56 protein-coding genes and 1 other RNA gene (2 of these 57 only partly in view) are annotated in these 57671 nt (G+C 38.9%); 35 read left to right on the top strand and 22 right to left on the bottom strand.

Translation table 11 applies throughout. From position 1 onward, the window contains the following. Window positions 1-395: the 3' portion of a hypothetical protein gene (locus HMPREF1528_RS01400; protein WP_016478327.1), read on the top strand. 88 nt of this gene lie to the left of the window's left edge; 395 of the gene's 483 nt are visible here — the last part of the coding sequence; the start codon falls outside the window, past its left edge; its stop codon occupies window positions 393-395. A gap of 12 nt (window positions 396-407) precedes the next feature. Here the strand turns inward: HMPREF1528_RS01400 and HMPREF1528_RS01395 are convergent, their stop codons facing one another. Then, complete coding sequence (locus tag HMPREF1528_RS01395; RefSeq protein ID WP_002675838.1) at window positions 408-1115, bottom strand: response regulator transcription factor; 708 nt, start codon at window positions 1113-1115, stop codon at window positions 408-410. Between the two features lie 88 nt (window positions 1116-1203). On the opposite strand from HMPREF1528_RS01395, the gene HMPREF1528_RS01390 reads away from it, so the two are divergent. The 4 genes from HMPREF1528_RS01390 (at window position 1204) to HMPREF1528_RS01375 (ending at window position 7486) form a co-directional block, all read left to right on the top strand. Continuing rightward, window positions 1204-3426 (top strand): FAD-dependent oxidoreductase, encoded by a 2223-nt coding sequence (locus HMPREF1528_RS01390; protein WP_016478326.1) that lies wholly within the window; start codon window positions 1204-1206, stop codon window positions 3424-3426. 546 nt (window positions 3427-3972) lie between these two features. Continuing rightward, window positions 3973-6093: a GH92 family glycosyl hydrolase gene (locus tag HMPREF1528_RS01385; protein ID WP_016478325.1), complete on the top strand. Its 2121-nt coding sequence runs from the start codon at window positions 3973-3975 to the stop codon at window positions 6091-6093. Window positions 6094-6459: 366 nt separating this feature from the next. Continuing rightward, complete coding sequence (locus HMPREF1528_RS01380; RefSeq protein WP_016478324.1) at window positions 6460-7104, top strand: porin family protein; 645 nt, start codon at window positions 6460-6462, stop codon at window positions 7102-7104. A gap of 22 nt (window positions 7105-7126) precedes the next feature. After that, the gene (locus HMPREF1528_RS01375) at window positions 7127-7486 is read left to right on the top strand and encodes a DUF6567 family protein (protein ID WP_009420643.1); all 360 of its coding nucleotides are present in this window, start codon (window positions 7127-7129) and stop codon (window positions 7484-7486) included. A gap of 79 nt (window positions 7487-7565) precedes the next feature. Here HMPREF1528_RS01375 and HMPREF1528_RS01370 read toward each other — a convergent pair whose 3' ends face one another. After that, the gene (locus tag HMPREF1528_RS01370) at window positions 7566-8777 is read right to left on the bottom strand and encodes a beta-ketoacyl-[acyl-carrier-protein] synthase family protein (RefSeq protein WP_016478323.1); all 1212 of its coding nucleotides are present in this window, start codon (window positions 8775-8777) and stop codon (window positions 7566-7568) included. Between the two features lie 576 nt (window positions 8778-9353). Between HMPREF1528_RS01370 and HMPREF1528_RS13120 the strand changes: the two genes are divergently transcribed. The 3 genes from HMPREF1528_RS13120 (at window position 9354) to HMPREF1528_RS01360 (ending at window position 11992) form a co-directional block, all read left to right on the top strand. Further along, window positions 9354-9533, top strand: a complete 180-nt coding sequence (locus HMPREF1528_RS13120) for a hypothetical protein (protein ID WP_034567751.1) — start codon at window positions 9354-9356, stop codon at window positions 9531-9533. Between the two features lie 60 nt (window positions 9534-9593). Continuing rightward, a complete protein-coding gene (locus tag HMPREF1528_RS12830; protein WP_084667233.1) occupies window positions 9594-9770 on the top strand; it encodes a phosphinothricin acetyltransferase in 177 nt (58 codons plus the stop codon). Window positions 9771-9859: 89 nt separating this feature from the next. Next, window positions 9860-11992, top strand: coding sequence for a family 65 glycosyl hydrolase domain-containing protein (locus HMPREF1528_RS01360; protein WP_016478321.1), 2133 nt, complete (start codon window positions 9860-9862; stop codon window positions 11990-11992). Here HMPREF1528_RS01360 and HMPREF1528_RS01355 read toward each other — a convergent pair. Then, on the bottom strand, window positions 11985-12692 hold the full coding sequence (locus HMPREF1528_RS01355) for a WG repeat-containing protein (RefSeq protein WP_016478320.1): 708 nt from the start codon (window positions 12690-12692) through the stop codon (window positions 11985-11987). The genes HMPREF1528_RS01360 and HMPREF1528_RS01355 overlap by 8 nt on opposite strands. 20 nt (window positions 12693-12712) lie before the next feature. Further along, window positions 12713-13504, bottom strand: a complete 792-nt coding sequence (locus HMPREF1528_RS01350) for a hypothetical protein (RefSeq protein ID WP_016478319.1) — start codon at window positions 13502-13504, stop codon at window positions 12713-12715. A gap of 181 nt (window positions 13505-13685) precedes the next feature. On the opposite strand from HMPREF1528_RS01350, the gene HMPREF1528_RS01345 reads away from it, so the two are divergent. The 3 genes from HMPREF1528_RS01345 (at window position 13686) to HMPREF1528_RS01335 (ending at window position 15837) form a co-directional block, all read left to right on the top strand. After that, window positions 13686-14018, top strand: coding sequence for a hypothetical protein (locus HMPREF1528_RS01345; RefSeq protein WP_016478318.1), 333 nt, complete (start codon window positions 13686-13688; stop codon window positions 14016-14018). A gap of 115 nt (window positions 14019-14133) precedes the next feature. Further along, entirely contained in the window at window positions 14134-14952 is an 819-nt protein-coding gene (locus HMPREF1528_RS01340) for a class I SAM-dependent methyltransferase (protein WP_016478317.1), read from the top strand. A gap of 372 nt (window positions 14953-15324) precedes the next feature. Next, window positions 15325-15837: an OmpH family outer membrane protein gene (locus HMPREF1528_RS01335; RefSeq protein WP_002674408.1), complete on the top strand. Its 513-nt coding sequence runs from the start codon at window positions 15325-15327 to the stop codon at window positions 15835-15837. 104 nt (window positions 15838-15941) lie between these two features. On the opposite strand, the gene HMPREF1528_RS01330 is transcribed toward HMPREF1528_RS01335, so the two are convergent. From HMPREF1528_RS01330 to HMPREF1528_RS01310, 5 genes are all read right to left on the bottom strand, one after another. Beyond that, window positions 15942-16607, bottom strand: coding sequence for a LysE family translocator (locus HMPREF1528_RS01330; RefSeq protein ID WP_016478315.1), 666 nt, complete (start codon window positions 16605-16607; stop codon window positions 15942-15944). Between the two features lie 159 nt (window positions 16608-16766). Next, window positions 16767-18998 (bottom strand): ribonuclease R, encoded by a 2232-nt coding sequence (gene rnr, locus HMPREF1528_RS01325; protein ID WP_016478314.1) that lies wholly within the window; start codon window positions 18996-18998, stop codon window positions 16767-16769. A gap of 530 nt (window positions 18999-19528) precedes the next feature. Next, window positions 19529-19723: a 30S ribosomal protein S21 gene (gene rpsU, locus HMPREF1528_RS01320; protein ID WP_002674401.1), complete on the bottom strand. Its 195-nt coding sequence runs from the start codon at window positions 19721-19723 to the stop codon at window positions 19529-19531. Window positions 19724-19823: 100 nt separating this feature from the next. Then, window positions 19824-20396, bottom strand: a complete 573-nt coding sequence (locus HMPREF1528_RS01315; protein WP_016478313.1) for a TatD family hydrolase — start codon at window positions 20394-20396, stop codon at window positions 19824-19826. Between the two features lie 29 nt (window positions 20397-20425). Then, window positions 20426-20905, bottom strand: a complete 480-nt coding sequence (locus HMPREF1528_RS01310) for a CAP domain-containing protein (RefSeq protein ID WP_002674397.1) — start codon at window positions 20903-20905, stop codon at window positions 20426-20428. Window positions 20906-21065: 160 nt separating this feature from the next. Here HMPREF1528_RS01310 and ffs point away from each other — a divergent pair. After that, window positions 21066-21164, top strand: an RNA gene (gene ffs / locus HMPREF1528_RS12035) — signal recognition particle sRNA small type. A gap of 27 nt (window positions 21165-21191) precedes the next feature. On the opposite strand, the gene HMPREF1528_RS01305 is transcribed toward ffs, so the two are convergent. Together HMPREF1528_RS01305 and HMPREF1528_RS01300 are read right to left on the bottom strand one after the other, a co-directional pair. Next, a complete protein-coding gene (locus HMPREF1528_RS01305; RefSeq protein WP_016478312.1) occupies window positions 21192-21917 on the bottom strand; it encodes a molecular chaperone DjiA in 726 nt (241 codons plus the stop codon). A 77-nt stretch (window positions 21918-21994) separates the two neighbouring features. Beyond that, a complete protein-coding gene (locus HMPREF1528_RS01300; protein ID WP_016478311.1) occupies window positions 21995-22855 on the bottom strand; it encodes a hypothetical protein in 861 nt (286 codons plus the stop codon). Between the two features lie 642 nt (window positions 22856-23497). Between HMPREF1528_RS01300 and HMPREF1528_RS01295 the strand changes: the two genes are divergently transcribed. The 5 genes from HMPREF1528_RS01295 (at window position 23498) to aspS (ending at window position 29869) form a co-directional block, all read left to right on the top strand. Beyond that, entirely contained in the window at window positions 23498-24787 is a 1290-nt protein-coding gene (locus tag HMPREF1528_RS01295; RefSeq protein ID WP_016478310.1) for a M23 family metallopeptidase, read from the top strand. 47 nt (window positions 24788-24834) lie between these two features. Then, the gene (locus HMPREF1528_RS01290; protein WP_016478309.1) at window positions 24835-25284 is read left to right on the top strand and encodes a hypothetical protein; all 450 of its coding nucleotides are present in this window, start codon (window positions 24835-24837) and stop codon (window positions 25282-25284) included. 258 nt (window positions 25285-25542) lie between these two features. Continuing rightward, entirely contained in the window at window positions 25543-27162 is a 1620-nt protein-coding gene (pgi, locus tag HMPREF1528_RS01285; RefSeq protein WP_016478308.1) for a glucose-6-phosphate isomerase, read from the top strand. 73 nt (window positions 27163-27235) lie between these two features. After that, window positions 27236-28042 (top strand): type I methionyl aminopeptidase, encoded by an 807-nt coding sequence (gene map / locus HMPREF1528_RS01280; RefSeq protein ID WP_016478307.1) that lies wholly within the window; start codon window positions 27236-27238, stop codon window positions 28040-28042. A gap of 78 nt (window positions 28043-28120) precedes the next feature. Beyond that, complete coding sequence (gene aspS / locus HMPREF1528_RS01275; protein ID WP_016478306.1) at window positions 28121-29869, top strand: aspartate--tRNA ligase; 1749 nt, start codon at window positions 28121-28123, stop codon at window positions 29867-29869. 324 nt (window positions 29870-30193) lie between these two features. On the opposite strand, the gene HMPREF1528_RS01270 is transcribed toward aspS, so the two are convergent. Then, on the bottom strand, window positions 30194-30745 hold the full coding sequence (locus HMPREF1528_RS01270) for a hypothetical protein (RefSeq protein WP_016478305.1): 552 nt from the start codon (window positions 30743-30745) through the stop codon (window positions 30194-30196). Window positions 30746-30868: 123 nt separating this feature from the next. Between HMPREF1528_RS01270 and HMPREF1528_RS13040 the strand changes: the two genes are divergently transcribed. The 11 genes from HMPREF1528_RS13040 (at window position 30869) to recA (ending at window position 42107) form a co-directional block, all read left to right on the top strand. After that, entirely contained in the window at window positions 30869-30991 is a 123-nt protein-coding gene (locus HMPREF1528_RS13040) for a hypothetical protein (protein WP_002674378.1), read from the top strand. Window positions 30992-31135: 144 nt separating this feature from the next. Beyond that, entirely contained in the window at window positions 31136-31732 is a 597-nt protein-coding gene (locus tag HMPREF1528_RS01265) for an outer membrane beta-barrel protein (protein ID WP_016478304.1), read from the top strand. A gap of 616 nt (window positions 31733-32348) precedes the next feature. After that, a complete protein-coding gene (locus tag HMPREF1528_RS01260; protein WP_016478303.1) occupies window positions 32349-32930 on the top strand; it encodes an outer membrane beta-barrel protein in 582 nt (193 codons plus the stop codon). Between the two features lie 199 nt (window positions 32931-33129). Beyond that, window positions 33130-33324 carry a hypothetical protein gene (locus HMPREF1528_RS01255; RefSeq protein ID WP_016478302.1) on the top strand — a complete coding sequence of 65 codons (195 nt, stop codon included), beginning with the start codon at window positions 33130-33132 and terminating at the stop codon, window positions 33322-33324. A gap of 79 nt (window positions 33325-33403) precedes the next feature. Beyond that, window positions 33404-35530, top strand: a complete 2127-nt coding sequence (locus HMPREF1528_RS01250) for a prolyl oligopeptidase family serine peptidase (protein ID WP_016478301.1) — start codon at window positions 33404-33406, stop codon at window positions 35528-35530. A gap of 276 nt (window positions 35531-35806) precedes the next feature. After that, entirely contained in the window at window positions 35807-37183 is a 1377-nt protein-coding gene (gene gldK, locus HMPREF1528_RS01245; RefSeq protein WP_002674370.1) for a gliding motility lipoprotein GldK, read from the top strand. 58 nt (window positions 37184-37241) lie between these two features. Then, window positions 37242-37907, top strand: coding sequence for a gliding motility protein GldL (gene gldL / locus HMPREF1528_RS01240; RefSeq protein ID WP_002674368.1), 666 nt, complete (start codon window positions 37242-37244; stop codon window positions 37905-37907). Between the two features lie 36 nt (window positions 37908-37943). After that, a complete protein-coding gene (gene gldM, locus HMPREF1528_RS01235) occupies window positions 37944-39524 on the top strand; it encodes a gliding motility protein GldM (RefSeq protein ID WP_016478300.1) in 1581 nt (526 codons plus the stop codon). 14 nt (window positions 39525-39538) lie between these two features. Further along, window positions 39539-40438 carry a gliding motility protein GldN gene (gene gldN / locus HMPREF1528_RS01230; RefSeq protein ID WP_009410502.1) on the top strand — a complete coding sequence of 300 codons (900 nt, stop codon included), beginning with the start codon at window positions 39539-39541 and terminating at the stop codon, window positions 40436-40438. Between the two features lie 105 nt (window positions 40439-40543). Next, window positions 40544-40870 (top strand): nucleotide pyrophosphohydrolase, encoded by a 327-nt coding sequence (locus tag HMPREF1528_RS01225; protein WP_002674362.1) that lies wholly within the window; start codon window positions 40544-40546, stop codon window positions 40868-40870. Window positions 40871-40937: 67 nt separating this feature from the next. Continuing rightward, window positions 40938-42107: a recombinase RecA gene (gene recA / locus HMPREF1528_RS01220; RefSeq protein ID WP_016478299.1), complete on the top strand. Its 1170-nt coding sequence runs from the start codon at window positions 40938-40940 to the stop codon at window positions 42105-42107. Between the two features lie 74 nt (window positions 42108-42181). Here the strand turns inward: recA and HMPREF1528_RS01215 are convergent, their stop codons facing one another. From HMPREF1528_RS01215 to HMPREF1528_RS01165, 10 genes are all read right to left on the bottom strand, one after another. After that, a complete protein-coding gene (locus HMPREF1528_RS01215) occupies window positions 42182-42847 on the bottom strand; it encodes a DUF4377 domain-containing protein (protein ID WP_016478298.1) in 666 nt (221 codons plus the stop codon). A gap of 66 nt (window positions 42848-42913) precedes the next feature. Beyond that, entirely contained in the window at window positions 42914-43408 is a 495-nt protein-coding gene (locus HMPREF1528_RS01210) for a TlpA family protein disulfide reductase (RefSeq protein WP_016478297.1), read from the bottom strand. Between the two features lie 108 nt (window positions 43409-43516). After that, window positions 43517-44416: a sulfate adenylyltransferase subunit CysD gene (cysD, locus tag HMPREF1528_RS01205; RefSeq protein ID WP_002674358.1), complete on the bottom strand. Its 900-nt coding sequence runs from the start codon at window positions 44414-44416 to the stop codon at window positions 43517-43519. A gap of 5 nt (window positions 44417-44421) precedes the next feature. Further along, the gene (locus HMPREF1528_RS01200) at window positions 44422-44730 is read right to left on the bottom strand and encodes a type II toxin-antitoxin system RelE/ParE family toxin (RefSeq protein WP_016478296.1); all 309 of its coding nucleotides are present in this window, start codon (window positions 44728-44730) and stop codon (window positions 44422-44424) included. After that, entirely contained in the window at window positions 44720-44956 is a 237-nt protein-coding gene (locus tag HMPREF1528_RS01195) for a hypothetical protein (protein ID WP_016478295.1), read from the bottom strand. The genes HMPREF1528_RS01200 and HMPREF1528_RS01195 overlap by 11 nt, the downstream gene beginning before the upstream one ends. 5 nt (window positions 44957-44961) lie before the next feature. Beyond that, the gene (locus tag HMPREF1528_RS01190; protein WP_016478294.1) at window positions 44962-45390 is read right to left on the bottom strand and encodes an energy transducer TonB; all 429 of its coding nucleotides are present in this window, start codon (window positions 45388-45390) and stop codon (window positions 44962-44964) included. 1082 nt (window positions 45391-46472) lie between these two features. Beyond that, window positions 46473-48791, bottom strand: coding sequence for an outer membrane beta-barrel protein (locus tag HMPREF1528_RS01180; RefSeq protein WP_016478293.1), 2319 nt, complete (start codon window positions 48789-48791; stop codon window positions 46473-46475). A 349-nt stretch (window positions 48792-49140) separates the two neighbouring features. Further along, window positions 49141-49884 (bottom strand): hypothetical protein, encoded by a 744-nt coding sequence (locus HMPREF1528_RS01175; protein WP_016478291.1) that lies wholly within the window; start codon window positions 49882-49884, stop codon window positions 49141-49143. Next, on the bottom strand, window positions 49874-51130 hold the full coding sequence (locus HMPREF1528_RS01170) for a DUF262 domain-containing protein (protein ID WP_016478290.1): 1257 nt from the start codon (window positions 51128-51130) through the stop codon (window positions 49874-49876). The genes HMPREF1528_RS01175 and HMPREF1528_RS01170 overlap by 11 nt, the downstream gene beginning before the upstream one ends. A gap of 236 nt (window positions 51131-51366) precedes the next feature. Beyond that, window positions 51367-52317, bottom strand: coding sequence for a PhoH family protein (locus HMPREF1528_RS01165; RefSeq protein WP_016478289.1), 951 nt, complete (start codon window positions 52315-52317; stop codon window positions 51367-51369). A gap of 709 nt (window positions 52318-53026) precedes the next feature. Between HMPREF1528_RS01165 and HMPREF1528_RS01155 the strand changes: the two genes are divergently transcribed. The 7 genes from HMPREF1528_RS01155 to HMPREF1528_RS01125 all read left to right on the top strand — a co-directional run. After that, window positions 53027-54058, top strand: a complete 1032-nt coding sequence (locus HMPREF1528_RS01155) for a DUF4434 domain-containing protein (RefSeq protein WP_016478287.1) — start codon at window positions 53027-53029, stop codon at window positions 54056-54058. Window positions 54059-54389: 331 nt separating this feature from the next. Further along, window positions 54390-55256: a GAG-binding domain-containing protein gene (locus HMPREF1528_RS01150; RefSeq protein ID WP_016478286.1), complete on the top strand. Its 867-nt coding sequence runs from the start codon at window positions 54390-54392 to the stop codon at window positions 55254-55256. A 1-nt stretch (window position 55257) separates the two neighbouring features. Beyond that, window positions 55258-55680 carry a ribose 5-phosphate isomerase B gene (gene rpiB, locus HMPREF1528_RS01145; RefSeq protein ID WP_016478285.1) on the top strand — a complete coding sequence of 141 codons (423 nt, stop codon included), beginning with the start codon at window positions 55258-55260 and terminating at the stop codon, window positions 55678-55680. A 210-nt stretch (window positions 55681-55890) separates the two neighbouring features. Then, complete coding sequence (locus tag HMPREF1528_RS01140; protein ID WP_016478284.1) at window positions 55891-56145, top strand: hypothetical protein; 255 nt, start codon at window positions 55891-55893, stop codon at window positions 56143-56145. After that, the gene (locus HMPREF1528_RS01135; protein ID WP_016478283.1) at window positions 56132-56437 is read left to right on the top strand and encodes a type II toxin-antitoxin system YafQ family toxin; all 306 of its coding nucleotides are present in this window, start codon (window positions 56132-56134) and stop codon (window positions 56435-56437) included. The genes HMPREF1528_RS01140 and HMPREF1528_RS01135 overlap by 14 nt, the downstream gene beginning before the upstream one ends. Window positions 56438-56522: 85 nt before the next feature. Further along, window positions 56523-57269 (top strand): ThiF family adenylyltransferase, encoded by a 747-nt coding sequence (locus HMPREF1528_RS01130; RefSeq protein ID WP_016478282.1) that lies wholly within the window; start codon window positions 56523-56525, stop codon window positions 57267-57269. 393 nt (window positions 57270-57662) lie between these two features. Next, window positions 57663-57671, top strand: the beginning of a protein-coding gene (locus tag HMPREF1528_RS01125) for a hypothetical protein (protein WP_002674144.1). The gene runs 285 nt beyond the window's last position; only the first 9 of its 294 coding nucleotides appear in the window; the start codon lies at window positions 57663-57665; its stop codon lies off the right edge, out of view.

Raw genomic sequence — 57671 nt, 5'->3', positions numbered from 1 at the left:
ACACCAGCGACCCCCACGACAATGCCTTTACCAAAGGAGATCCAGCTGCCGATTATAAATATAAGTTTTATGATCAACAAGGAGTAAAGGTAAAATCGAATTACAAAGCACTGAAATTTGGTGTGTTTGATACAGCTACAGGCTCTGGAGCTATCATTTCAGGTAGCGGTAACAAGTTTACCGTTTTCCTAAACCACGCTGCTAATACAGAAGGTGTAAAGAATAACGATGTAACTCTAATTTCAGGTGAACTCACATCTCAAGGTATCAAGAATTTGGTTTATGTGCTAACAGTTACTCAAAAAGAAGATAGTAACAATAAAATAATGAAAGTAGGTACCTATCGTATTTTCACTCACTACGAAAGTATCGCTCAAAAACAAACAGCGTATTAAACCTGTTACTTATCACAATATTCCTTTCCTTCTCGCTATATCAATCGCTTCTATAAGGCTTTCTACATTGAACTTTTCCCGTATATTTTGCCGGTGTCTATTCACTGTGTAAGTGCTGATGAACAATTGTTCAGCTATTTCTTTGCTCGAAAAACCTTGAGAGGCAAGTGTGAGTATTTCCTTCTCCCGCGGCGTAAGTGCAAAAGCTTTCTCTTCTTCTATTTTTATGGGAATAATCTCCCCTGTTATACAGTGTTTCATTTGCACCCTTACCGGCAAACTCTCCGATTGGTCAGGGGCAATTTCTATAATGCCTAAGGCGAGGTAATTATCGTCAGTAACTTCTAATAGTTGCACCTCGTTAGTCACGCGCCCATAAGTGCCATCGGTTGCCATTCCGCGATAGTCGTAAATGTATTTGTAGTGCACTTGTTCTTCTTTGGGTAAGGACGATAGAAACTCGTAAATCTTCTCATCTATGAGCTCTTTCATCTCCAAATCATCGGGGTGAATGCGTCGTTTTAGCGGATAATCTTGTATTTCGTTACTGTTGTTCTTAGGAATATCGTCGTAACCAAAGAGTTTAAACTTATCGGAAATAAAATAGAAATGCTCGTTTTTATCTACTATAAAAACAGCATTATTCCCTATTTTTGCAAGCATTTCGGCATAAGGGATATACTTCTGTGCCAAGATTTCCATAGAAGCTGAGGTGCTCATCGTCAATTAAAAATGGTTATTTTTGCGTATTGCCACACTTGCGCAACCGCCGTAATTTTGCCCCAAAATTAATAATTATTTCTCAAAGATGAAAAATTACAATAGTATTATTATAGGTAGTGGCTTGGGCGGACTCATCGCTGGAGCTACTTTGGCACTCTGGGGCAAGAAGGTAATTGTGCTCGAACAACACTATATCGCGGGTGGTTGTGCTACTGCTTTTAAGCGCAAAGATTACTTAATGGAAGTAGGTTTGCACGAAATCGACGGACTCCACGAAACCGACCCTAAACGTCCTATCTTAGAACTTTTAGGGGTGTTTGATGAAGTAGAATTTCTAAAAGTACCCGAATTCTACCATTTGAAGAAGCAAAACTTCCAGTGTACTTTGCATCACGGGGCAGAAACCAAAGAAAAACTCATCGCCGATTTTCCCGATAGCAAAGCCGAAATCGAACGCTTTTTTGGACTCATCAATAGGCTTTACGCCGAAATGCGCCGGCTCCCCCGCAACAAATGGCTCAATATATTGCTCTACCCGCTGATGCCTTTCTTGATTCCCACGATCATCAAAACTTCTACAATGAACACAGGTGATTGGCTGGATGCAAATATCAAAAATGAAGCGCTCAAAAACGTGCTCACGGCTAATTTGGGTTATTATACTGATGACCCTTATAACCTCTCGCTGATGTACTTCCTGATGGCACAAGGTAGCTATCTAAACGGAGGGGGCAACTTCGTGAAAGGGGGTTCGCAATCGCTGTCTAACTACTTGGTGCGCTTTATTGAAAAACGTGGCGGACAAGTGCTTACAGGTAAATTCGTAGAAGAGATTTTGGTGGAAAACAACCAAGCGGTGGGGGTGAGCTATCGCGATACGTTCAACAGTTCGACAGCTAAACAATCGCTCTATGCCGATAGTGTGGTCGCCAATGCTGCCCAACCTATGGTCGCCCAGATGCTCCCCGAGCCTTATCGCTCTAAATTAGCACAAAAGGTAGCGCCTTTAGAACTCGCCTGTTCCTTGCTCACCATTTATTTGGGTTTCAATACCGATTTGAAAAAACTCGGCGTAAATCATTATTCTACCATCATTCAAGGTCAAAAAGACTATAAACTGAAAGATGTAAAAGCCGATTCGCAAGGTGATTGGGCTCAAAAATCATTTACTTTTGTGAATTACGGAATGGTAGATGCCCAGTTAGCTCCTGAGGGAAAGACGGTAGGAGTAATTTGTGCCATTGATTACCTCAAAGAATGGGAAGGACTCAGCGAAGCAGAATATCAGCAGAAGAAGGAAAGAGTCGCACAGTTGTTTTTAGCGCGTTTAGAAGCTGAATTCCCCACTATTCTTGATTACTTGGAGTATTATGAGGTAGCGACTGCCAAAACGATAAAAAGATACACTTTAAACCCACAAGGTACCCCCTATGGTTATGTGCAATCGGTGAAACAAATTTACCCTAAACGCGATAAGCTCACCACTTCACCGCTGAAAAACTTGTACTTTGCCTCAGCTTGGGCGCCTTCAGGTGGGGGGTATTCAGGGGCGATTTACAGCGGTTTTATGACGGCAAACAAGATGAAAACCCAAGTGAAATGGCGTGACTACGCACCCTCAACTCTCACCGATGAACGCTGCGTAAAACTCTTAGCCAAAGACTTCATCGCTGATAATACTATCTTGCTCACTTTTGAAAAACCTAAAGATTTGGAATATAAAGCAGGGCAGTATGCCGTTTTGCGCCTCGATAACCCTCGTTATACCGCATTGGATATACCTTTGCGTCCGCTTTCAATGGTCTCTCATCCTAAAGATGACACTTTGCAGTTCGCAATGCACCTCAGCGATAGCAGTTTTAAGAAAAGTGTTGCCGCAATGGCGATAGGCGAAACAGCTACGATATTCGCCCCTATGGGTAATTTCACTCTTAAAGCGAAAAATAAGCGCATCGTGTTCCTCGCCTCAGGCATTGGCATTACCCCCGTACTCCCGATGCTCAAAACTTTAGCACAACAGCAATTTGCAGGTGAAGTAGTAGTGTTTTACTCCAATAAAACCAAAGCCTCAGCCGCTTTTCACAGCGATTTACAACACAGCACTTTAGCTAATTATACCTATCTGCCTGTGTTCACCGCCACCCAAAAGCGCCTCAACGCTGATTTCTTAAAGGAGCATCTCCACATCCTCACCGATTGTGAGTATTACATCGTGGGAACCAATAGCTTTACCAAAGCAATGCAGGAACTCCTTCTCAACGAAAAAGTCCCTGCAGAGTTTATTTTTAAAGATGATTTCGGAGGGTAAATTTATAGTTACATAAAAAACTTTGGCAAAGTCTCTACTCGCCTGTCGTGCCACGACCTCGCACCTGCCTGTATAACTCGCATTACTTTTCCGTCACCACATTCCCCTCTCCTTTGGAGAGGGACGGGGTGAGGATTCCTTTTCTTTCGCCTCGAAACCCCGTTTTTAACATTTTTTGTATTGTTGTATCACATTACAAATCAACCACTTATACACCCTTTCTATACCAATCTTCCAAGATTCGTATAAGCTTCCTATAAGCTCTCTATAAGCTAACCCCACCCTCCTTACACCCTTTTTTCACCAAAAACCCTCCCTCCTCTCTTCCGAACTTTTCCGTTTCCTTCCGAACTCCTCAAACCTCCACCATTTTCTAATTCTCTAATCTGCTAATTTTCTCTGCCTGCCGTGCTACGGCTACCTGTGCGGCTCGCACCTTTGGCAAAGTTAATTATCAGTATTTCTAGTATTTTCTGGCATTATTGGCATTTTTTGGCATTATCAGTATTATTTCCTATCTTTGCAACTCATAACTCTCAATCCTATATGAAACCATACTTTTACCTTTTGGCATTTACCCTTACGGCTTGCCACAACGCATCAGAACAAAAAGAGTTGCCTAAAAAGCAACTCACCAATTACGTAAATCCGTTTATCGGTACCGATGGTACGGGTAACACCTACCCAGGAGCGATGACTCCCTTCGGAATGGTGCAACTAAGCCCTGATATAGGTATCCCTGGATGGGACAGAATTTCGGGTTACTTCTATCCCGATAGCATCATTACCGGCTTTTCACACACCCACCTCTCAGGTACGGGTGCGGGCGACCTCTACGATGTGCTGATAATGCCTACCAATAGCAGGTTTAACGAGCGCATAGAAGCAAACAATCGTTTGCCTTTCTCGGTCTTCTCTCACAAACACGAAACTGCTACGGCAGGCTATTACAGTGTCGATTTGCTGAGTTATGGTATCAAAGCCGAACTTACCGCCACTCCTCGTGTAGGCGTGCAACGCTATACTTTTCCTAAAGACGAACAGTCTAAAATTACAATAGATTTAGGTTATAGCATCAACTGGGATAAACCTACCGAAACCTATCTAAAAGTGTTGGATAATACAACTTTGGAAGGCTATCGCTTTTCTACTGGTTGGGCACGTAACCAAAAGGTCTATTTCGTCATCAAACTCTCCAAGCCCTTTGCTGATAAGGAGTTTACAGAAGAAAAAGAAAACGGCAAGAGCAACCGTTCTAAAATTGTACTCCGCTATGCTACCGCCGATAATGAAGCCATTGTAGTGAAAACAGCTCTCTCTATGCACAGCATTGCAGAAGCGTATAAAAATATGGAAGTTGAAGCGCCTCATTTTGCTTTCGACGACTATCGCGAGACAGCTCGCAATCTATGGGAGAAGCAGTTGCAGAAGATTACGGTAGAAGGCGGTACTGAGGAGCAAAAAACGATTTTCTATACAATGCTCTACCAATCGATGTTGGCGCCTAATCTTTTCAGCGATGTCGATGCACCCAAAAAGCGTTATGATACTTTTTCTCTTTGGGATACTTTTCGTGCGGCTCATCCGCTTTATACCTTGTTACACCGCGAAGCCTCCTCCGATTTTATCAGTAGTTTTTTGGCACACTACCGCGAAAATGGTGCGCTACCGGTGTGGAGTATGCAAGGAGGAGAAACCAATATGATGATAGGCTATCACGCTGTGCCTATCATCGTAGATGCGTATTTTAAGAAAATCCCGATGGATATTCCTTTGGCTTATGAGGCTTGCAAGCAAAGTGCAATGGTAAACGAACGCGAAATCGACTTATATAAGCGATATGGCTATGTGCCTTACGATTTAGATAAATCTGATGAAAACTGGTCGGTGTCCAAAACCTTAGAATACGCTTACGACGATTGGTGTATTGCCCAATTTGCCAAAGCTTTGAATAAAAAAGAAGATGAGGCTTACTTTGCCAAACGCGCTGAAAACTGGCGTAATCTCTTCGACGAAAAAACTACTTTCTTCCGCCCTAAGGATAGCAAAGGGCAATTTATCAAGCCTTTTAACCCCAAAGATTATAGTAAATACTTCTGCGAAAGCAACGCTTGGCATTATCGTTGGTTTGTGCCACAAAATATCGAAGGATTACGTGATGCAATGGGAGGCATTAAGGTTTTTGAACAAAAACTCGACTCGATGTTCACTTTGGCAGTTACCGCCGATGAGAAACTGCCTATTTTCAGTACTGGTATGATAGGACAGTATGTGCACGGCAACGAACCGAGTCATCACGTGGCTTACCTCTATCACTTTACAGCTCACCCCGAAAAAGCTACCCAGCGCGTTACCGAAATATTGAACACTCAATACAAAAATACCTCCGACGGACATTGTGGTAATGAGGACTGCGGGCAAATGAGCAGTTGGTATGTGCTTTCCACCTTAGGTTTGTATCCTATTAACCCTGCCGACAGTAGGTATTATCTAAGTGAACCGCTATTCGATAAAGCTACGTTGCATTTAGAGAACGGCAAGACTTTTACAATTGAAAAAAGAAAAGACAGCAAAGCAAAAACACTACTCAACGACAAACCGCTGAGCAGAGGATATATTACTTATGAAGAAATTATTGCAGGAGGACGTTTAGAGTTTAAGAAGTAAAGAACCTTGATTTAGTCGCTTACATAAAAATAAACACAATTTCATTTTGCTAATATAAAAGTAATAACTAATTTTGCATCGTCTAATGATATAGACAACCAACAAGACAATTTACATAAAACATAAAAAGCGTTAGTTTTTTATTCTATTTTTAAGAGAATCTGGTAAATTCACGAAGTACTTAGGATAAATGACGAGAACGCTCACGCTTAGGCGTGGGCTTTTCTTTTATTTATATAGTATTTCAGCCATACCAGAGGCTTCTTAAAAGTATAAATGAAAGCTAAAAGTCCTCGCTTTTTCTTTTCTAATAATATCTTCACTTTTAGGGCTTGGTGAACTAACCTATTAATTTCAAATTATCTTATGAATAAAAAACTTCTATTATTCACATTGGTAGCCCTTACTTCTATTACTTTACTGAAAGCCCAAGCAGTAAAATGGGGTATTAGAGGAGGTGTAAATGTCTCTACTTACTCCTTGGAGAATAAACATTTTGAATACACCACGTATTATCCTGCTGAAAGGCACTCAGTAGATGTAAAATCAGCAGTTGGAACTGGTTTTCACTTAGGAGGATTTGAGGAATATCAGTTTTATGAAAACTTCTTCTTAGATGCGGGTTTAATGTTTTCTACTCAAACAAGTAAGATTAAAGAGAGTGGGAAACACAACGACTCTTTTAAAATTAGAATGTCTGAAATAAGCCTACCTTTATGGTTAAAGTATGACATCAACAACTTTCGTCCTAAATTAGGCATAAGTTTAGATTATAGCTATTATCACATTAGAGATGTACCTTTTTATTTAAGTAGGTCAGCTGAAAGTATTTTTGGTGCTTCATTGGGAATAGGTTGTGAATATCATTTTCTTATGGGTCTTTTTGTTGATGCAAACTTTAAATATGGTTTAACAAGTTTGGAAAGTACAAAATCTTATTATGAAGGAGGAGCTCGTTTTTTGGGCTTAAACAAACGCATTATTCAATTAGGTATAGGTTACAAGTTTTAATAATCAATAATCAAATCATTATATGAAGAAAGTAATTTTATTTGGTACTTTAGCACTATTATTAGTGAGTTGTGGTGTAAGTAATGGACTGACATACAACCAAAATAGTCACACTACACAAGTAGTATTATCTAAAAACAATTTTAAAGTAGTGGAACACGTGAAAGGAGAAGCTACTAATGATTATTTTTTGTTTTTTGGAGGAGGTAGAAAAGCTCTTATAGAGAAAGCCCGTGCCGAAATGCTCAAAAATGCTAATTTGGTAGGAACTTCAAGAGCTGTTATTAATGAAACGGTAGAAGCGCATTCTTTCCTATTTTTTATAGGGACAAAATATACTGTTACTGTTTCGGCTGATGTAATAGAATTTACAGAAGAATAATAGTGATTTTCGTAATATTAGAAGCCCCCTTTGTACAAAGGGGGCTTCTGATATTTTTTAATTGTTTGTGAGGCTTATTCTAAATGCTCTTCACAACTAAAGCAGAATTAGTACCTCCGAAACCAAAAGAATTGCTCAAAAAGGCTTTAATAGGGCGTTCTACAGTTTCGGGAATAATATTTAGCTTAGCAGAAGCCTCATCGGGGGTTTCAAAATTGATATTAGGAGCTATAAAACTGTTTTGCATCATCAGTACTGAATATATCACTTCGCTAGCTCCTGCCATCCAACATTCGTGTCCGGTCATTGATTTGGTGGAACTCACAGGAATATTACTGCCAAAAATCTCATAAATTGCCTTTGCTTCGTTGGCATCGCCTATGGGGGTAGAAGTGGCGTGCGCATTGATATAGTCGATTTCACTGGCTTGCATACCTGCATTTTTGAGGGCGCGTGCCATAGCACGGGCAGGACCTTCTACATTGGGTGTAGAGATATGTCCGCCATTAGACGAAAAGCCGTAGCCTACCACCTCAGCAATTGGGGTTGCCCCACGCCTCATCGCCGACTCGTAACTCTCCAACACCAAAGTAGCTGCCCCTCCACTGGGTACTAAGCCGTCTCTACCGGCATCGAATGGACGAGAAGCCAAAGTGGGTTCGTCCTCACGCATTGAGAAGACCCCAAGACCATCGAAACTGCCCATACTATACTTATTGATTTCTTGAGCTCCGCCACATATTACACAGTCTTGCATACCACTTTGGATAAGCAAGTAGCCTAAGCCTACCGAATGCGACCCACTGGCACAAGCTGCGCTGATACTCATATTTACCCCTCGCAATTGGAAGAGAGTAGAGAGGTTCATCGTTACGGTAGAGTTCATCGTACGGAATACCGCCCCAGAGCCTACGAGGGTAGTATCTTTCTTCTCTCTTATCTTATCGTTTGTAAGAATTACCGACTCGGCTACACTGTCGTTGCCGTAGAGGATTCCCACTTCGTTTTGTTGTAAGAAATCGCTATCGATACCGGCATTTTTAAGCGCTTCGAGGGTTGCCATATAGGCAAATTCGCTTTCTTGTCCCATAGAAATACGCTCGCGACGACCTAAGAGTCCTTTTAGGTCGGGGTTTTCTACAAATCCCGTCAGCGCTGACCGATAGCCGTATTCTTTACGTTCGGGCAAGAAAACAATACCCGATTTTCCTTGGTATAACGAATCACGCACCTCGCTGAGTGAAGTGCCTATACAGGAATAAATACCCATTCCGGTGATAACTACTCTCATAATAATTGACAGTTGACAATTGATAATTAACAAAGTGGGGCAAAGGTAAGAAATAATACTGATAATGCCAAATAATGCCAGAAATACTGATAATTAACTTTGCCAAAGGTGCGAGCCAAAGCCAGCGAGAGCTCACAGCTGGGTATGTGGGGGCTGTTAAATTAGCAGATTAGCAAATGTAGAGGGTTGAGGAGTTCGGAAGATATCGAAGAAGTTCGGAAGAGGTGAGGGAGGTTTTTTGGTGAAAAAAGGGTGTAAGGAGGGTGGGGGTAGCTTATAGAGAGCTTATAGGAAGCTTATACGAATCTTGGACGATTGGTATAGAAAGGGTATATAAATGATTGATTAATAATATAATACAACAAGGCTAAAAATGGTAAAAAGAGGGTTTCGAGGCGAAAGAAAGAGGAAGAGGTACTAGGCCTAAGGCCATAGGCAATAGGGGGAGTATGACGGAAAAGAGAAGGGATAATTAGGAAATTAGCAAATTAAAAAATTAGTAAATGGGGAAGTATGAGGTCTTAGGCAATAGGCAGTAGGGGAGAAACCTCCCCCTAGCCCTCTCAATGAGGGGGAATGTGGCGAGTCATTTATTCGGTAAGCCCCCGAACCCCCGAAGGGGGACTAGCTGGAAAAGGAGACAAACCTCCTCCTTCTTACATACTCCGCTATCGTGGTGCACATACCCAGCTGTCGTTGGGTACCTCAATGAGGGGGAATGTGATGACGGAGAAGGAAAAAAATGACGAGGGGTGAATGACGAATCACGAAGGTAATGTGATGAAAATCTCTTGCTGGCTATCTTCAAAAGGGGGAATGTGGCGAGTCATTTATTCGGTAAGCCCCCGAACCCCCGAAGGGGGACTAGCTGGAAAAGGAGACAAACCTCCTCCTTTACACATACTGTGCTCCCGTGGGGTACATACCCAGCTGTCACTGGCTACCTCCAAAGGGGAATTAATGATGGAAAAGTATAATGGTAATCATTATTAGGTAGGGTATTTATGAGCTAATTTTACAAATTTGCTCGTTTGCTAATTATCTTCTACCTTTGCACTTTAAACTTGTGAAGACTAATAGCTATGAACACGTGGAACATCATCGTAGAGGGCTTTAATAAAGCTGAGGTTACCAAACACGAAAGTATTTTCAGCCTTGGAAATGGGGCTATGGGAATGCGCGCTAACTTTGAAGAGGACTATACGGGCAATACACTTCAAGGGAGCTACATCGGTGGGGTGTATTACCCCGATAAAACCCGAGTGGGCTGGTGGAAAAACGGCTACCCTGAGTACTTTGCCAAAGTGCTCAATGCCCCTAGCTGGATAGGACTGCACATCAAAATAGACGGGGAACTATTAGACTTAAACACTTGTTTGGAGGTAAAAAACTTCCACCAACAACTGAATATGAAAGAGGGTTGGTACGAGCGAAGTTTTACGGCTACACTTCGTAACGGTGTGGAAATTGCTGTAAAAGTGGTGCGTTTACTCTCGTTGCGTTATGATGAAATAGGAGCTTTACGTTATGAGATTAGTCCTCTTAATGCTGATACTTCCATAGAAATAGAAAGTTACTTAGACAGTGGTATTAAGAATAATGATGCTAACTGGGACGAGCATTTTTGGAATACTTTGGAAATTTCTTCGGAAAACAACTGCGCTACTATACTTGCTGAAACTAAAAAGACAGCCTTTAAAGTGCAAACCTTTATGGAAAATCATCTTTTTATAGAAGGAAAAGAACTGAATATCAGTGGAAAAGAAAATAGAAAGGAGAACTATATAGGGTTGCAGTATGAAGTAACTGTTAAGCAAAACCAAACCTTTCGTATTGAAAAATATGGTGGCTATACACCTTTGACAAAGTCTAAAACTTTGTCAAAGGTACGAGACACACAGGCATTAACATTTGAGGGGTTATTGGAGATGCAGAAAGAAGATTGGGCGGCGATATGGGAGACATCGGATATTGTGATTGAAGGTGATGAGAAAGCGCAACAAGGTATCCGGTTTAATATCTTTCAGCTTAACCAAACGTATCAGGGCAAGTATGCCCATTTGAACATAGGACCTAAGGGTTTTACGGGGGAAAAGTACGGTGGTAGTACCTATTGGGATACTGAGGCTTATTGCCTGCCTTTTTATATGGCTACCAAAGGCGCGGAAGTAGCTCGCAATCTGCTGTTGTACCGCTATAAACAGTTGCCACAAGCTATTGAAAACGCCCAGAAACTCGGTTTTACTGGCGGGGCTGCACTCTACCCTATGGTAACGATGAACGGAGAAGAGTGCCATAATGAATGGGAAATTACCTTTGAAGAAATACACCGCAACGGGGCGATTGCTTTTGCGATTTATAACTATACACGCTATACGGGCGATGAGTCGTACCTGAAAGAATATGGAATGGAAGTGCTTATTGCTATTGCACGTTTTTGGGCACAGAGAGTCAATTTTTCAGAAGAAAAGAAACAGTACGTAATCTTAGGGGTGACAGGACCTAATGAATACGAAAACAATGTGAACAATAATTTCTATACAAACTATCTTGCCTCTTGGTGTTTGAGTTATGCAGCGACTATGGCACTGAAATACAAGAGCGAAAAGCAATGGGTGACTATTAAAGAATTGAAGGAATGGAGTGATATTGTGGAACATATGTACTTGCCTTATAGCGAAAAGTATGATGTATACTTGCAACAAGACGGTTTTTTGGATAAAGACTTGAAGCCTGTAAGTGCCATTCCTACTGGGGAGCGCCCGCTCAACCAACATTGGTCGTGGGATAGGATATTGCGTTCGCCTTATATCAAACAGGCAGATACGTTACAGGGGTTTTATTTCTTTGAAGAGCGATTTACCAAAGAACAACTCCAAAAGCACTATGAGTTTTATGAGCCTTTCACCGTACACGAATCGTCACTCTCACCTTGTGTGCATAGTGTACTCGCATCAGCCTTAGGGAAGACAGAGGAAGCCTACGCGCTCTACCTACGTACAGCTCGGCTTGATTTGGACGACTACAACAAGGAGGTACACGAAGGGTTACATATCACCTCGATGGCAGGCACGTGGCTCAGCATTGTAGAGGGTTTTGCTGGTATGCGTGTAAAGAACGGTGCACTAACGTTTACGCCTCGCTTGCCTAAACAATGGAAGCGTTTATCGTTTAAAGTGATATTTAGAGGAGAGGTAAAAGAAGTGATTATTTAAATGACAAAAGATTACCTTCTTTATCTATATTTACCTCTCTGCCTTTCTTTATGAGGATATAGTAATAATCTTCCCATTCCTCATTGCTTTTAGTATAGGGTTCAGCCTGTTCGTATTCAAAAGGAATGATTGTATTACCGAGATTATCAATCATTCCCCACTTACCTTTATACTTCACCATTGCCTTTTTACTATCGTTGAAATCATCAGCATCATCATATACAAAAGGCAATACTACTTTACCTTTAATATTTAAATAGCCATACTTATTACCTTGTTTAGCGCGAGCTAGACCACCAAAAAAGAGGTTTATTTCGTCATACCAAGGGGTGAGTGTTTCGTTATTAGTACTAAGAAGTTTTTTCTTATCATTGAGTTGTACAATAAAAACACCTTCGGAATACGAAATAAAGTTATACTGAGCAGGAATGAGTTCTTCACCCGAAGAGCGTATCACCCCATATAAATTATTAATAGTAACATCATAAAAAGGTATTTCGACAGAAGGGTAGATGTTGATATAATCATACTTTAAAGGTGCTACGATGGTACCTTCGGCATTTACGAGTCCGTATTTATTATCTTTTCTTACCATTGAAATTCCGTTTTGAGACGGATATACCTCATCGTATTTTCTGCGCCAATCGGTATTACAAGCCGTACAGAACAAAGCTAAAGTAATAATAAATAGTCTTTTCATAAGTATATGTATTTTTAATATTAGTATTTTATTTCTCTTTCTGTAAATCCTACAATATATCCGTTGACGGATACAATGCGAGTAACCCAATTACCTTGCTTATCAAAAGTATGTTCAAACTTCTGGTTATTTACGCCGGTAGGAATACCTTTTTTATCATATGTATAATGCATTACATCGGGTTTGGTGTTTCCCTCAGCAATACTGCGTTCCACTACCCTACCCTCACGATCGTAACGCACTGAGATGCGCATCTCGGTAGGTGGATTTCCTTCGGTTACCATTTTGAGCAAAGTGCGCTGGTTATTTTTATCAAACTCCTGGAATACCTTCGCTTTACTATCGGGTGTTACTAAGACACCTTCGGTAGGGTTACCGTTAATGTCCCACTTGTTAAAAGTATAGGTTTGTGTAGGCGAAGCACTTACCCCTATCACTGTGTGATAAGTTACTAAATGCCCTTGGTTATTATATTCATAAACTCCCGTAGAACTCTGTATACCTCCGTGAGCCATTCTCAATATTTTCACTTGTAGAGGTTTTTGCTCAGCATTGTAGACATAGTCGTAACGCAAAGTAATACCACTATATTTTTGTTCTAATTGCAAGGTATTTCCTTCTTCATTAAATTCATAATAATTTTCGGTTGCAAGACGTTTTTGTTTAAGGTTTCCTTGAAAGACGTCATAAGTACGTTCGACAAGAGCTTTTGCTTTACCATTAAGTTCTTTCCCCAAACGTGTAGCTGGAGTATTGATAATTTGTGCCATTCCGATAAAAGGAAATAACAACAGGATTAAAAACTTTTTCATACTGATATATTATTATTTTACGCCGACAAAGATAATAAATATTTTTTAATAAAGCTATATATTCAATTCATAAATGTTCCACGTGGAACATTTATGAATTAGCAATTGAGAATTGATAATTAAGAACTCATTTGTTTATCTGCTATTTTCTCACTACTTTTGCCGCATACTTTTTACTTATATGAATCGGTTTATAGTAAATAGATATTTAGTACCTAAGGGTTTTAGTGGCATTACCCTCTACCCTTTTATATTTACTAATGACCCAAAACTATTAAAAGATGCACAATTCATCAACCACGAACGCATACATTTAGCTCAGCAACGAGAACTCTTGGTAATATTTTTCTATATATGGTATGCTGTAGATTTTATACTGAAATATATTAAGTATAAAGATAAGAAGAAAGCTTACCATAATATCATCTTTGAACGTGAAGCCTACGAGAATGATTACAACCTTGAATATTTGAAGAAGAGAAAACTGTTTGCTTTCTTACGAGGTAAAAGGTAAAAAATAAAAGATAAAAAGTAAGTATATAAGAAATGTTCCACGTGGAACATTATCAATTGATAATTCACAATTGATAATTGACAAGTAGTAACTAACGACTAAACACTAACAACTAATGACAATTAAAGATTACAGCGTATCACAAGAGAATTTTACCCTCGTATATGATTCAGTATTAAAACTTTACCGCACTACTCCCCTACCTAATGACCTTAAAAAATACTATGAGAGTGAGGATTATATTTCGCATACAGACAGTCGTAGAACACTATTTGATAAACTCTACCAATGGGTGAAAAGTTATAACTTAAAGCACAAAATAAAACTCATCGAACAATACAAAAAAGGAAATGTTTGTCTGCTTGATATAGGTGCAGGTACAGGCGACTTTGTGCGTAGTGGTAAAGAGTATGCACATTGGGAGACTATGGGCATAGAGCCCAGCAAGAAAGCACGTACCAAAGCAAAAGAAAAAGGAGTTTTGTTACAAGCTGATTTTAGTAACCTCCTCCCCCACTCTTTTGATGTGATTACTATGTGGCACGTATTGGAACACGTACCCGATGTAACACAAGAAATACAGCTCATCAGTAATTTACTGAAAGAAGATGGCTTAGCTGTTATAGCTGTACCTAACTATCGTTCGTGGGACGCACAGCACTACGGAGCCTATTGGGCAGCTTATGATGTGCCCCGACACTTATGGCATTTTTCTAAGGATAGTATCGAACAGCTTTTTGCCAAAGAAGGTTTTGAGTTGCTTGCCAGCCACCCTATGCTTTTTGATGCCTTCTATGTGAGTATGCTTTCCGAACAATATAAAACAGGAAAGAAAAATTTTCTTAAAAGTTTCATCAACGGAGTCCGTTCAAATTATTATGGTTGGAGGAAAAGAGAGTACTCATCACAGATTTATGTTTTAGGTAAGAAATAAGAGGTAAGAGTTAGGAATTGTCTATTTTTTTATATTTCTAAAGCTAAAAATAGTAAAAACTTAAAATAAGACGTTTTTATAAGACTTCTCAACTGTTACCTTATACTTTATTACTTTTTAAAAAATAGTACTTAAAAAAAGTTGTAATAAAGTCAGTTTTGATAAAGTACATTTATAGAAGATTGTTTTTGATATAGAATAAATTTATACAAGGTAAAAGAAGGTAGCAAAATGTTTCACGTGAAACAAGGTGTAATGAATAGTGATAAAAGAGAGTATTTTCACTTTTTTAGTAACAAAATTAAAAAATATTTCTTTTACACGTAAAACTTTCTTACTTTTGCCACGTAATTCAAATTAAACATTATAAAAATGAAAAAACTCATCTTAACAGGCGTAGCACTGCTCGCCCTTACTGCTTGTACCGACAAGGTGGCGTTTGTAGATAACTCTAAACTTCTAAACGACTATCAAGAAAAAAAAGACATCGAGGCAAAACTAAAAGGACAAATTAGTGCCTACGAACGAAAACGCGACAGTATTTCAATGGCGTTCCAAACTGAAGCGCGTGCTTTCGACGCCCAGGCTAAAACTCTCCCTCAGAACGTAGCTCAGAAAAAATACAACGAACTGATGCAAAAAAGCCAAATATTGCAACAACATTTGCAACAAGAAGAACAAAAAATACAAATGGAAAGCCAAACTCAAATGGATTCTTTACTTAGCAAAGTGAAGAAAAACATTAAAGAGTACGGAAAACAAAAAGGTTACACCTTTATTCTTGGTGCTAACGACGGCGGTAGTGTACTCTACGGTAGTGAGAAAAAAGATATTACTAAAGAAGTTACTGAATACTTAAATAATCAGTACAAAGGTAAGAAGTAATAAGGCCATAGGCAATAGAAAATAGACTTTGTCAAGAAGTAAAGACCCGCGTGGCTTACAACTTTTGGCAAAGTTTTTTTATACACTACTTGTGTGAGTCGCACTTAATCAGTTAATTGTAATACGTTAGGAAAGAATGCTTGGAGTATCAAAAAAACTCCAAAGACTAACAATATAATGCTAATCGCGCGTTTGATTTTGTAAATATGAAAAGCGGTAAGTCGGTTTTTAAGCTTCTTAGCAATGAGAATTTTAAAGATATCTATTGCAAAGTATACTAAGATAATAGAAGTAAAAAACACCAATATCCTACTGGCATTCATATCGAGCTTAGGACCAAAAACAATAATAATTCCTAACCAAAAACCCAAAACGCCTATGTTGATGAAATTCAGTAGAAAACCTTTTATAAAGAGGGCTACATAGTTCACTTTTTCAGCTACTTGCAGATAGGCATTCTCTTTGTTATCTATTGTTTTCTTGAAGTCTTTTTTCAGTTTGATGAACGAGATGAGTCCGTAAGCTATCATTATGAGTCCGCCAGCAAAGAAGAGCTTAGGGTCGTCCTTGATTTCGCGTAACAGACTGCTGGTAGTGAAATAGACAATGAGAATGAAAACAGTATCTGCCAGTACTACCCCTGAATTGAAAGCAATAGCTGCCCTAAATCCTTTAGTAATGGCTGTTTCCAGCAATACAAAGAACACAGGACCTATGGTAAAAGCTAACAACAAGCCCAAAGGTAATGCAAGCAATACATCCGCAAACATCTATTTCTACCTAAAATTTGATTAACTGCACAAAAGTACTAAAAAACTGTTGAATTACAAAAAATAAGGGAGAAGTTTTTAGTACCTCTCCCCTACTCTATTGGTTTTGTGATAATTATTAACTTCTAACTCTTAAACTGCTTATCGTGCTACGACTCACTATTCGCTTATTAGTTCAAAGTCTAATTGCTTTTTCATCAAGTCGGTGTTTTTCACACGTATCATTACTTCATCGCCAAGCTGATAGGTCTTGCCAGTGGCTTGTCCTACCAAGGCGTATTGCTGATCGTCGAAAGTGTAATAATCGTCTTTGATGTCGCGAGCACGTACCAATCCTTCGCATTTGTTTACGGTAATTTCTACATAAATACCCCATTCGGTTACGCCCGAAATCACTCCTGCAAACTGCTGATTCTTATGCGCTTCCATATATTTCACCTGCATATATTTGATAGAATCACGCTCGGCTGAAGCTGCTAAACTCTCCATTTGTGAGGAGTGTTTGCATTTGGTTTCATATTCGGCTTCGGGTTGTGAAGGGGCGTTATCTAAATAGAGTTGCAAAAGGCGGTGTACCATCACATCGGGATAACGGCGTATAGGCGAGGTGAAATGGGTATAATAATCGAATGCTAAACCGTAGTGCCCTATGTTTTTGGTAGTATAAGTAGCTTTTGCCATTGAACGTATTGCCAAGGTATCAACTAAGTTTTGTTCTTTCTTACCTTTTACTTCTTCTAAGAGATTATTAAGTGAATCGGTAGTGGTTTGGCGGTTTTTCAAATCCAAACTATAGCCAAATCGGTTAATAACTGTATTGAATTGTTGTAGTTTCTCGGCATCGGGTTCGTCGTGCACGCGGTATACGAAAGTCTTTTTCATTTTGGCTACATACTCGGCTACCTTTCTGTTAGCCAAGAGCATAAACTCTTCAATCAGCTTGTTGGCTTCCTTACTTTCTTTGAAATATACCCCTGTAGGGTTACCGTTCTCATCGAGGTCGAATTTTACTTCTACTTTATCAAAAGTAATAGCTCCTAAACGCATACGCTTGCCGCGAAGTTTTTCGGCTAAAGTATTGATTGTGAGAATAGCCTCTACTACCTCAGCAGATACTGAGCGCTCTTTATCGGTAATGGAAGTTTCGGCAGGAATGGTGTACCCCTCCCCTACTTTAGCTTGTTCTATTACCGATTGTGCTTCTTCGTAAGCAAACCTAAATGACGAATGTGTTACGGTTCGTCCTATCCAAATATCTACTACTTCAGCCTTCTTATTCATCTCAAACACTGCCGAAAAAGTGTATTTATCTTCATCGGGGCGGAGTGAACAAGCAAAGTTACAGAGCACTTCGGGCAACATTGGCACTACCCTATCTACCAAATATACTGAAGTAGCACGGTTATAGGCTTCCTCGTCTAATATAGTGCCTTCTTTCACGTAGTGTGATACATCGGCGATATGTACTCCTATCTCGTAATTGCCATTCTCCAAAAGTTTGAACGACAGTGCATCATCAAAGTCTTTTGCATCACGAGGGTCGATAGTAAAAGTGAGGGTTTCACGCATATCACGACGACGAGTAATCTCCTCATCAGTAATAGAAAAGTCTAACTTTTTAGCAAAAGCTTCTACCTCTTCTGGATAGGTATAAGGCAGACCGTATTCGGCTAAGATAGAGTGCATTTCAGTAGTTTGCTCTCCTGGTTTGCCGAGTATCTGTTCCACTACCCCCATAGGCGAATCGCTTTTGTCTTTCCAATCTTCTATGCGTACAATCACACGGTCGCCGTCCTGAGCACCATTGAGTTTGTCTTTTAACACAAAGAAATCAGTATACATACGAGCATCGGTAGGGACGACAAAGGCAAAATTCTTGTGCATTTGCACAGTACCTACAAAGCGCACTTTGTTGCGTTCCAACACTTTGCTGATTTCTCCTTCCATCTTATTGCGATTTCTAAAACGAGGAAATACATACACTTCCACCAAATCGCCGTGGAGGGCTTTGTTTAGAAAATTTTGTGCTACAAAAATGTCGTTGTCTAAACTATCAACTATTACATAACCATTACCGCGGGTACTCACATCAAGCGTACCTACATAATAGTGTTGCATAGGGATAGCTTGATACTTTCCACGGTCGATTTCTACAATGCGTTTTTTCTCTTTCAGTTGTACGAGTTGTTTCACCAGCATATCACGACGTGGTGCATCGGTAATATGGAGTTTAGCAGCGATTTGCTTGTAGTTAAAGATCTCTTCGGGGTGTTCTTGTAACACCGAGAAAATCGCTTTGATAAGCTCTTGCTTGTTGCGTTTAGCTAAACTCTTATTCTTTTTAGATTTCCCTGATTTGCCTTGCTTTTGAGTTTTATTTGTTTTTTTCATATTGCAAAAGTAAATATTTTTGAGTTATCAACAATCACCAAATTATAAATTGAAAAAGATTTCTTTCTAAAAAAAGAAGGGTTATTATTATGATGACGTTCATAAGAGGGATAAAATTAGGCTGAAAAACTTGCTTTTTTCAGTTTAAGGATATTATGATTAGTTATCAACAATAAAAAATGATTTACGGTTTTTTAAATGAATATTTTAAGCAAAATTGTTGATAACTCTTTTTGATATTATGCACAACTTTTTGTTGAGAACTTTTCATTGGGCAGATTGTTCATAACTGACAAAAAGTAGTGGATATTTTATAAAAAATAAATTTGCTTTTTTCACCTTCATTTTTGTATACACAGAAAACATAAAAGAGCAAATATTTTAGTGTTTTTTCTTCCTCAAGTTATGCACAATTTAAGAATGGACAATGAACAATACCGATAAGGATAATGAACAACACTTAAATAAAAAAAATAGGAACGAATATTATCCGTTCCTACTTAAAAAAAATTGAATATCTCCACAATGAACTATACTTCTTCTTGATCTTTCAAGTGCTGAATGTATTGTGCTTTTTGGATTTCGGCTCTTCTGCGTACAGAAGGTTTAGTGAAATGTTGTCTTTCACGTAGTTCACGTACTACACCTGTACGGTCGAATTTGCGTTTATAACGTTTTAAAGCTTTATCGATGCTTTCTCCGTCTTTTAAAGGAATTATTAACATAAAGATACACCCCCTTTCAATTTTCAGGGCGCAAAGATATGAAGTAATTAGCAAATGAGCAAATTTTTAAGTAGAAAATTTTAGATTTAAGTTTTAGACCTTAGATAAGTCTGGCTTGTTCGACTTGTTTGATAACTAATGGTTGAATACTGTCATCACTTTCAAAAAACCGATATTCAGAGGGGATTTTCTTAAAGACTTCTTGCAATTGGTGAGAATAGAGTAGGGGAGTGCCAAAAGAAATAGCAATGCCGTGAGCGATGAGCTCTTGTGCTACTTTTAGGTTTTTTCTGAAGCCGTGCAATATCCATAACTGTTGTGAATGGGTGCGCTTGCGGAGTTGTATTACCTCGGCATAAGCTTTCACACAGTGAATGATAAGTGGGAGCTCTAAACTTTCGGCTAATTCTATGTGTCTTAAAAAGATTTCTTGTTGTAAGGATAGGGGAGAGGTAACGTTCTTATCGAGGCCACATTCACCTATAGCCCAACAATTGAAGTGCTGGGCTAAGGGTATGAGTGCATTCCACTGCGCCTCAAAATCGTTTAAAAACCAAGGGTGAATACCTACTGAGAAAGGTTCGCTGGTATCGGCGGTAAGTGGATACTGATTGCGAATCACCAAAGTATCGGAAGTTGAGTGCTGGGTATGCGAATGAACGTCAAGATACATTGTTTTAAGAGTTAGGAAGCAGTTAGAAATTAAGGATAAGGAGCAGCGAAGAGTTGCGTCCAATACTTACCGCTGCGAGCAACACCTACTTCAGTAACTTGGGCATTCATAATATTAGCGCAGTGTAAAGGACTTTCGAGCCAACTTTTCATCGCTTCTTCTTCATTTTGTTGTCCCATAGCTACATTTTCAGCCCACGTAGCCCATTTATAACCGGCGTTAGTAAGTCTTCTACCAGGATCTTGTCCGTTTTTACTATAGTGAGTTAATTCGTTGCGTTTAAGCATATCGTCACTATGAGCTTTGGCTACTTTTTCTATTGTTTTATTCCACTTTACAGGAGGTACGGGTTTAAAATAATTACTACCACAATTGCAGCCTTTTTGTCGTTGCTGATTGATAAGGGTGAGCATCTTGTTAGAGCTCGAACCTGTGGTCTCACTATCTTGTGATTTACTACATTGTAGCGATAGGAGCGCTAAGAATAAAAAGAATAGTTTTTTCATCATTGATATTTAATATTTTTCTTTGTTCTTTAACTGTTTTAACCAGATTTTGAAAGGTTGTTATACAACACTTTTGGTGCAAAGGTAATAAAAATAGAGCTACTAAGCAAGAAAAAAAATAGAAAAAATTTGCTATGTAATAAAAAAGTTGTACTTTTGTCGCCGGCAAGTCCTACACGACCAGCTCCTGAAAAATCCTCCAGGGTGGGAACACAGCAAAGGTATTCGGTTGTAGCGGTGCGATGTAGGTAGCTTGCCACTTTTTTGTTTATAAGGGTAAGCTATTTGGTTAGTTCATTCCTCTTTGGCGTGCGATTTGTTCATAGGCTTGTTGTACTTGTTTGAACTTTTCTTCGGCGCCTTTTTTTATGGCTTTATCTTCTGTAATCACTCTATCGGGGTGATATTTTTTTGCCATATTTCTGTAAGCTTGTTTTACTTCGGCATCAGTAGCTTGGGGGCTTATACCTAAAATAGCATAAGCATTTTCATTGGGAGTTTGGGTATAGCTATTACTACCATAAGTGTTAGCAAACATTGCTTTGATGCTTATAAAATCACTTTTTTCTATCTGGAAGTAATAGGCTATTTGCTCTATTTGTTGTACTTCGTCTTGGCTTACTACTCCATCGGCTTGAGCGATACCAAAGAGAAAATAGAGGATTTGCAAGCGTGTTTCGTAGGTAGTACGCGCTCGTACGTACATTGCTACTCGGGGAGCTTCTATCTCGCGTCCTTTTATTAGTTCATTAAAACTGCGAAACACGGCATTGGCGCGTTCTTTACCATAAAGGCGTACGAACTGCAAGCGCACGAAATCTAATTCGGCTTGGGTAACACGTCCGTTGGCTTTGATAACTAAGCTACATAGAGAGAGGAGATTCAGCTCGAATGTAGCGGGTGATATGTTTTGCTGAAATGGGTTGCGAAAGGGCTGCTCGGTGGGTAGCTGTTGGGTGAGTTGTCTAAAAAGCCAAAAGAAAAAAAGAAATATAAGAATAGAGAATAAGCTCATACTATATAAATTTTAATAATGCTGATAATACCAAAAATGCCAATAATACTAATAATTAAATATGAAGCTAATTTACACTAATAATATGTGATTTCTCTTTCTACGATATATACTAATTTGCCTTCGGAAAAACATTTCTTCTCTATCCAATTACCTTTTTCATCGTATTGATAAGAAAAAGTATAGTTTATTTTCTTTGCTTTATTATGGGTCTTCTTTTCGAAAATTAAGAGCATTTCAGTAGGAAAAGGCTCTTTTTTATAGGTATACACTGTTTCGAGGCTTTTATTCTTTTCGTTGGATTTGATTATTTGGTGGGTAACGAATCCGTTTTTATTATACTTTGTCTTCTTGGTGTATTTTACTGATTTATCGGGATTGTAGACTTTGGTTTCGAGTTGGTTATCCCTCTTGTCGTACTTATATGAAGAGTAGTTTTTGATACTTTCATCGGTGTTGTAATAAGTAGCATAGGTAGGGTAACTACGTTTGTTTGTATCACTTGAAAGTACTAAATATTCCTTACCTGTTTTAGGGAAGTAGACAGTTTTCTGCATTTTTTTCTCTTTATCGTCATAAGTAAGGGTGTACTCACGCAATAGAGTATCGGTTTCATCGTATACTTTTAAGTTTGTTTCTCGGTTATTATCGTCGTAAGTTACTTCTGTTTTAAGGTTGAACACATTTCGGTCGGCAAACATAATTTGTTGGACAACATATCCTTGCTCATTGGCTAAGAGAAACAGATTTTCATCGTAATAGAATTTCTTTACAGCTGTTTTTTGAATGCGGTGTTTTTTGTTTTCTTTTACTTGATAAGGGATAACGCGCACGGATTTTACGTTTCCTTTTAAAAAGAGTTCTTTGAGCGAAAATATGTTCTGCCCAAAGGTATTAGTAGCTGTTAGTAGGGCAATGAGAGTATAAATATATTTCATAATAATTTGTTTTATGGGGGCAAAGATAGGAGGTAATTAGCAAATGAGCAAATTTGGAAAATTAGAAAATTAGAAAATTTGGAAATGAGAAAATGAAGAAGAGTCTGGTTAGGAGCTCTCGGGGAGACTCGGGAAAGTGAGCCATACAGATAGTTTTTAAGAGAAATAGGGATAAGGATTTTCAAAAAGAAAAATTTACTATTGTATAGGTAGCTTGGACGAACCTTAAACGAATCTTGAACGAATGTTGGACGATAGATGGCACTTTTTTGGGAGGAGGCATTTTGTGAAATGGAGTTTTGGTGGAAAAATGTACTACTTATATAGCTTGTAGGGTAGAAAAATGTACTGAGTAGGGGAGGGGGCGTTTGGGTATGGCTAGGATTTAAGAAAAAGATAAGGTGAAGGGTAGTAGTAAAAGTGTTGAAAAAGAGGACATAGAAGCATTTTGCGAGAGTTGAGGTATACAGCTTAATACATTAATTATGAATAAATTAAAGGAGGTATACGCAGTTTTTTTAGTTTTTTTATTTGCGTAGTTCATTTTTTATTTGCACCTTTGTAAGATTTTTTGATACACTTGCGCCCTAAATGGCTTGGTGTTTGTGAACTAAAAAATGTAAAAACAGAAACAGAAAACTTATGATGAAGAAAGTCCTTTATTTTTCATTTTTTGCACTTCAGCTTTCGGTATTCACGGCTTGTAATGATACCTCTAATGCTGAGAAGGCAACCGCTTCGGCTACTGTTGAGGCACCTAAACCTCCCGTGTATGAATTTGGTTTCAACCTAAATGATTACACGATAGTGAAAGATACGATTAAGCAGGGTGATACCTTTGGTAAACTATTAGAAGAGAACAATATAGGAGCGGTGGATATTCATAATATCACCCAAAAAACCAAAGGAGAGTTTAACCCTAAGAATATACGTACGGGTAAGGTTTACGCTTTTTTGTACGATAAAAAAGACCCCTCGAAACCCCATAGTTTTATCTATCAGCCGAACGTTACAGATTACGTAGTGGTGCGTCTTGGAGACTCGGTTCACGCTTACAAAGCGCAACGCAAAGTAACGATTGTGGAAAAAGCATTGGCAGGAAATATCAACAGCAATCTTACAGTTGATGCGCTTGCGGCGGGTATCAGTGCGAATGCTACTTACCAAATGGGACAGATTTTTGATTACACCATCGACTTTTTTCGCTTGCAAAAGGGTGATAATTTTAAGATTATTTATGAGGAACGTTATGTGGACGACACTATTTTTGCGGGAGTTGAGAAAGTGAAAGCGGCTTATTTTGAGTGGCAAGGGAAACCTTATTACGCTTTTAACTTCACTACCGATTCGGCAAAAGGCACAAATGGCTATTACGACGAAAAGGGGAATATGATGAAGCGAATGTTTTTGAAATCGCCTTTGGATATCTTCCGCATTACGTCTAAATTTGGAATGCGTTTTCACCCTGTGCTTCACCGTATGAAGGGACATTTTGGTACCGACTATGCAGCACCTACGGGTACGCCTATACGGGTGACGGCATCAGGAACGGTGATTGAGGCGGGCTATAGTTCGGGTAATGGTAACTACGTGAAGGTGCGCCACAACAATATGTATACAACACAGTACTTGCATATGTCGAGAATATTGGCACGCAGAGGACAACACGTATCGCAAGGACAGGTGATTGGACTTGTGGGAAGTACCGGCTTGGCAACAGGTCCTCACGTGTGCTATCGCTTCTGGAAGAATGGAAGACAAGTAGACCCACTCAGAGAGAAGTTACCAGAATCGGTGCCTATTGATGCGCGACTTAAAGCTAAATATTTGAAGGAGATTGCACCACTAAAAGAACAGCTTGATGCGCTAAAAGCGACCCCTATTGAAATGGAAGAGGAGGTAACGAATGTACAAAAGCAAACGGTGTCGTAACAATGGTTAATGATTAGTGATTAATGGTTAATTGAGCAGAAGTACAAATGAAAAAGTTTATTTTTTATCTATTGACTCTTGTGGGCTTTACCGCCTCAGCACAAGTGTATGAATTTAAGGTAGTAACCGCTATTGAATCGGTGGTACCTTCGGGAGCAGGACGTTCGCGGCTTATATCAGCTAATGAAACACGCAATTATAAAGAATTTACCACTACGCGCTCGGAAGAAGGAGACGAACGCAACAAAAGCGACCGTGATGAGATTCGCGTAAAGGGCTTTGATGAGACCAAACTCCTCAACTTCTTTAATCTCGGAGGGATTCGTTTTCAGAACATCGCTGCCAACGATGCTCTTATCACTTCTAAGTTGAACACTATGAGTGAAGAAGGCTGGGAACTTGCTTTTGTTACCAGTGGAGTAGAGAGCAATGCAGGAAGCAATGATTCTACTGGTATTTTTATCACCCGTTTTGTGTTTAAAAGACTGAAAAAGTAAGTTTCATTAAGTAATTTGTCAATTAGTAAATTAGCCAATGGTGAGGCATCATTATTTTATATTTTTGCACTCTGAAAAGACAGATGTTAGTTGCTATTACATAGATTATAATTAATCAAATAGAGAATTCAACTGATTATTAAGATAATTAACTTTGCCAAAGTTTCAAACTTTGGCAAAGTGAAAGGTGCAAAATTTACAGACTAATTTGTGATTGACTATAAAAAGAATAACAACATTAAACATATATAAATAAAAATGTTAAAAAATAGTAATCCAACACAAACCAATGCGTGGAAAGCATTGCAAAAACATTTTGCGGAAGTAAAAGACCGCCATATGCTTTCTCTATTTGAGAAAAACCCCGCTCGCGGTGAGAAATTCGCCATCAAATGGCACGACTTCTATGTAGATTATTCTAAAAACCGCATAGACGAAGAAACCCTTAAACTCCTTGTGCAACTCGCCGAGGAATGTGGTTTAAAGGACGCTATTGGCAAATACTTCGGTGGCGACCTTATCAACAACACCGAAAAACGCGCTGTATTGCACACTGCTCTTCGCGCGCCCGAAAACAGCGTAGTAAACGTAGATGGCAAGAACGTAATGCCCGAAGTAGCAGCTGTAAAACACAAGATTAAACAGTTCAGCAAAGAGGTCATTAGTGGTAAGCGCAAAGGTTATACTGGTAAAGCTTTTACCGATGTGGTGAATATTGGTATCGGTGGGTCTGACTTAGGTCCCGCAATGGTAACCGAAGCACTTAAATTCTATAAGAATCACCTCAACGTACATTTCATTAGCAATGTAGATGGCGACCACGTGCTCGAAACTATTAAGCACCTCAACCCCGAAACTACCTTGATAGTGATTGTATCTAAAACTTTCACAACACTCGAAACCCTTTCCAATGCACTTACTGTAAAAGAATGGTTCCTCAAATCAGGCTCAGAAAAAGATATTGCAAAACACTTTGTAGCAGTGTCTACTAACTTGCAAGAGATTGACAAATTCGGCATCGACCCTGATAATGTATTCCCTATGTGGGACTGGGTAGGCGGACGCTTCTCGTTGTGGAGTGCAGTAGGTCTAAGCATCGCTCTATCAGTAGGTTATGACAATTTTGATAAGTTGCTCAAAGGAGCTCACGCTATGGACGAGCACTTCCGCACTGCTCCTTTTGAGAAGAATATTCCGGTAGTCTTGGCATTGCTCAGCGTGTGGTACAACAACTTCTACGGAGCCGAAAGTCAGGCTATCATTCCTTATACTCAGTATTTGCACCGCTTAGCAGCTTACCTACAACAAGGTATAATGGAAAGTAACGGTAAACAAACCGACCGTGCTGGCAACCCTATTCCTTATCAAACAGGGGTAATCATCTGGGGTGAACCAGGAACGAATTCTCAACACGCGTTCTTCCAGCTTATTCACCAAGGTACTAAATTGATACCTACTGATTTTATTGGCTTTAAACACTCATTGCACGGCAATACCGACCACCACAACAAGCTAATGGCTAACTTCTTTGCTCAAACCGAAGCTCTTTTAAAAGGTAAAACCGAAGCCGAAGTGCGCAAAGAAATGGGTGACAAGGTAAACGAAGCCTTAGTGCCCTTCAAAGTGTTTACAGGAAACCGCCCTACAACCTCTTTCCTCATCGATAAACTCACCCCTGAAAGTTTGGGTAGCCTTATCGCTATGTATGAGCATAAGATATTTGTAGAAGGTGTGATTTGGAACATTTACAGTTACGACCAATGGGGCGTAGAGCTCGGCAAACAGTTGGCAAGCAAAATCCTTAAAGACATCGCCGCTACCGAACTTTCTGCTCACGACAGCTCTACAACCAATTTACTAAAACAATTCAAAAAATAGAAATCTAATTACGAATGACGAGTTACGAATGACAAAACTTTCGTAATTCGTCTTTCGTAATTCGTTATTACAAATGATTCACATTAGAACAGCCGAAGAAATAGAACTACTACACCAAGCTGCCCAAGTAGTATCACGTACTTTGGGGATAATGGCAAAAGAAGTAAAACCAGGGGTAACCACCCTATATTTAGATAAAATTGCCGAAGAGTATATCCGCAGTCAAGGGGCTATCCCAGGATTTTTGGGTTTGTATGGCTTCCCTAATACCCTCTGTATGAGTCCTAATGCGCAAGTGGTACACGGCATTCCTAACGACCGCCCATTACAAGAAGGCGACATCATCTCAATAGACTGTGGGGCACTGAAAAACGGTTACTATGGCGACCACGCTTATACTTTTGAAGTAGGCGAAGTAGCCCCCGAAGTAAAAGAACTCTTGCGCGTAACGAAAGAATCGTTGTATATAGGTATCCGTCAGTTTCGTGCGGGTAACCGAGTAGGTGATGTAGGGCACGCTATACAACAACACTGTGAGGCACACGGCTATGGAGTAGTGCGCGAACTCGTAGGACACGGCGTAGGGCGCAAAATGCACGAAGACCCCGAAATGCCCAACTACGGCAAACGCGGTACAGGTAAAAAATTTAAAGACGGAATGGTAGTAGCCATAGAGCCTATGATTAATATGGGCACCAAGAGCATACGCCAACTCAAAGACGGTTGGACAATCCTCACTGCCGACGGCAAGCCTTCTGCCCACTTTGAACACGATGTAGCCCTCATCGATGGCAAACCTAAATTGCTCTCCACCTTCAAGTACATATACGAAGCCTTAGGCATTGAAAGTAATGAGGAGGACGAGTTTTTGCTTAATTAATAAATTTTGTATATTAGACTCCGTATTAGAAAAAGAATCACTAACTCAAAAACAAAACTTATAACTAACGACAAATAAATGTACAGAACGCATACTTGTGGAGAGTTACGACTCTCGCACGAAAAACAACAAGTAACCCTCAGCGGATGGGTACAACGCGTCCGCAACAAGGGATTTATGATTTGGGTAGACCTACGCGACCGCTATGGCATCACCCAACTTATCTTCGATGAAGAACGCACTGATAAAACAGTCTTTGAGCAGGCGAAAACCTTCTCTCGTGAGGACGTGATTCAAATTCAAGGTACTGTGATCAAACGCGAGGCAGCCAACGCAAATATCCCTACTGGAGAAGTGGAAATCCTCGTTACAGCGCTCACCTTGCTCAACCATTCAGAACTTCCTCCTTTTACCATTGAAGACAATACCGATGGCGGTGAAGACCTCCGTATGAAGTACCGCTATCTCGATATACGCCGTACCCCTGTGCGCGATAACCTTATTTTCCGCCACAAAGTGGGGATAATGGTGCGCAACTATCTATCCGAACAAGGCTTTATAGAGGTAGAAACCCCTGTACTTATCAAATCGACACCCGAAGGCGCTCGCGACTTTGTTGTGCCCAGCCGTATGAACCCAGGTGAGTTCTACGCACTTCCACAATCGCCACAAACCTTCAAGCAGCTGCTAATGGTAGGCGGATTAGACAAGTATTTCCAAATCGTAAAGTGCTTCCGTGATGAAGACCTTCGCGCTGACCGTCAGCCAGAGTTTACCCAAATAGACTGCGAAATGTCGTTTGTAGAGCAAGAGGACATCATCCAAACCTTTGAAGGATTGGCAAAACACCTCCTCAAAGAACTCAAAGGCTTAGATTTTGGGGCTTTCCCTCGTATGACGTATGCCGAGGCGATGAAAACTTACGGCAACGACAAACCAGATATCCGTTTCGGTATGAAGTTCGGCGAACTCAACGACCTTGCGCAACACCGCGATTTCAAGGTGTTCAACGAAGCCGAATTAGTAGTAGGTATTGCCGTTCCTGGTGCCAACAGCTACACCCGCAAAGAGATTGATGCTTTGGTAGAATGGGTAAAACGTCCGCAAGTAGGCGCTTCCGGAATGGTATATGTAAAATGCAATGAAGATGGCACCTTCAAATCATCTGTAGATAAATTCTATAACGAGAACGACCTCAAGGCGTGGGCAGAGCGCACTGGTGCCAAAGCAGGCGACCTTATCTGTATCCTTTCAGGCAAGGCAAACAAAGTACGTGGGCAACTCAGCGCCCTCCGTATGGAACTCGCAGAGCGTCTCGGCTTGCGCAAACCCGATGAATATGCTCCTCTATGGGTGGTAGATTTCCCACTTTTGGAGTGGAGCGAAGAGGAAGAACGCTTCTTTGCGATGCACCACCCTTTCACCTCGCCTAAACCTGAGGATATTCCGTTACTTGATACCGACCCAGGTGCTGTACGTGCCAATGCTTATGACCTCGTGCTCAACGGTAATGAAGTAGGCGGAGGTTCTATACGTATCTTCAACCAAGAGTTGCAAGCCAAGATGTTTCAGCTATTAGGCTTTACCCCTGAGCAGGCACAAGCACAATTTGGCTTCTTGATGAACGCCTTCCGATACGGCGCTCCTCCTCACGGAGGTTTGGCTTTTGGCTTCGACCGATTGGTAGCTCTCCTCGGTGGACAAGAAACCATACGCGACTTTATCGCTTTTCCTAAAAACAACAGCGGTCGCGATGTGATGATTGATGCCCCTTCGCCTATTGATGAGGCACAACTGAAAGAACTAAGCATTCAATTAGTAAATTAACGTGAGTTTGACGTAATAAAAATATAGCTTACGCTACAGAAATCTTACAAATCTTTAAAAAATCAAACAAACAAACAGCTTTACTGTTTTAAATGTCTCACACAGATTTCACGGATTTCACAGATTTAGCACAGATGATTCTTTTGTAAAACATCATTGTTCCACGGATTGCTCAGCTTTAGCTGAGGAATTTCACGGAACAGTAATGAAAAAACAAATAAAACAATATTGTACATATCAAACTGACGTTAAAATAGTAAATAAAAGGCTGTCACAAAGTAAAATTTGCGACAGCCTTTGTTGTTTTTTAACTTAAAAATATCTTTACTCCTCTCTTTCCTCTATCGTTAGAATAGATAAAGGATTGTTAAGACCAAATCGCTTGGTCTTATGGATAGTTCTTAGATCATACAATGCGTTTTTGTGCATAGAAGAACCTTGATGAAATCCCTTGCGAAAGTTAGGGTTAGCTTCTAAATTTTTATACAACTTCTTATAAAGAGACTTAGCCGAAGCGTCCATTAGTTTGGTGATGAGAATCATCCGCAAGTAAATACACTCTATAATGTCTTCCGTTTCTCTTCCTCCTGTACCTTCTATAACATAAGGCAGTATATCTTGATCATAAATACATTTTTCAGTATCTATGGTAACATCAGGGCTAGAGACAATGATAAACTGACGGTAGGTAAAACCCTCTATCCCTTCAAGCATTATCGAGGAGATAGCACTTTCATTCTCTCGAGTGATAAGAATTTGCCTATATCCTCCCTTACCATCTCCTACCTCTATATAGAATGAGGCTCGGCACTTGTCCAATATATCTTTAGCATTTGCGTAAAACTCTTGTGCAGAGGTCAATATCCAGTGTTGCATATTTTTGATATCTATTTACTTATTTGGCAAAAATACAACTTATTCTTGAATTTACTAACTATACTTTTGTCCTTCTCTTTATAAAAACACTATCTTTGTCCTTTCTTTAAAAACCACTCACCTATGGGATACTATATGTTTGCTTACGGAGTAAAAACTCCAGAGATAAAAGCTGTTTTTGGCTCTAAAAGCGAAACTGAGGAAGAAGAGACAAAGGCTATAGTTATGAACATATTATGGGACTAAAAGAGAACATCGATTTTTGTCTTGAAAACGAATTAGATATGGTAGCTTTTTGCCATTAGTGAAAAGTGAAAAAGCATTTTTTTCGTAATTCGTATTTTGTAATTCGTAATTATTTTGTATCTTTGTCTTAATTAAAAACAAAAAATGAACAGTATGAAAAGAATTTTATTAGTGGTAGCTGTTGTTTTTGCAACTGTTACCTATGCACAAACTGGAAAAGGAAACTGGATGGTAGGCGCTGATTTGGGTCTTTCATTTCAATCTAAAAATGTAGTAGAGAAAGATGATCAGGTACAATATATGGATCAAACCATAACTACTTTTAAAATCACACCTAACTTTAACTACTTTGTGGTTAATAACTTAGCAGTAGGATTAGGAGTGGGATATGAACACTCGAGAGACAAAAGAGCTAATAGTAGTTGGGATACGGAAACAAATACCCTTATAATTGCACCTAATATGCACTACTACTTCCCTGTGGGAGGAAATTTAGCGCCTTTTGTAGGTGCAAGAGTAGGTTTTACAAGTAGAAAAAATCCCTCAGGGATTGGTGCTGGTGAATGGAGAGGATTGGTAGTAGGAGGTAAAGCAGGTCTTGCTTACTTTGTAAACCGAGGAGCTGCTATTACAGCCTATGCAGAGTATGACCATTTTTCTTTAAAGCATACAGAAAACACTAAACGCAAAACCAAAGAGGGTGTTTTGGGTGTAGGTATAGGTGTTGCCTTGTTCTTCTAAGTAGAAAATCCTTCATAATTATAAGTATGGGGTGTTTTAAAAAGTAGCGATATTTTTTAAGGCACCCTTTTTTAGTTGATGTAATAAAAGTGTAGCTTACGCTACAGAAAGTCTTTCAATTGACAATTGATAATTGATAATTGACAAATGTAATGAGCACGGATGGGTAACTTCGTTGCTGGATTTACACGGATTGTGATACAAACGTAATTGTAAATCAGTGTTGTAGATTTTGAATAGGTGTTAAATAAACTTTAAGCGGAACTACAGTGGGTTTTCAGTGGCTCTACAGTGGCTCTACAATGAAGGATAATTAAATTATAGTTGAATATTGATTGAGTTTATAGTGTTGCTATCTCCTAATGTCACTCGTTTTGCTGGTTAGATTTGTTGGACAGGTGTGGACACACGGGTAGCCGTAGCACGGCGGGTTATTAACTTTGGCAAAGTGTATACCGCAAAGGAGATTAAGAATTAGAATTACATTTTGAACAGATGTTATGGTATAACCATTCTAAAAGTTAAAACAAAACGAAAAATTTCTTTAAAAAAAATTGCACATTCGAAAATAAGTTGTACCTTTGCCTTATTAATAACAATAAAAATATAGAATAGTATGAAAAAATTTTTATTAATCGTAGCAGTTGCTTTTGCGAGCGCTACATATGCACAAACTGAAAAAGGAAACTGGATGGTAGGCTCTGATTTGTCTTTCTCTTATGAGACAAGTAAGGTAACTACTTCTACTAAAGTAAATAATGTTACAACAGATGTAGATGTTACTACCAATACCTTTAAATTCGTTCCTAATCTCAACTATTTTGTGATTAACAACTTAGCAGTAGGACTTGGTTTAGAATACCAAAACACAAAAGTAAAAGGAGCAAGTAATGCTCATAATACTTTTGCAATCGCTCCTAACGCACACTATTATTTTCCTATTGGTGGCAACTTAGCACCTTTTGTAGGAGCAAAAGTAGGATATGCTTGGGATTCTGTGGGAAGTAGTGATGAAAGTAAATCAAGAGGGTTACTCTTTGGTGTAAAAGGAGGTATTGCTTACTTTGTAAACCAAGGCGCTGCTCTTACAGGGTATTTAGGTTATGACTATCTAAACCTTAAAAACAAAGTAAACACTAATAACTCTGAAAAAACAGGTAAATTTGGTGTTGGTATCGGGGTAGCTTTGTTCTTCTAAGCTGAGAGATTTTATAACTAAATTAAGAATATGGGGTGTTTTAAAAATAGCAATATTTTTAGGCACCCTTTTTTAGTTAAGAGTGAAAAGTACGGCGTTTGCATTTAAAGACCAACCTCTCATTCCCCCTCAGACCCTGTAGCACTATCGTATTGTAAAACGCACTAAATAGAAGTAATACTTGGAATTATTTTGAAAAATGGGAACAGATGTTTTAACAAAAAAATCTTATACCCCTACCCCTGAAATAGAAGAAAAGGTAGAAAAACTTACAGAGGCAGAACGTCAAAGAATAGAATGGGCTCTCAAGGAAGAAGCCTTAGGCTTAGTTGTTTCTAATGAAGAAATAATGCGAGAAGCAAGAGAATTGTTATGCCAACGAAAAAGAAAATAGATTGGACGCATACTGCAAAAATTGAGTTCAACAACCCTAAGAAGATAAAACTATATTAGTTTAATAAAAGTAATTGAATATGAAACACAAGTTATTTCCTGCAGCACTACTTCTTTTAGTAGCTTGCAACCAAAACTCTAACAACACTAACGACGAAAAGATGAACTATCCTCAAACACGTATGGATAATACCGTCGATACTTACTTTGGCACTCAGGTGGCTGACCCTTACCGTTGGCTTGAAGACGACCGTTCTGCTGAAACCGCTCAGTGGGTAAAAGCGCAAAACGATTTTACGTTTGGTTATCTCTCCAAAATACCCTATCGACAAGCAATAAAAGAGAAACTCGAGAAACTCTGGAACTATGAGAAACTGAGCGCTCCTTTTACCGAAGGCGATTATACCTATTATTACAAGAACGACGGCTTACAAAACCAATCGGTGCTCTATCGCAAAGATAAAGAAGGCAAAGAAGAAATTTTCTTAAATCCGAATACTTTTTCTAAGGACGGAACTACTTCATTAGGAGACGTCGCTTTTTCCGAAGATGGTTCGTTAGTAGCTTATCTCATTTCAGAAGGCGGTAGCGACTGGCGTAAAGGGATAGTGCTGGATGCGAAAACTAAAAAGGCAATAGGAGATACCTTAGTAGATATAAAGTTTAGTAGTGTAGCGTGGAAAGGCAATGAAGGCTTCTTCTATTCCAGCTACGACAAACCCAAAGGGAGTGAACTATCAGCAAAAACTGACCAGCACAAACTTTATTATCACAAACTCGGCACATCTCAAAAGAGTGATAAACTCATTTTTGGTGGTACACCAGCTGAGAAATATCGTTATGTGTCGGGCACAGTATCCAATGACGGGAAATATCTGTTCATTTCGGTTGCCAATGCGACTTCAGGTAATAAACTATTTGTAAAAGATTTATCTAATCCTAAATCTTCTTTGGTAACTATTACCAACAATTTCGATGGAGATACAGGATTTGTAAATAACCAAGGCACAATGCTCTTTTTAGAAACCAATATCAATGCGCCTAACGGTCGCTTAGTGAAAGTAGACTTTAAAAATCCACAGCCAGAGCATTGGCAAGATGTTATTCCTGAAACCAAGAATGTGCTCAGTATTACTACCGCAGGCAAATATCTATTTGCTAAATATATGGTAGATGCTCTTTCTCAGGTAAAACAATACGACTACGAGGGGAAACTCATTCGCGAAGTGAAGCTCCCCAGTATAGGTAGTGCGGGAGGTTTTTATGCTAAAAAAGATGAAACACACACCTATTTTAGTTTCACCAATTACGCATATCCTACCCAAATATACAAAATGGATTTGGCAACAGGAGCTACTGAACTCTATTGGAAACCCGCTATTGCTTTTGATGCCACTCACTACGAATCTAAGCAAGTGTTTTATACCTCTAAAGACGGCACAAAAATACCAATGATGATTACCTATAAAAAAGGAATCAAACTCAACGGTAAAAATCCTACCTTATTATATGGATATGGAGGGTTCAATATCAGTTTGATGCCTACATTCGGTGTTGCCAATGCGGTGTGGTTGGAACTCGGGGGGGTATATGCTGTTCCTAACTTACGTGGAGGAGGTGAATATGGTAAACAATGGCACGATGCAGGCACTAAGATGCAAAAGCAAAACGTGTTCGACGATTTTATAGCAGCTGCTGAATATCTTATAAAAGAGAAATACACCTCTCCCCAATATCTTGCTATCAGAGGAGGCTCTAACGGAGGACTCTTGGTAGGAGCCACTATGTTACAACGCCCCGACCTGTTTAAGGTAGCTTTACCCGCAGTAGGCGTGCTTGATATGTTGCGTTATCACACTTTTACTGCAGGAGCAGGCTGGGCTTATGATTATGGCACATCTGATGATAGCAAAGAAATGTTTGAATACTTAAAAGCCTATTCACCCTTACACAATGTAAAACAAGGAGTAGTTTATCCTGCTACTCTTATAACAACAGGAGACCACGACGATAGAGTAGTACCTGCTCACAGTTTTAAATTTGCTGCGGAATTGCAAGCTAAACAAACGGGCAACAACCCTATTCTTATACGAATAGAGACCAATGCAGGACACGGAGCAGGGACACCAGTGAGCAAAACTATAGAACAAAACGCCGATTTGCAAGCATTCACTCTTTGGAATATGGGGATTAAAACACTCCGATAAAGAGTAGGGGAGAGGAAAAAGGAAAATAGCTTCGTAACAATATTACACAGCTTTTTATACTATTTAGTAGCCAAAAGTGTTTACAAAAGAAGTATTAAATAGGGTAAAAAGTAAACTCATTCTTTTACTTTTTTTTTACATTTCAAGGGGTAAAAGGGGTTAAAATGTAAAAATAGTGTTAAAGTTTGTAGGTTATTGAAAAATATTGTTGAATAAATTTTGTGTGTATAAAATAAATGCGTACGTTTGCGCCCTAATTAAATGTGAATTTAAACAATGTTTATGGCAAGAAGAATATTTGTAATGCTACTTGTACTATTAGTACTAGCTGCGTGTAAGCGTGGCGGTGGCGACAGCAAAGGAGAGCTTGTAGGTGTTAAGGGGAAGAGCTGGAAACAGCCTGCTCCTTACGGTATGACGCTTATTCCGAGTGGTTCTTTCATTATGGGTAGTTCCGATGATGATAAAACTGCGAGTTTTAACGCACCAGTGAAAACTGTGAGCGTGGGGTCGTTCTATATGGACGAAACCGAAATCACAAATAGTGAGTATCGCCAGTTCGTGAATTGGGTTCGCGATTCAATTATCCGTACTCAGTTAGCTGAAATGGCGGAACAAACCGGTCAGACCCAAGGCAGTGGAGGTATCGGTGAATATGCATACTTAGATGCGAACACCGAGAAGATGAATGCTTATCAGCAGTATCTTCAAAACACATATGGCGACCAAAAAGCACGAAAATTGAACAAGAAAGTAGCACTTATTTGGGACACTAATAAATTCCCAGATGAATACTACTCGGAAGTAATGGACAAAATGTATTTGCCCGAAGAAGAAGCCTACAACGGCAAACGCATTATGGACGTTCAGAAGTTCGAGTTTAAATATCAATGGCTTGATATGGATAAAGCCGCTCGTACTCGCGGTAACCGTAAAGACTTCATTAAAGAGGAAATCGTGAAAGTATATCCTGATACTACTGTATGGATTCGCGACTTCAACTATTCTTATAACGAGCCAATGCACAACGACTATTTTTGGCACGAAGCTTATGGCGACTATCCTGTGGTAGGCGTTAGCTGGATTCAAGCCAAAGCCTTCTGTGAATGGCGTACTCTTAACAAAAACTCTTATCAAAAATCAAAAGGTGATTACACAGTAAACTCTTTCCGTTTACCAATCGAATCGGAATGGGAATACGCAGCACGTGGTGGTCTGCCAGGAGGTACTTATCCTTGGGGAGGTCCTTATACCTATGATGATAGAGCTTGTTTCCTTGCAAACTTTAAACCAATGCGTGGTGACTATGCTGTTGATAATGCACTCTATACCGTAGAAGCTAAGTCGTACGAACCTAATGGTTACAACCTTTACAATATGGCAGGTAACGTATCAGAATGGACAAACACCTCATATGACCCCAATTCATATGAATATATGTCTACAATGAATCCTAACGTACTTGATGACAAAAATCACCGTAAAGTAATACGTGGAGGTTCTTGGAAAGACGTTGCCTTTATGTTGCAAGTAAATACTCGTGATTATGAGTACCAAGACTCAGCCCGTAGTTATATAGGGTTCCGTACCGTACAAGATTTTATGGGTATCAGCGACAAACAACAGGCTAAATCAGCAAGAGGATACAGATAGAATTAAAAGAAAAATCAAACAAATTAACTAATAAATTTAACAAATAAAAAAAAGTCTTATGGCAGGAAGTAGATCAACAAAGAAATTGTTTAATATGGTTTATGGTATAGGTGCCTCAGTTGTAATTATCGGTGCCTTAGCCAAAATTTTGCACGTGGATATCTTAGGTATCAGCGGTGGCGTATTGTTAGCAGTAGGGATGGGAACAGAAGCATTCGTCTTCTTCTTCTCAGCTTTTGAACCAATAGATGAAGAGTTCGATTGGTCATTGGTTTATCCTGAGCTAAAAGGAGGTGCTCCATCAGGACGCCAAGGAGCTTTGGCTTTACAGTCAGGAGAAGATAAGATTCTTAGAGAATCATTATCACAAAAATTAGATGGTATTTTAGCAGAGGCTCGTATCGATGCGAATATGATGCGTTCATTGGGAAGATCTATTGAAAACTTCGCAGAAGCAAGTAAAGAAATCGCTCCAGTGGCTAATACGATGGTGGCTACTCACAAATATGGTGAAGAGCTTTCAGCAGCAGCATCAAATTTAGAGTCATTAAACAGCCTTTACAAATTACAATTAGAAAGAACAGAAAGACAAGTATCTGCACAAGCAGGTGTTGTTGATAACTTAGATTCATTAAATCAGCAAATGCTTACGTTTAAAGACAACTTAAGATCTTTGAACACTATCTATGGAGGAATGTTATCTGCAATGGGCGGCGCACGATAAGAGTAATTATTTATTAACTTATTAAAAAAATAGCTTATGGCAGGTGGAAAATTAAGTCCAAGACAGAAGATGATTAACCTGATGTACTTAGTATTCCTTGCGATGATCGCATTGAATATGGGCAAGCAAGTACTAGATGCATTCGGGTTAGTGAATCAAAAGTTTGAATCATCAAACAAAAGAGCTAATGAAGGCACATCTAATGCTTTAGCCGAATTAGCAAATAAAGCAAATGAGAATCAAGCTCAATATGGTGAGATATATGAACAATCCAAACAAATAAAGGAACTATCAGATGGATTGTACAGCTATATCCAAGATATTAAAACCAAAGTAGAAGATGTAATTGGTCAAAAAGACATTCCTGTAAATCAAAGAAACTATCAGGCAATGGATCAGTCAGATTTTACTGACAATTATTTCTTTGCTGAGGGAGCACAAGCTAAAGCTCACGCAAGTGAATTCATTGAAAAAATGAAAACCTATCGCGAAGGAGTATTAAAAGTATTGGGAGATAATCCAGCTTATAAAGCTTTAGTCGATAAAGTAAGCGTAAACTTTAATACTGACGACGTAAAGAATAGAGAAGGCAGAACCGTAAAATGGTTAAATTTTAACTTTGAAGGGTTTCCTTACGTTGCAACTTTAGCAAAACTCTCAATGATGCAGTCAGACATCTTAACTACTCAACAAGAATTTTTCGATACTGCTTTGGCTGGTAGTTTGAAATCACAAGTTTCAATGACTAACTATACAACTTTACTTGAACAAGGTAAAGGAGCGTATTACCAAGGTGAGAAATTCGATGGTTCTATCGTATTGGGTAGAAAAGACGCTACTACACGTCCTAATGAAGTAGACATCGCTATCGACGGTAGAAAGTTAGGAACAAGTGAATACACCATTGAAGATGGTCGTGTGAAATTAAACATTTCAGCAGGTAATACAGGTGACCACAAAATTACAGGTAACTTGTACTTCGACCAAGACGGAAAACGTATTGCTGTACCTGTAGCACAATCTTTCTCTGTAATTCCTAAACCAAACTCAGCAGTTATTTCAGCTGATAAGATGAACGTAGTGTATCGTGGTGTTGCTAACCCTATCACTATCTCTATGCCTGGTGTTCCTGATAACAAAATTTCAGCATCAGCACCTGGTTTATCTAAAGCGAGTGGTAGTGGTGCTTGGGTAATGCGTCCAGGACAAGGTAGAGAAGTTACTATTCACGTAACAGGTGAGCTTGCAGGACAAAAATTCAGCTCTTCTAAAATGTTCCGTATTAAAAATATCCCACGTGCTGTAACCAGCTTGGGCGGACAAATAGGAAACGCTAAATTACCAAAAGCAAACGTATCTGTAATGCCAGTGATGGCTGTTTTGGAAGACTTCGACTTCGACTTGAAACTACAAGTAAACGAATTTAAAGTGTTCATTCCAGGACAACCAAGTGTATACGTGAAAGGTAGCAGAATGAACGAACAAGCAAGAGCAGCTGTTCTAAGAGCTAAACGTGGTGATAAAATCCAGATATTTGACGTGAAAGCAAGTATTATCGGTAACTCTGAGCTCAGATTGCCTCCTGTATCACCAATCGTAGTTGAAATAACAAACTAAGACAAACCATTATTATGCACGTAAAAAATATAATATTATTATTGCTTTCAGTATTTGCATTTCAGCTCTCTAAAGCTCAGGTAAACATCTTAAACGCAAAAGTAGCAAGCGAAATAGGTGTTAAATCTGAAGCGCGAATAGAAGCTGATAATGACAAACCACTACCTTATGGCTATGTGGACGACCGCGATATCCTTTGGTCAGTAGAGGTATGGGAAGTAATCGACCTCAACGAAAGAGCTAACTTTCCCCTCCTTTTCCCTACTGATACCTTGGAAATAGATGCTTATCGTCGCTCATTGTATGATGTACTTTTGAAGAACATCAAGAATGGCAAAATCCAAGATATCTATGTAGATTCTTATTTTACTCAAACAAAAACAGCAGAGTCAATAGAAGCATCACTATCAAAAGTAGATACTTTAGATGTAGGCTATGAGCAACTTAACGCAGGTGAAGCTCTTTCTCCTGAATATGTAACTCATAGAAACTTAGAGTCTGCAGATATCGCTCAGTACCACATCAGAGGTATTTGGTATTTCGACAAACGCCAAGGTGAATTAAAATATCGTTTGCTCGCGTTAGCTCCTGTAGCTCCCGACGTAAACTTTATAGATTCTGATGACTCTACTATGTCGGCATTAGTACCTCTATTCTGGGTATTCTATCCGCAAGTACGCGATATTTTGCACGAAGCGAAAACCTTTAATAGGAAGAATGATGCTCGCCCTGTCTCTTTCGACCACGTTTTAAATGCACGAATGTTCAGTTCCGTGATATTTAAAGAGGCGAATGTATACGGCGACAGAAAAATCAAGGAATTCCTTCCTGATAATGCACTCTTCCAATTGTTAGAAGCTGACAAAATTAAAGAGAAAATTCGCGACAGAGAGCAAGATATGTGGACAAACTAATTTTAAATTCACAGAAATATTCTTTAAACTGCTTTGAAAGAGCGTTGCTATCAAAAGCAATGCTCTTTTAAAGCAGTTTTTTAATAGAAAATAAATTTGTAAACTATGGATATCAAAAATGCACAATTAGCAGTTGATAATTGGATAAAAGAACACGGTGTTCGCTATTTTAATGAACTTACCAATATGGCACAGCTCACTGAGGAAGTAGGAGAGGTTGCCCGTATTATTGCTCGCCGTTATGGAGAACAGTCCGAGAAAGAAAGTGATAAAAACAAAGATTTAGGCGAAGAACTTGCCGATGTAGTATTTGTAGTACTTTGCTTAGCCAATCAAACAGGGATTGACTTGCAAGAGGCTTTTGATAAGAAGATGCTAAAAAAAACACAACGTGACCACGACCGTCATCACAATAATGAAAAACTAAAATAATTACGCTACATTATTGTATTTATCATTAGATTTTGTATCTTTGCCCTATTAAAACAAGTAGTATAAAATGGCTAAAACAACAAAAGATAACAAGGAAATGAGTGTAGAAGAGGCTAAAAAACAAGCTCTAAAACTCACCTTAGAAAAATTAGACAAAACCTATGGCAAAGGAACTGTACGTGCCTTAGGCGATAATCCTGTCGAAGACGTAGAAGTTTACTCTACGGGTTCTATCGGGCTCGATGCCGCTTTAGGCGTTGGAGGATATCCTAAAGGGCGCGTAATCGAAATTTATGGACCTGAATCTTCTGGTAAAACAACTCTTACACTGCACGCCATCGCCGAAGTACAAAAAGCTAAAGGAACAGCTGCTTTTATCGATGCTGAACACGCTTTCGACCCTGTTTACGCACAACGCTTAGGTGTAGATGTTAAAAATCTATTGATTACTCAGCCTGACAGTGGTGAACAAGCTCTTGAAATTGCCGATGCTCTTATTCGTTCCAATGCAGTAGACCTTGTAGTAATCGACTCGGTAGCAGCACTTACTCCCAAAGGTGAAATTGATGGCGAAATGGGAGACTCTAAAATGGGGCTTCACGCCCGACTAATGTCTCAGGCTTTACGCAAAATCACCGGTAGTATTAGCAAAGCAAAATGTATCGTTATTTTCATCAATCAGTTGCGTGATAAAATAGGTATTACTTTTGGAAACCCCGAAACAACAACAGGGGGTAATGCACTTAAATTTTATGCCTCTGTGCGTATAGATATCCGTAAAGACGGAGGACCTCAAGGAAGTGCTGCTATTAAGGACAGCAATGGCGAAATCATCGGTAATAAAACCAAGGTGAAAATAGTTAAAAACAAAGTAGCATCGCCTTTTAAAACCGCTACTTTCGATATTATGTTTGGCTTAGGCATCTCTAAGTCTGCTGAACTTCTTGAGTTAGGCGTTGAGGCTGATATCGTAGATAAAAGCGGTGCTTTTTATAGCTATAAAGGCACCCGATTAGGTCAAGGACGTGACGCCTCTATTGCAATGCTTAACGACAATCCAGAAATAGCTGAACAAATAGAAGTAGAACTACGCGAATGGCTTAAACATAATGAACTCTCTTCTAATCCTAAAAAAGGTAAAAAGAGTACTAAGGCTAAAGATAAAAAGGCAGTAGAACCTGAGTATTCTGAAGAGGAATACGATGAAGCCGATGCCTATGACGAAGAAGATGATTAGTTAAACACCAATATAATTGAGAAAGGCTGTGCAGAACGCTCTGCACAGCCTTTCTTTTTTAATAATTGAAACAACTATTTCTTTGCAAAAGTAAGGAGTACGCCTCCTTGTTTATCGGTAAGCAACAGTTGGTCTCCTTTTAGTTGGTATTGTCTTACCTTTTGCATAGCCATACCAAAAGCATCAGCAACCTCCATTTTTTCTGCACAAAGCATTAGTGTAGAAGCTAAATCACCAAATACAAGTTCTTTATCGGTGAGGGTTTTAATACTTCCCATAAAGGTATTACAGCTGTCAGAGCCGTTCACCTTCATTTCATTGATATTGAGTTTTAATGTAGGCTGTGTCTCAGGAGTGATAGCCATTTCTCCCAAACTCACCAGTTTCCATTCGCCTTGCAAATCAAACCGAGAGTCTTTCACCTTTTCTATTTCGCGCACCAAAGTATAAGCAACATTTGGTGCACCGGCGGAGGCGTCCTTCAGCGGTTTTTCGCTTACTTCTATCTTCTTAAAGTAGCCTTCTTCAAAGGTAAAACCTTCAATAGGAGCACAAAAAGCCTCCCATTGTGCTTTACTTAAATTATCACCTTTGTACACTTGCAAGCATTGCATTTTGCCAGCTCCTGCACTGCTTTCTACCTGGGAGCTATTTACCCAATATACCGCTTGGGTACTGGTAGAGCAACTCCCCAATCCTATTGCTACGCTCAGTAGCATCATAAACTTGATTTTCTTCATTGCAAATATTTTATATATTATTTTAATGTTAATTCGATATAACAAAAAACGCCCGTCGCGTTGCGACTATTTGATGTATTTCTTCAGCGTTTTCATTAAATCATTAGCTCTTAGGTTATCTCCTTGTGACAATAAGTTTCCTTCCGGGTCTATGAGAAAAGGCGCAGGGATACTCGTTACCCCATATTTCTCAGCGGTTTTGCCATCGCTGTCCCACACATTATGCCACACCATTCCTTCTATTTTGATAGCGTCCTGCCAAGTGTCTTTATCCTTAGGTCTATCTATCGATACTGATAGAATTACAAAATTCTTCCCTTTGAACTCTTTATACGCTTGTTTGAGGTATTTGTTTTCCTTCTTGCAAGGCATACACCACGAAGCCCAAAAGTCTACCAGCACATATTTACCACGTAATGAAGATAACGCTAACTTTTCACCATTAGGCTGTGGTAAGTTAATTTCAGGTACAAGGTTATGGCGTTGCAACGCTTGTGCAAAGGATTCCGCAGTTGCCAAAAAGAAAAGTGCTAAGGCTGTAAATAAAAATCTTTTTCTCATTCGTAATCTTGTTTTTTAGTTATTGTCTTTGCTCATACAAAAACCTGACCAAAGTCGTAGTACGACAAGCAATTCTTCATATCAGAATTAACCATTAACTACTAGTCATTAAAAATATCCTCCTTTTTTACGGTCTTCCATCGCCGCTTCTGTTACTTTGTCGTCTATGCGGGTCTCACCGCGTTCCGAAATACGCGAAGCAGTAATCTCATTCACCACCTCTTCAAGAGTCGCTGCATTGCTCTCTACGGCAGCAGTACAGGTCATATCACCTACCGTGCGATAGCGCACACGCTTGTTTAGGATAGTATCGTTTTCATCTATCTGGATAAAAGGCGACACCGCAATAAGTCTACCTTCGTACTCAATCACCTCGCGATTGTGCGCAAAATAGATAGAAGGAAGTGCTATTTTCTCCTGCTGAATATAATTCCACACGTCTAATTCCGTCCAGTTCGAGATAGGAAACACCCGCACGTTTTCGCCTTTCTGTATCCGACCGTTGTAGATGTTCCACAGCTCCGGACGTTGCAACTTAGGGTCCCACTGACCAAATTCGTCTCTTACTGAAAAGAAGCGCTCTTTGGCACGTGCTTTCTCTTCATCTCTACGCGCCCCTCCTATGCAGGCGTCGAAGTGAAATTCCTCAATAGTGTCCAATAAAGTGTGCGTTTGCAACCAGTTACGAGAAGCAAATTTACCTTTGGGCTCGGTAAGTCCTTTCGCTTTAATAGTGTCTTCCACTTGTCGCACAATCAGTTCCGCACCTATGCGTTTAGCAAGGGCATCGCGATATTCAAGTGCTTCGGGGAAGTTATGACCCGTGTCGATATGTACCAAAGGGAAAGGAATCTTCATAGGAGCAAAGGCTTTCATTGCCAAGTGCACCAAGGTAATAGAGTCCTTACCCCCACTAAAAAGCAAGGCAGGACGCTCAAACTGCGCCGCTACTTCGCGCATTATGTAAATACTTTCAGCTTCTAATTGTTTTAAATGTTCTTTATTCACGATTGTTATTCTTTGTATTTTACTTTTCTGCTTGTATGCAGAATATTTATCACTGTTATTGTTGTTGTTTTTCTTTTAGGCGTAACTTTTATCACATAATAAATCCCATAAGGGAATACTTTGGTAAAACACACTCTGATTTCCCTATATCTTTTAGTAAACATATAAGGATAATCTTTTATGTATTCAAAACATTTATCTATCTCTTGGAAGAAGCGGTTAGCTAATTTTTCATCAATATCAGTATAATAATCTAATATCTTTGATAGATTTTTTTCAGCTCTTTTTCCTACTCTAAATGTGTCAGAAGCCATATTTCTGTTTGAATTTTAGTTTTAAAACCTCCCAGTCTTCTGCTTCACCAGTTTCTTCAAATTCTTTTAAGCTTTCATCTAAAATCTCTTTATGCCAATCTGGAATCTCTTGAGTATTACTTAAATCAGCCTTCTCAAAACGCCATTCATTATAGGTTTCCATAGGAATAACAGCTAAAATGTCATTCCCTTCAGAATCTTTTATGTATTGTGCAGTTGTGTTCATAATTACTAATCTTTTAATCTGAAATTAATAGGATACTTATAATAGCAATCCACAGCCTCCCCTTTGATATTCTTAGCTGGATACATAGGCGGAAAGTTCTTAAACAAGTCTATAGCTGCCTTTTCCAATATAGGGTCGCCTCCTTCAGCTCCTTTAATTTTTAGAACCCCTTGCTTATCAATCACTATGTCAAGCACCACTTGCCCTTGTACGCCCCATTTCAGAGCTTTCTCAGGATATTCAAAGTGCATTACTACCCAATAGTCCAAACATTCTTTCACCGTCCTATCTACCATTTTTCTTGCTGAGGTATCAAATATACTACAATAAGGAAGCTTTACGGGTATTAATAAAGCGTCTTCTTTTTCTTGTGCTTGTACACTCAAACAACCTATTAACAAGGATAGTACGGTGAGTAAATATATTGTTTTCATCAGTCTCGCTCATTTTGTTCCACATAGTCATCAACAGGTGATGAGAGACATTGCTTGTGCTCCCACTCTTCGAGAAAATGCTAATAATAGTAACGTTAGCAAAAATAGAATTATGATAACTAACGTAACTTAGAAAGCACAAAGGTAGTACATTTTTTTTGATTTCAAAAATATACTACCTTTTAACAATTGTTTTCTGCTCTTTTCTCCTTTTCCGTCGCTACATTCCCCCTTTTCCGTCACTACATTCCCCCTTTTCCGTCACTACATTCCCCCTTTTCCGTCACTACATTCCCCCTTTTCCGTCACTACATTCCCCCTTTGAAGGGGCTAGGGGGATGTTATCCCTTTAAAGGAAATCCACATCGTCACTCTTCATTCGTCATTCGTCATTTCTTCCCTTTTCCGTCACTATATTCCCCCTCATTGAGGTAGCCAGCGATAGCTGGGTATGTGCACCGCAAAAGCGGAGTATGTGTAAAGGGGGAGGTTCCCTCCTAGTGCCTATGGCCTAAGGCCTATCACCTATTCCTCTTTCTTTCGCCTCGAAACCTCTTTTTTAACATTTTTAGCCTTGTTGTATTATACTATGAGTCAATCACTTATAAACCCTTTCTATACCAATCGTCCAAGATTCGTATAAGCTTCCTATAAGCTCTCTATAAGCTAACCCCACCCTCCTTACACCCTTTTTCCATCAAAAACTCTATCTCTCCTCTTCCGAACTTTTCCGTTTCCTTCCGAACACCCCTAACAGTCCCAACACATCGCTTTTTCATCCCAAACTTTGCCAAAGTTAATTGCCCGTCGTGCTACGACTGCCTGTGCGGCTCGCACCTTGGGCAAAGTTGAATAAACTAACAATCCCTCTGCTGGTTTACAAGGCGTAGCCTTGATTTTGTTTAAATTTTGTTTGATTTCTGAGGCACAGCCTCATTCCTCTAATACAACCTCACTCCCCATTTTCTCATTTTCTCATTTTCCCATTTCCTCATTCTCTAATTTTCTCATTTCCTCATTTTCTCATTTCCTCATTTTCTCATTTTCTAATTCTCTCATTTTCTCATTCTCTAATTTTCTAATTACAGTCGGTTCTTCTCTTCTTCTCCCGCTCCTTGTCCTTTATACTTGCTTTGGGTGGTGTTGAAATTGTAACTCAGTCCTACTTTAAATCCAAAATTGCTGTAATTCTGAGCAGTACTATTGCTAATATACGGATTTTGTACGCGTGTGTGCTCATTGAGACCGTTATAGGGGTCAAAAACTACAGCATACACCGTAAGCGATTGGTGGAAGAACATACGGGCAACCCCTACGACTATTCCGCTCATATCCTTGTAGGCGTAAGCTTCTCGGTTTGAACCTTTGCTCGCATAGGTAAACAATGCCAAAAGCAACCAATTTTCAGTAGGAGTAATTTGGTTCATCATTTCTACCATAAACCTACCTTCATTGGTGTAAAACACATTACTTGCAAAAGGCTTTCCATAAGTAAGGGTGAGTTTAGGCATCCATTTGCCTATTTGGGTTTGAGCATTGAGTACGCATTTCAGTACGCTAAAATCGTCGTAATTGCGAAGGGTTTTCTCAACGGCATCGGGATTGATGCTTGAGAGTTGGTAATCGGAATAGATACCTTTGTGAATATTCGAATAACTTACCGAAGCCGAAATAGGACCATAAGTAGCCAAGGCATTCCATTCATCAGTAAGCTGAGGCACAATATATGGGTTTCCGTGATTGTACAAGAAAGGAGAACTATAAGTGTTGTAATCGCTGAGCTCATAAAAAGCCGGACGTTTAATTTTGCGTGCATAACTAAAGGTCAGTTGAGTTTTATCCCAAGGGAATGCGATAGAAATATTGGGTAACCAATCGCGGTAGGTCTTGCTTTTTACGGGGCTTTTTTGTCCGTTTTCGTAATAACCAAAGTCGGCGTACTCGTAACGCGTACCGAGTTTCAAATTCACTTTTTTAATAGGGTAAGAGAAACTCACAAAACCAGCCGAACGCGTTTCAGTATTCTTAATATCCGAAGCGGAAAGCACATTATCGGTATAGTCCTCAGTGCGATGCAGGTCGCTTGCCTCTACGCCATAGTTTATAGCGCCCTTACCAAGGGTTTGTAAGAAAGTAGTTTTGAGTCCCCACCAATCGGAAGCAGCGTCGGAATGGGTATGCACATTGCGAGAGGTTGCACTGAGGAGGTTGCGCTCCACAACATCGGAAGTGTTATCGGAACGCTGACCGATATAATCTACATCGGTTTGCAGTTTCAGTTTATCGGTGAGTTTACCTTCGTAATAGGCATTAATGCCTAACTTTTTATCTTGGCTAAAGCGGTCGTATTCATTGAGCCCTTTGGCTGTAAGAAGATTATTTTTGAAGGTAGCGGTTTCTTGGGTGCTAAACCTATGCCCTACCCAAGGTTCTACACTCCCTCTTACACTTGCGCCTATGGAATGTTTGTCCGAAATCTCGTGAGCTACCCCTATTTTAGCATTTATTCCTTTGGCATTACTCCTGTTAGTTTCGTCGCTTGTCACGCGCCAATCATTGCTTTGGGTATGCACTTGCAAATCCTGATAGATGTCGGCATTTTTCTTGTTGAAGTTGTTGAAGTTGCCTATAGTAGTAAACCAGTCGGTTTTGCCTTTGCGATAGTTGAGACTAAGCCAAGTAGTTATTAAGGCTCCTTTTTTTAACACATAATTTTCATTTTCAACCGACCCACTCAGTCCATCGCCTTGTTTCTTTTTCAGTTTGATATAAATTACTGCACCCACCGTATTATCGTGTTCCGCACCAGGTTGGGTTTCCAGCTCTATGCTCTCAATATCTTTGGGCGATAACTGATTCACCTCATCTAAATTGCGCACCCTGCGGTTATCGATGTAGAAGATAGGATTGCCTTTGCCAAACACCTCATAACCTCCACCGGTGTAGGAAGTGCTCACCCCAGGCAAGAAGTTGATAAGCATTTCTGATTTGGGTAGGTTCTGCAAGGTCGATTGCGCCACATTGGTACTGATGCGCGTACCCTTTTGTTCTAATATCGGGCGATGAGCTGTTAGCACGACTTCTCCTAACTGATTGGTAGCAGGGGTCAAAACAATGGTGCCCAAGTTGCTCCCTGAGGGCGTAAACACCTCTGTTTGATATTCCAAATGCGTAATTTTGATAACCACCTTTTTACCCTCAGCGGCATTGGGTAGTTCAAAAACACCTCGCTGATTGCTTATTGCCCCTTTTACGAGGGTAGAGTCGGGGAGAGTCATTAGGAGCACATTGGCAGCACTCACAGGCTTTTTTTCAGTATTCAACAAGGTTCCTTTAAAAGAAGATTGTGCAAAGCCATTTACCGTTACTGTCAATAGCAGTGATAGAATAATCTTTTTCATTGTTTGTATGGTTTTTGGTTACTAAATGTAAACTATTTAATTTCACGGCACAAAGATATAACAAATAAAAGTATTATGCAATACAAAGTACCATAAAAATAGCGTTATAATGTCATTATTTTTTCATTACGCTGATTATCAATTATCTTTTCTTGATTATTTTTTAAAGAAGAGAGCTAATATCTTTCACTTTCTGCTCTATAAACGAAGAATTTTTGAAAAGGTTGGAATAAGAGAGAAGTTTTTGAACAATAAGGAAGTAAAATGATGAATGTTATAAATAAGCAAACGACTGAGATGGGAACAAATTATAGGTTTCTTTTATATCCTTAAGACATATTGAATGCTACTACATAATATGTTTTTCTTTTATGAGTTCCATATACTTATTATATAAAAGTATAAAAATCTCATCTATCAAAACTAATATTGCATATCTATAAAAATAATTATGCCACAAATACTCTTCTGAGGCAAGAGTATCCAAATCCGGTAAATTACGTTGATAAGAAGTGGTATTATGCGCACAACGATTACGCTCTTTATATACTATTTCCTCGTAATCTTTCTGTAAAACACTTTCAAATAGTTTTACCCCCCCTGATTTTTTGTCTTTTGCGAGTATTTGCTTTTCTGAAAATTTATTCTTTATACCTTTATCAAAGTTTTGGAAGTCCTTTTGTAGCCAAGAACTAAAGTTACTATACTTAAAAATATCTTTAATATCTTCTATTACCCTATTAATTAGATTAACTTTTTCATTATCTAAATCTCCTCCAAGACTTTTTATTCGTTTAACTAGGTCAGTATAAATTTTGTTTTTCGCTGAATATTTAGAACACTCACCTAATTTATCTTCATTTTCAAGAAGTCTACGGCGGTATTCATAATCGTGGGTGGCTATTTCCCAACAGATGCACTTTAACTTTTGTTCTTGTGCCCCTGTCATTTTTAGAAAAAGGGAAGGCATAATATAAGTATAAAGAGGTTGTGTTTCGATTCCGTTCCCAATGGCACGGCTCACATTCACTCCTTCAATAAGAATTTCCTTGATGGGAGTTTGAATAAAATCTGTATGAATACTATGATACATAATTACTATATATATTGATAGATTCCTCTATACGTTCTCTAATATTTCCTAATCTATTGCTGTTTTTCGTATAATATTCATTACCCTTTTTGTCATTTATTTTACTAATCACCTCTTGAGGTAGATTAGTAATATCTTCTTTTATTCGTTTCCCCATAAAGACTACATAATAAATTAATCCAAACAACCAATAGTCTGCCTCTATCCAAGAGAAAAAAATACCTTCTTCTAGCTCCTTTTGACCTTTTAGTTTCAAAACCACTTCTCTTAAGTTGGAAAACCGTTCTTTCCAAGTGTCTTTTAGAGTTTCATTAAATTTAAATTTATCAAATTTTCTTTCTCTTTGTTCCTGCTCTAGCCCTAATATATATGAAACATAATCAGCATAAAAACTCTCTCTTGATTTGTAAGAAGAATAACCAACTAAAGGTGTGTCTCCTACACATTTTTGAGATAAAATGGATAAGTATCGTACGAAATCTATACTATTATTTTGGAGATCTTGCTTGATTTTCAAACCACATAGAACATCTTTGCCTTCACTAGTTTTTCCTTCAAAAAATGAGGTATATTCTTGATTTTGATAATATAAAGACTTACGGCTCTCTATATTAGAAAGTTTTTTACCGAAATAGTTCATGTTTCGGAATAATTTAGAGAAATATCCCTTAACCTTCTCATTATTAGAGTTATTAAAAACAGGTACTACATAAGAGAAACCTATAAAATGTTCTTCCCAAAAATTATTTTCAGAACCTATAATATCTTCAATGTCTAATTCATTGTATTTTCCTTCTTTTCCTAATCCCTCTTGAATCTTTTCTTTAGTAGAACCATATTTTAACAACTCTTGAAAAGTCCAACCGATAGATTTATGTGATGATACATTGCTTTCAGAAGGGGTATTTTCAGAATCTTGAGCACTATCATCTTCACTGGCTAACTTTTCAGCTTCATCAAACTTACTTTTATTAGGGAAATAACCTATAAAACTGAGTAATATTGATGTTAAACGTTGTTGCCCATCAAGAAGAAGGTTTTTAGAATCTTCATTTTCTTTATACAAAGCTATTGTTACGGGCTGTATAAACTGACCTTCTTTTATTGATTTTATCAGTCGTTTTAGGTCTCTCTCATCCCAAACAAATGATCTTTGATAGTCAGGAAGAATAATATTTTTCCTTAAAAGTAAATTTATCCAATGTCTTAAGGTGTATTCACCATAATATGTTCTGTTTTTTATCATTTTTTAACACTAATTTTATATCCATTTTATGTTAGCTCGATATAAAAAGTGATTTTTACAACTATGTTTGCAATATAAATTGTAAATATTAAAATCTGTATATATCGAAATATTATCAATATCAAATGAATTAATCATAGATTCTGTTCTACAATAAAATTCTTTATTAATGTTTATTACATCCTTCCTTTTGGCAAGAGATAAACGGGAGTTAGACCTTTAATTCTCTAACCAGCCTATTCATTGTTTTCTATGGTTTTGTAGGCTTCGATGATACTGCGTACCAATGGGTGACGCACAACATCTTTGTCGTCTAAGTGGAGGAAGGCGATACCCCGTACTTTTTGAAGGATAAGCATAGCTTCTTTAAGTCCGGAGGAAACTTTACGAGGTAGGTCTATTTGTCCAGGGTCGCCGGTAATCATAAACTTGGCATTACGCCCCATACGGGTGAGGAACATCTTCATTTGGGCGTGGGTGGTGTTTTGTGCCTCGTCAAGGATTACAAAAGCGTTGTCTAAGGTGCGTCCGCGCATAAAAGCAAGAGGGGCAATCTCGATGATGCCAGCCTCAATAAAAGCGTTGAGTTTTTCGTGCGGAATCATATCGCGCAAGGCATCATAGAGGGGTTGCATATAGGGGTCGAGTTTCTCTTTGAGGTCTCCAGGAAGAAAGCCGAGATTCTCGCCTGCTTCCACTGCCGGACGAGTGAGAATAATCCTACGCACTTGTTTTTCTTTAAGAGCTTTTACGGCTAAGGCAACGCCCACATAGGTCTTACCCGTACCGGCAGGTCCTACGGCAAATACCATATCGTTTTGGTGCATCAGCTCTACTAATTTTACTTGATTGGGGGTTTGCGGACGTATGATTTTGCCATTCACGCCGTGCACAATGATGTCCTCTTCGCGCACTTTTTCGCTCTTCTCAGTACTAGTAGCCGAAAAAATACTATCGATAGTGCGCTCGTCTAAGCGATTGTATTTTGCGCAATAGGCGATAAGCTTTTCCATTTGTTTCTGAAAATCTTTTAGCAAATGTTCTTCGCCAAAGGCTATAAGTTTAGACCCCCGTGCTACGATTTTCAGCTTCGGGAAGAGCGTTTTGATGTATTTGATATTATTTTCGTCTTCGCCACAAAACACTTGGGCGCTCACGTCAGTAAGTTCTAAGTTTAATTCGTTCACTTTATTTAGTTATCAGTTAAGAGTTATGAGTTAAAAGTTTTGGCAAAGATATGAAAAAATTGTCAATTAGCCAATTTGTTAATAACCAAATCACTCGTTAGATAAGTCCGCCCCCTCTGCCCTGTCCAACAGCTCTCCCTGAGTCTCTCTCTAATTTACTAATTCTCTCATTTCCTAATTTCCCCTTTTTCGTCCCTACATTCCCCCTTTGAAGGTAGCCATCGACAGCTGGGTATGTGTAAAGGGGAATGTTTCATTATTTTTTCCGTCGCTACATTCACCCTCTCCTTGGGAGAGGGACGGGGTGAGGATTCCCTTTCTTTCGCCTCGAAACCCCATTTTCTCCATTTTTTGCATTGCTGTATTATACTATGAGTCAACCACTTATATACCCTTTCTATACCAATCGTCCAAGATTCGTATAAGCTTCCTATAAGCTCTCTATAAGCTAACCCCACCCTCCTTATAGCCTTTTTTCACCAAAATTCCTCTTAACCTTCTTCCGAACTTTTCCGTTTCTTTGCGGTATACACTTTGCCAAAGTTTGAAACTTTGGCAAAGTTAATCCCCTCCGTTGGCACTTTTCTTGTAGCTCGCACCCCATTTCCTAATTTCCTCATTTCCTAATTCTCTAATTTTCCAATTTTCTCATTTTCCAATTTTCTCATTTCCTAATTACTTCTTACCTTTGCAAAAAATATTAAATAAGATGAAAAAATTAGTTTTATTTCTTACCATTTTGTCCGCTTTGCTATCAGCCTCTTGTAGCAAAAGCAACTCCGATGAACCTACCCCTTCCCCTTCCGATAAAAAGATACTTACAGGTACCTTCATACAGCTTTTTGAAAAAGGTGATTGGAGCGAGGCTCAATGGGACAATTTTTTAGGCGAAATTAAAGACTTGGGTATGAATACCCTCATCGTGCAACACATAGGATATATAAATCCTTCTAATAACCTCACTTGGTTCGATTCAAACAATAACTTTACTACCACCAAAATTAAACCTACCCTACAACGAATCCTTGCCTCAGCTCAGCGTAAAGGCATAGAAGTGTACATAGGCTTGCTCTTTGATGAAAGTTATTGGCAACATCAAACCGATGCGTCGTGGCTACAAACTCAAGCCAATTATTGTATTGCTATTGCTGAAGATATCCAACGCCAGTTTGGTACTCACCCAGCCTTCAAAGGGTGGTATATCCCACACGAACCCGAGCCTTATGCTTATAATACCGATGATAAGATAGCCCTTTTCAGAGAGAAATTTATAGACCGCATCTCTAATCGTTTGCACCAGCTGAATAACAAACCCGTTTCAATTGCTGCCTTTTGGAATAGTGCACTTTCGTCTCCCGAACAGTTGCAACACTTTATGGCTGAACTCGCTAAGAGTAATTTAGAAATCATTATGTTACAAGATGGGGTAGGGGCACAACACGTAACCCTCAACCGCCTTGCTGAGTACTACCAAGCGGCTGAGCGCGGACTATTTCAGGAAAACAAAAACTATAAAGGCGTATTTTGGTCAGACCTCGAAACTTTTGCCTCTCCTAATGGTCAGGTACCTTTTCATCCCGCCACTTTCGATAGAGTCAAACAACAACTCACTACCGCCTTCTCCATTCCCAAAGTAACCAAAGTAGTATCTTTTGCATATTTTGACGATATGTACACCCAAAGTCCCAAAAAAGCCCAAGCCGATGCTCTACGTGAAGCTTACAAACAGTTTATTAAATAAATAATACATAATTATTAATGTGAATCAAGGGTTGAGAAATAATTATCTCTGATTTATAACTTCATAGTCGCTTTTTCGTCACATCTCCCCCTTTGGAGGAAGCCAGCGAAAGCTGGGTATGTGTAAGGGAGGAGATTTATAATCAATTAGTTAATTCAACTCTTGATTGGTATTTAATAATAAGGATATCAAAAATCCGTGAAATTTGTGAAATTCGTGTGAGACTTAAATAAGCAGTTTACCGCGTTAATATTAAATGCGAACACTGTAGCTCCTAATTTGCTAATTTGCTAATTATGTCGTACCTTTGCACCCAAAATCAAATTTACATATGAAGAATATTTTTATCTTTACAGCAATGGCTCTTACCCTAAGCCTTACTACAGGGTGTAAAAAGGACGATGGTAATAACGAACCTTCAGTACCTCAATTACAATTTAGTGTTAATAAAGTGGATATAGAGCTTACTAAAACGGCTACTATTACTTTCACAGGTACGCTCAATCCTACTGATAAAGTACAGATTGAAAAAGCTGAAGTACTTACTCAAAAGGGTGAAATAATTAATAACACCTTGACTTTTATTGCCAAAAAAATAGGTACAACAAAAGTAAGTATAGTTACTGATAAAAAGCAAGAACGTGGTAGTTTTCAAGTAACTGTTTTTTCAAAACCTCTTTTCATTGATCAAATAGCTCATAAGGCAGATATCCCTTATTACAAAACCAATATTACTGAGGTAAGTGAGTACAAAAAGCTTATTGAACAAACCATCACCGAGTACAATACCTTGCTCACCACTATCGAAAAACATCCTCAATATCCTAAGGATAAATACAAATATGCTACACAACATAGCACTTGGGTAGAAGGAACAAGAATCTCAAAAGGAGCCATCCAAAATTATGGTGATAAAAAAAGCACTATCGACTTAGCCGAAGCCAAAAAAACCTATGAAGATTTATACCAATATGGAGTAGTATATGCACATATAGAACTGATGGCACGCCAAGCTGAGGGCTATCGAGTGAAATATCCTACTAATACCGAAATAGAAAACTTTATCAAAACTACTTTCGATGGTTTATATGGAACCTTAGAAGGAAATAATCACTTCATAAAATCAACAAATGAAGAAATTGTAGTGAACTTCAATAAAATTATAGACATCGTCAATAAATTAAATACTCATAACTAAAATGAAAATAGTCATAGGGAATGACCACGCAGGAGTCGATTATAAAAAAGCTATTGTAGCTTTTTTGGAAAATAAAGGAATAGAAGTACTCAACTACGGCACCGATACTTCTGAAAGTGTAGACTACCCCGATTTTGGTCACGCCGTAGCCAAAGCCTTAGAAGAAAACAAAGCCGACCTTGGTATTGTGATTTGCGGTAGTGGTAACGGCATCGCAATGACCGCCAATAAGCACCCTCACATTCGCTGTGCAGTCTGCTGGACAAAAGAGCTCTCTGCTCTTGCTCGTGCCCATAACAATGCCAATGTACTGAGCATTCCCGCCCGCTTTACCGCCATTGAGCAAGCTGTAGATATAGCCAATACCTTTCTCAACACCCCTTTTGAAGGCGGTCGCCACGAAAGAAGAATAAAGAAGATTTAAATCGCATTTGCGTCGCTACACTTTGCCAAAGGTACGACTCGCACCTTTGGCAAAGTTAATTATAATCAATTGCTTTTAGTTATATTGTAGGGGCGATTGGCAAATCGCCTTCACAAAACAAAGCTTCTCGGACAGGCTTTTTTTGAAGAAGTAAATAATACTTTGTTAAATAAAAAAGATTTTATACTTTTGCCAAAAAATAGTAGTATTATGAATACAATCACATTACAAGCAACTATCAATGAAGCTGATTTCCCTACTTTCTTAAGTTTGTTCGAAAAGTTCAAAGTAAAAACCGTTCTTTTGAGTAAAAAAGAAGGAAAAAAAACATATCCTATTGAAACAGCTATTCCTAACGAGGAAACACAGAAAGCTTTTCAGGAAGTGAAAGAAAAAGGTCACCTTATGAAAAGATATAAAGATGTTAGACAGCTTTTTAAAGATATAGATAATGAACAGCTTTGAAGAAGAAGAAATAATTTTTGATGTTGTAGCAACTGTAGCTTTCAAAAAGGACAAAAAAAGATATAGCAAAAGCTCTAAGAAGATAGAAAAAGTTAGTGTAATTGATATTTTACAGAGAAAAGGAGTAGAAGGCATTCCTAATGAAATGAAACCTCATTATCTAAAAGGGCAATATAAAGACTGTTTAGTATGCCATATAGAAGGAGATTTTCTTATTATATGGATACAAGATAATGAAGAAAAAGTAATCTATTTGATGAGACTTGGAAGTCATTCTGAATTATTTAAGTAGAAAGTGTCCTTGCAGACAAGCACTATTATCGGCACTATAAAAGCGAATTATAAGCCCCTTCCTTTGCGATGGGGCTTTTTTTAATATGAATAATCATTGGTTAGAACGTACAGAGCTTTTAATTAAACAACAAGGTATTACCACTTTGCAAAAAGCCCATATCCTCATTGCAGGCTTAGGGGGCGTAGGCTCTTATGCTGCCGAATTTGTAACTCGTGCAGGCGTAGGAGCTCTCACTATTGTCGATGCTGATACCGTTTCCCTCTCTAATATCAACCGCCAGTTGCCCGCCCTTCATTCTACGATAGGGCAAGCCAAAACCGAAGTGATGAGAGCACGTCTTTTGGATATCAACCCCGAGCTGAAACTCACCGTCATTCACGAATTCCTCACCCCTGAGCGCGCTTGGGAAATCGTAACGCCCGACTTCGATTATGTCATCGACTGTATCGATAGTATTACCCCTAAGCTGAACCTTATTCTTGCAGCTAAACGCAAACACGTAAAGCTCGTGAGTTGTATGGGCGCCGGAGGTGCTACCGATGTTTCCCAAATAAAAGTAACCGACCTGATGAAAACGTATAACTGTCCGTTGGCAAAGTTTATTCGCAAACGGCTCAAAAACGAGCGTATTCACTCAGGTATAAAAGCCGTATTCTCTTCCGAAATTGTCTCTAAGGACTCTATGCAACGCACCGAAGGTCTCGACTATAAAAAGTCTTTTTATGGTACCATTAGCTTTATGCCAGCCGCTTTTGGGTTACACGCTGCTGCTACTGCGGTAAATTACCTATTAGCAAAACAACAAAATAAAGAAAATGTTAATTTATAATGTGAATCAATATTTGAGAAATGATTGTCTCTGATTTACAATTTCATAGTCACTTTTGCGTCACATCTCCCCCTTTGGAGGGGGCTGGGGGGAGGTTATCTCTTTGAGGAAGCCAGCGAAAGCTGGGTATGTGTAAGGGGGGGAGGTTTATAATCAATAAGTTAATTCAATCCTTTGTTAAAACTAAGTAAAGAAAATCATCAACTATAATACAATCAAGTGATTTTTATTTATAACAACGCTGAGGTATGACTTTCTTTAAAACTTAAAAGTCCTTTTTTATGTTGATTATGAAAATCTTACATTTCTCAGTTTCATTTATTTTCTAAAAAAAATTGCTTTTTTTAAAAAGAAAGCGTATTTTTGCCCCAAATATACAAAGTTCGCTGTTTGATGAGTGAT

It is taken from the genome of Capnocytophaga sp. oral taxon 336 str. F0502, assembly GCF_000411575.1.
GTDB lineage: Bacteria > Bacteroidota > Bacteroidia > Flavobacteriales > Flavobacteriaceae > Capnocytophaga > Capnocytophaga ochracea.
The sequence above is the reverse complement of the archived record's forward strand: the minus strand, read 5'-3'. Positions and strand labels throughout refer to the sequence as shown.

Coding starts and splice junctions, on each gene's coding strand:
- HMPREF1528_RS01335 (WP_002674408.1), top strand. CDS start 15,325: ATGAAAAAACTCATCTTAACAGGCGTAGCACTGCTCGCCCTTACTGCT.
- HMPREF1528_RS01200 (WP_016478296.1), bottom strand. CDS start 44,730: ATGGCTTCTGACACATTTAGAGTAGGAAAAAGAGCTGAAAAAAATCTA.
- rnr (WP_016478314.1), bottom strand. CDS start 18,998: ATGAAAAAAACAAATAAAACTCAAAAGCAAGGCAAATCAGGGAAATCT.
- gldN (WP_009410502.1), top strand. CDS start 39,539: ATGCACGTAAAAAATATAATATTATTATTGCTTTCAGTATTTGCATTT.
- HMPREF1528_RS01140 (WP_016478284.1), top strand. CDS start 55,891: ATGAATACAATCACATTACAAGCAACTATCAATGAAGCTGATTTCCCT.
- HMPREF1528_RS01350 (WP_016478319.1), bottom strand. CDS start 13,504: ATGAAAAAGTTTTTAATCCTGTTGTTATTTCCTTTTATCGGAATGGCA.
- gldK (WP_002674370.1), top strand. CDS start 35,807: ATGTTTATGGCAAGAAGAATATTTGTAATGCTACTTGTACTATTAGTA.
- rpsU (WP_002674401.1), bottom strand. CDS start 19,723: ATGTTAATAATTCCTTTAAAAGACGGAGAAAGCATCGATAAAGCTTTA.
- HMPREF1528_RS01130 (WP_016478282.1), top strand. CDS start 56,523: ATGAATAATCATTGGTTAGAACGTACAGAGCTTTTAATTAAACAACAA.
- HMPREF1528_RS13120 (WP_034567751.1), top strand. CDS start 9,354: ATGTGGCGAGTCATTTATTCGGTAAGCCCCCGAACCCCCGAAGGGGGA.
- HMPREF1528_RS01255 (WP_016478302.1), top strand. CDS start 33,130: ATGGGAACAGATGTTTTAACAAAAAAATCTTATACCCCTACCCCTGAA.
- gldL (WP_002674368.1), top strand. CDS start 37,242: ATGGCAGGAAGTAGATCAACAAAGAAATTGTTTAATATGGTTTATGGT.
- aspS (WP_016478306.1), top strand. CDS start 28,121: ATGTACAGAACGCATACTTGTGGAGAGTTACGACTCTCGCACGAAAAA.
- HMPREF1528_RS01345 (WP_016478318.1), top strand. CDS start 13,686: ATGAATCGGTTTATAGTAAATAGATATTTAGTACCTAAGGGTTTTAGT.
- HMPREF1528_RS01190 (WP_016478294.1), bottom strand. CDS start 45,390: ATGAAAACAATATATTTACTCACCGTACTATCCTTGTTAATAGGTTGT.
- HMPREF1528_RS01215 (WP_016478298.1), bottom strand. CDS start 42,847: ATGAAGAAAATCAAGTTTATGATGCTACTGAGCGTAGCAATAGGATTG.
- rpiB (WP_016478285.1), top strand. CDS start 55,258: ATGAAAATAGTCATAGGGAATGACCACGCAGGAGTCGATTATAAAAAA.
- HMPREF1528_RS01355 (WP_016478320.1), bottom strand. CDS start 12,692: ATGAAAAGACTATTTATTATTACTTTAGCTTTGTTCTGTACGGCTTGT.
- HMPREF1528_RS01310 (WP_002674397.1), bottom strand. CDS start 20,905: ATGATGAAAAAACTATTCTTTTTATTCTTAGCGCTCCTATCGCTACAA.
- map (WP_016478307.1), top strand. CDS start 27,236: ATGATTCACATTAGAACAGCCGAAGAAATAGAACTACTACACCAAGCT.
- recA (WP_016478299.1), top strand. CDS start 40,938: ATGGCTAAAACAACAAAAGATAACAAGGAAATGAGTGTAGAAGAGGCT.
- HMPREF1528_RS01340 (WP_016478317.1), top strand. CDS start 14,134: ATGACAATTAAAGATTACAGCGTATCACAAGAGAATTTTACCCTCGTA.
- pgi (WP_016478308.1), top strand. CDS start 25,543: ATGTTAAAAAATAGTAATCCAACACAAACCAATGCGTGGAAAGCATTG.
- HMPREF1528_RS01295 (WP_016478310.1), top strand. CDS start 23,498: ATGATGAAGAAAGTCCTTTATTTTTCATTTTTTGCACTTCAGCTTTCG.
- HMPREF1528_RS01395 (WP_002675838.1), bottom strand. CDS start 1,115: ATGAGCACCTCAGCTTCTATGGAAATCTTGGCACAGAAGTATATCCCT.
- HMPREF1528_RS01360 (WP_016478321.1), top strand. CDS start 9,860: ATGAACACGTGGAACATCATCGTAGAGGGCTTTAATAAAGCTGAGGTT.
- HMPREF1528_RS01170 (WP_016478290.1), bottom strand. CDS start 51,130: ATGATAAAAAACAGAACATATTATGGTGAATACACCTTAAGACATTGG.
- HMPREF1528_RS01135 (WP_016478283.1), top strand. CDS start 56,132: ATGAACAGCTTTGAAGAAGAAGAAATAATTTTTGATGTTGTAGCAACT.
- HMPREF1528_RS01270 (WP_016478305.1), bottom strand. CDS start 30,745: ATGCAACACTGGATATTGACCTCTGCACAAGAGTTTTACGCAAATGCT.
- HMPREF1528_RS01180 (WP_016478293.1), bottom strand. CDS start 48,791: ATGAAAAAGATTATTCTATCACTGCTATTGACAGTAACGGTAAATGGC.
- HMPREF1528_RS12830 (WP_084667233.1), top strand. CDS start 9,594: ATGTGGCGAGTCATTTATTCGGTAAGCCCCCGAACCCCCGAAGGGGGA.
- HMPREF1528_RS01375 (WP_009420643.1), top strand. CDS start 7,127: ATGAAGAAAGTAATTTTATTTGGTACTTTAGCACTATTATTAGTGAGT.
- HMPREF1528_RS01155 (WP_016478287.1), top strand. CDS start 53,027: ATGAAAAAATTAGTTTTATTTCTTACCATTTTGTCCGCTTTGCTATCA.
- HMPREF1528_RS01305 (WP_016478312.1), bottom strand. CDS start 21,917: ATGAGCTTATTCTCTATTCTTATATTTCTTTTTTTCTTTTGGCTTTTT.
- HMPREF1528_RS01150 (WP_016478286.1), top strand. CDS start 54,390: ATGAAGAATATTTTTATCTTTACAGCAATGGCTCTTACCCTAAGCCTT.
- HMPREF1528_RS01315 (WP_016478313.1), bottom strand. CDS start 20,396: ATGTATCTTGACGTTCATTCGCATACCCAGCACTCAACTTCCGATACT.
- HMPREF1528_RS01390 (WP_016478326.1), top strand. CDS start 1,204: ATGAAAAATTACAATAGTATTATTATAGGTAGTGGCTTGGGCGGACTC.
- gldM (WP_016478300.1), top strand. CDS start 37,944: ATGGCAGGTGGAAAATTAAGTCCAAGACAGAAGATGATTAACCTGATG.
- HMPREF1528_RS01250 (WP_016478301.1), top strand. CDS start 33,404: ATGAAACACAAGTTATTTCCTGCAGCACTACTTCTTTTAGTAGCTTGC.
- HMPREF1528_RS01195 (WP_016478295.1), bottom strand. CDS start 44,956: ATGAACACAACTGCACAATACATAAAAGATTCTGAAGGGAATGACATT.
- HMPREF1528_RS01330 (WP_016478315.1), bottom strand. CDS start 16,607: ATGTTTGCGGATGTATTGCTTGCATTACCTTTGGGCTTGTTGTTAGCT.
- HMPREF1528_RS01265 (WP_016478304.1), top strand. CDS start 31,136: ATGAACAGTATGAAAAGAATTTTATTAGTGGTAGCTGTTGTTTTTGCA.
- HMPREF1528_RS01290 (WP_016478309.1), top strand. CDS start 24,835: ATGAAAAAGTTTATTTTTTATCTATTGACTCTTGTGGGCTTTACCGCC.
- HMPREF1528_RS01175 (WP_016478291.1), bottom strand. CDS start 49,884: ATGTATCATAGTATTCATACAGATTTTATTCAAACTCCCATCAAGGAA.
- HMPREF1528_RS01260 (WP_016478303.1), top strand. CDS start 32,349: ATGAAAAAATTTTTATTAATCGTAGCAGTTGCTTTTGCGAGCGCTACA.
- HMPREF1528_RS01210 (WP_016478297.1), bottom strand. CDS start 43,408: ATGAGAAAAAGATTTTTATTTACAGCCTTAGCACTTTTCTTTTTGGCA.
- HMPREF1528_RS13040 (WP_002674378.1), top strand. CDS start 30,869: ATGGGATACTATATGTTTGCTTACGGAGTAAAAACTCCAGAGATAAAA.
- HMPREF1528_RS01300 (WP_016478311.1), bottom strand. CDS start 22,855: ATGAAATATATTTATACTCTCATTGCCCTACTAACAGCTACTAATACC.
- HMPREF1528_RS01385 (WP_016478325.1), top strand. CDS start 3,973: ATGAAACCATACTTTTACCTTTTGGCATTTACCCTTACGGCTTGCCAC.
- HMPREF1528_RS01380 (WP_016478324.1), top strand. CDS start 6,460: ATGAATAAAAAACTTCTATTATTCACATTGGTAGCCCTTACTTCTATT.
- HMPREF1528_RS01370 (WP_016478323.1), bottom strand. CDS start 8,777: ATGAGAGTAGTTATCACCGGAATGGGTATTTATTCCTGTATAGGCACT.
- HMPREF1528_RS01225 (WP_002674362.1), top strand. CDS start 40,544: ATGGATATCAAAAATGCACAATTAGCAGTTGATAATTGGATAAAAGAA.